This window comes from Streptomyces kanasensis, assembly GCF_043077165.1.
Lineage (GTDB): Bacteria > Actinomycetota > Actinomycetes > Streptomycetales > Streptomycetaceae > Streptomyces > Streptomyces changanensis.
In genome coordinates this window covers 510,619-568,289 of the sequence record NZ_JBIBSF010000003.1, presented here as the reverse complement: position 1 = coordinate 568,289, position 57,671 = coordinate 510,619, and the positions used below count along the sequence as shown (strand labels likewise).

The window sequence follows — 57,671 nt, the reverse complement described above, 5'->3', positions numbered from 1 at the left end:
CGGCCGGTCGCGCCAACTGGGTTGGCGGAGCAGGGTGTTGGGCGCGGCGTCGAGTGCTGGGGAGGTGGTGGGGAGGTGGTGGGGAGGTGGTGGGGGTGGTTGCGGGGGCGCGCGGGGGTGGCGCGTCGGGGTGCGGAGCCGCCGGGCCGAAGGCGGGCGGGGGGCCGGGGCGGAGGGTGCGCGGGCCGCCGGGGTGAAGGAGTACGGGGGCCGCCGGGGTGAAGGGTGCGGGCGTGCGAAGGCCCCGGCCGCGGACTCGGGGGTCTACGCGGCCGGGGCCGGCCCGGGGGTGACGCGCGGGGTGCGCGGGTGTGTCAGGCGCCCGTCGTGGAGCGGCGGCGGGTGGCGAACACCGCGCCCGCGCCGACCACGATCGCGGCGCCCGCGGCGAGCGCGTAGCCGCCCAGGGCGTCGGAGGAACCGGTCTTCGCGAGGGTCCCGGTCGCCGTCCCGGTGGTGGTGGTCGTGGTCGTGCCGAGCGGGGTGGTGCCCGTGCCGCCCTGCGGGCTCGGGGAGCTGCTGGGCGTCGGGGTCGGGGTCGGCTTCGGGGTCGGCTTCGGGGTGGGGGCCGGGGCCAGGCCGAGCTCCAGCGGGTGGCTCGTCCACCGCGCGTTGGCACCGCAGTCCTCACCGCGCTCGTACCAGGCGGACACCTCGATCCGGCCCTTCCACGCCTTCGCGTCGACGGCCGGGCTCAGGCGCAGGGTGTACGTGCCGGCGGCGCGGGGCGCCAGCGGACCGACGTTGACGGCGAGCCCGGAGGTGTCCGCCTTCTTCCAGCCCGGCGCGGTCTTCGAGGTCCACTCCAGCCCGAACGGCGGGACGACGCCCCTGTCGGCCGAACCGATCACGATCTGGCCGTAGGCGCGGTCCATCGTCCGCTCGGACGTGTTGGTGACGCGGACCGTCAGCTCGACCGGCTTGCCCACCACGATCTTCTGGGGCAGTCCGACCAGCTCGGCGACGGCGGTCTCGTCCCGGGCGCAGACGCCGTGGCCGCCGCCCTTCGCGTCGGCGAGGGCCTTCTCCGCGGCGGCCAGCTCCTCGCGGGCCTTCTTGGTGGCGGCCTGGGCCGTCACGAGGTCCCGGCCGGCGGCGACGCGGGCGTCGGCGAGGGCGTCGTCCGCCTCCGTCACCTTCCGGTCCGCGGCGGCCTTCGCCGTCGCGGCGGCCTCGGCGGTCTTCTCGGCCTGCTGGACGGCCTTCCGCGCGTCCTCCTTCTGCTGCGGGGTGGCCTTCTCGTCGGAGGTGACGGCGGCGAGCGCCTCGCGGGCGGCCTTCAGTGCCTCCTCGGCCTTGGCGGCCGTCTCGGCGGCCGTGGCGGCGGCCGTGCGGGCGTCGGCGGCGGCGCGGGCGAGCGGCGCCGTGTCGGCGTACGCCTCCTCGTGGGCCTCGGCGGCCGCGGCCTGTGCGGCGACGGCGGCGTCGAGGGCCTTGCGCGCCTCGGCGACGGCCCGCTCCAGCCGCTTCAGGTCCGCGGCGGACGGCCCGTCCGCGCGAGGGGCGGCCGACGCGGCCGGCGGGGACACCAGCGGTGCCGTCGGGCCGGGGGCCGGGCTGCGGAGCGCCGCCAGGGGCGCCGCAGCCACCGTGGCGGCAGGTGCCGCCGGGGTGCCGGGCGCCGCCGGAGCCGCCGGGTTGCCGGGCGCGGCCGGGGTGGCGGACGCCGCCGGGGTCGTCGTCCCGGCGGACGCCGGCGACGCGGCGAGCAGGACGACGGGGGCGGCCACGGTGGCGGCGACGGTGGTCGCGAAAGTACGGCTGGTCTTCACGAGTGCTCTTTCCCCGGGAGCGGAGGTCACGCACGCGGCAGGTCACGCCGGTGGTCGGGTCGATCGTAGGGAGCCCGCCCGCCCCGGAGAAGGGCAGGGGCCGGGGGGCCGACCGGACCGCCGCGGAAGCTGACGCTCCACCAACTCCCAAACCGGGGCGAGCCGTGCAGTTGCCCCCGGGGCCCGGACTTTCCTTGTGGGGATTGTCATCGACCGGTCCCCGGGGCGGTGCGCCGACGGGGAGGCGCGGCGGCCGGACAGGCGGGCCGGGCCGCCGGCGGGGCGGCCGGCCGGGCGGCTCAGTCGCAGGTGTGCCGGTCCCGCTCCGGCGAGTACAGGTGGCTGTCCCGGAACTGCGTCGCCGCCAGCGTACGGCCCACCAGGATGACCGCCGTGCGCGTGATGCCGGCCTCCTTCGTGGCCGCCGCGATGTCGGCGAGGGTGCCGCGCAGGACCACCTCGTCGGGGCGGCTGGCCATCGCGACGACCGCGGCCGGGCAGTCCGCGCCGTAGTGCGGGGTCAGTTCGGCCACGACCCGGTCGACGTACCGGGCCGCCAGGTGCAGCACCAGCAGGGCGCCGCTGCGGCCGAGCGTCGCCAGGTCCTCGCCCTCCGGCATGGCCGTGGCCTGCTCGGCGATGCGGGTCAGGATGACCGTCTGGCCGACGGTCGGCACGGTCAGCTCCCGCTTCAGCGCCGCGGCCGCGGCGGCGAACGCCGGGACACCCGGCACCACCTCGTACGGGATGCCCGCCGCGTCCAGCCGCCGCATCTGCTCGGCGACGGCGCTGAAGACGGACGGGTCGCCCGAGTGGAGACGGGCCACGTCGTGGCCCTCCTCGTGCGCGCGGACCAGCTCGGCGGTGATGGCATCCAGGTCGAGGCGGGCCGTGTCGACGAGCCGGGCGTCCGGCGGGCACTCGGCGAGCAGCTCGCGGGGGACGAGCGACCCGGCGTACAGGCACACCCCGCAGGAGGCGAGGGTGCGGGCGCCGCGCACGGTGATGAGGTCGGCGGCGCCGGGGCCCGCACCGATGAAGTAGACGGTCATCCTGCTGTCTCCTGCTTCGTGACGGACCATTGCGTGACCGGCATGGCCTGGCGCCAGCCGGTGAAGCCGCCCACCGGGACGGCGTGCGCGACCGCGAGCCGCACCAGTTCGCCGCCGTGGCGCCGGTACCGGTCGGCGAGCAGCGCCTCCGATTCGAGGGTGACGGTGTTGGCGACCAGCCGGCCGCCCGGCCGCAGCGCCGCCCAGCAGGCGTCCAGCAGACCGGGGGCGGTCAGCCCGCCGCCGACGAACACGGCGTCGGGGGTGTCCAGTCCGGCCAGGCCGGCGGGCGCTACGGCCCGGACGACCCGCAGGCCCGGTACGCCGAGGGCGGCGGCGTTGCGGGCGATGCGGGCGGCGCGCTCGGGGTCGCGCTCGACGGTGACGGCGCGGCAGGCGGGGTGGACGCGCATCCACTCGACGCCGATGGAGCCGGAGCCGCCGCCGACGTCCCACAGCAGCTCGCCCGGCGCGGGCGCCAGCGCGGCGAGCGTCGCGGCGCGCACGTGGCGCTTGGTGAGCTGCCCGTCGTGCTCGTACGCCGTGTCGGGCAGCCCGGGTACGGCGCCGAGGCGCGGCGCGTCGGGCGCGCGGACGCAGTCGACGGCGACGACGTTCAGCGGGTCGCCCGGCGGGTGCGGCCACTCCTCGGCGGTGCCGCGCAGGACGCGTTCGCGGTCGGGGTGGCCCAGCTGCTCCAGCACGCGCAGGCGGCTGGGCCCGTACCCGCGGGCCCGCAGCAGGGCGGCCACCTCGCCCGGGGTGGCGGCGCCGGAGCTGAGCACCAGCAGGCGGCGCCCGTCGTGCAGGGCGGCGGTCAGGGTGTCGAGGGGGCGGCCGACCAGCGTGACGGTCGCGGTGTCCTCCACGGGCCAGCCGAGCCGGGCGCAGGCGTACGCGACGGACGACGGGTGCGGCAGGACGCGCAGCCGCTCCGGGCCGAGGACCTCGGCGAGGGCGCGGCCGATGCCGTGGAACATCGGGTCGCCGCTGGCCAGGACGGCGACGCGGCGGCCCGCGTGGGCCGCCAGCAGCCGCGGCACGGCGGGGCGCAGTGGTACGGGCCAGGCGACGCGCTCCGCGGCGACCTCCGCCCGCGGCAGCAGGCCGAGTTGGCGGGCGCCGCCGCCGATGACGACCTCCGCGGCGCGCAGGGCGTCGCGGGCGGGACCGGACAGCCCGGCCCAGCCGTCGGCGCCGATGCCGACGACGGTGACGGGCGGGGTGTTCTCCGGGCAGCTCACGGGCCGGAACCCTACCGGCCGGTCCGTGCGGGGTGAGCTGGCGGGGGCGCCTCCGGGCGGCCCCGCGGGGATGGCGCGGGGTACCGCGCGGGGGCGGTGGGGGGCCGCGCGGGGGCGGTGGGGGGCGCCGGGCAGATCCCGCCGGTCAGGGGCGCCGGGCAGATCCCGCGGGCCGCCGGGCAGATCCCGCGGGCGGCCGGAGCCCCGGCGCCCCTCCGCGCCGCCGGAGCCTCCGAGGCCTCCGGGGCGCCGGGGCACCGCGCGCCGCCCGGCTGCCGAAGCGAAACGGCCGGGGCACCCGCCCCCGGCCGTCAGGGCATCGTGGGCGGCAGGGCTTCGGCGACCGCGCAGGCGATGTTGTCGGGAGCGCCGGCCCGGTGGGCGAGGGCCACCAGGGTGCGGACGGCCTCCGCCGGGTCGCGGGCGGTGCTGAGGACGCGCTGGACCTCGCTCTCCGGCACCACCGCCGACAGGCCGTCCGAGCACAGCAGGTAGCGGTCCCCCGGCCGCGCCTCCTCCAGGCGCACGTCGGGAGCGCGGCCCGAGGGCTCCGCCCCGTCCAGCGCGCGCAGGAGCAGCGCGCGCTGCGGATGGGACGCCGCCTCCTCCGGGGTGAGCCGCCCGTCGTCGACCATCGCCTGCACGGCCGTGTGGTCGTGCGTGACGCGCAGGAGCCGGCCGCCCCTGAGCAGGTACGCGCGGGTGTCACCGACGTGCACCAGGGCGAGCCGGGAACCCGACCGGAGCAGGGCGGTCAGGGTCGTCCCGGACCCGTCGTGGCCGCGCAGCGCGTCGTTGGCCCGGACGACCGCGTCCTCCAGGGCGTTGAGCAGGTCACCGGCCCGGCCGGGGGCCAGGGTCTCCAGCGGACGCAGGGCGTCGATCGCGGCGGCCCCGGCGTCGGCGCCGGACGCGCCGTACCCGTCGGCGACGGCCAGCAGCCGGTCGCCGGCGTAAGCCGTGTCCTGGTTGGTCTCCCGGACCAGGCCCCGGTCTGAGAGGGCTGCGTAGCGGAAGGCGACGGGCGTGGCGGTGGAGGTCATCGTCGTGTCCTTGTCCGTCGGGGGGTCCGACAGGTGGTCCAGGAGGGAGGCGACCAGGTCGCGGCGGGCGGCGGTGTCCGCCTCGACCCGCGCCCAGTGGGCGCGGACCTCGCGGGCCGCCGCGGCCGTCTCCCGGTCGTCGTACAGGTCGCAGACCTCGCCGATCCGGTCGAGCGGCAGGCCGATCCGCCGCAGCCAGGCCACCAGCCGGGCGCGCTCCAACTGTGTGGGCGCGTAGTAGCGGTAGCCGCTGTGCGGGTCCACCCGGGCCGGGCGCAGCAGCCCCAGCTCGTCGTAGCGCCGCAGCGCCTTCGCGGACAGTCGGGAGGCGCGCGCGAACGCGCCGATGGTCAGCAATCCCACGGCCGGTCTCCTCCCCCGCCGGGCTCCCTGCCCGGCCCTGCCCACGGTGGGGCTTCCCGCGCCGGGAAGGTCAAGCGCCACCGGCCCCGCCCCCGCCCCGGCCGCCTACTTGCGGTTGTACAGGCGCATCGTCACCGCGCCGAAGACCGTGACGAACACCGCGGACCAGCCCAGGGTCCAGGCGATGTCCGCGAAGGGGCGGGCGCCCGCCATCAGTTCCCGTACCGACGTGGCCAGGTGGGTCATGGGGCTGTTGTTCACGAACGCCTGGAGCCAGCCCGGCATGGTGCGCGGGTCCACGAAGACGTTGCTGAGGAACGTCAGCGGGAAGATCACCATCATGCTGACGCCCATCACGGACTTCTCGCTCCGCAGCAGCAGCCCGAACATCGTCCAGATCCACGAGAAGGCGAACGAGAAGACCATCAGCAGCGCCACGCCCGCGAGCACCCCGGCCACCCCGCCGTCGGGCCGGTAGCCGATGAGCAGGCCCACGGAGAGCATGACCGCCGACGCGATCAGGTACCGGACCACGTCGCCCAGCAGGTAGCCGACCATCGGGGCGGGGCGCCAGATGGGCAGGGTGCGGAAGCGGTCGAAGACGCCCTTCTCGATGTCGGTGTTGACGGCGATCCCCGTGTACATGGTGATCATCACGACGCTCATCGTGAGGATGCCGGGCAGCAGGAACTGGATGTACTGGGCGACCGAGCCGGCGAGCGCGCCGCCGAAGAGGTACGTGTACATCAGCACCATCATGATCGGAAAGGCCGTCACGTCGAAGAGCTGCTCGGGCACGTGCTTGATCTTCAGCATCGCCCGCCAGCCGAAGGTGAGGGAGGCCGACAGGGCGGACGGGCGCGGTGGCCGCCGGTCCGCGCCGGTGACCAGCAGGGCGGCCAGGTCCGCGGGGCGCGGAGCGGTGACCGCCGCGTCGTCGGCCCGCTGCTTCCGGGACTTCTGCGACGTGGTCGTGCTCATGCCGACCCCTCCTTGCCCGTCAGTGCCAGGAACACCTCGTCCAGACTCGGCTGCCCCAGCGCGAAGTCGTCCACGGTGACGCCCGCCCGGGCGAGTGCGGCGAGCGCCCGTGCCGCCTGCTCGGCCGCGCCCAGCTCGCTGCGTCCGCCGTCGACCGTCGCGGTCAGCGCCACGGGGTCCGGGTCGAGCTGCGCGGTCGTGCCGAGCGCCGCCTCCAGGACCCGGACCGCCTCGTCCCGCTGCTCCGCCTCCCGGAGCCGCACGTGGACGGAGCCGGAGCCCACCGACGCCTTCAGCTCGCCCTTGGTGCCCTCCGCGATGACCCGGCCCCGGTCGATGACCGCGATGCGGGACGCCAGCTGGTCCGCCTCGTCCAGGTACTGGGTGGTGAGCAGCACCGTCGTCCCCTGGGCGACGACGGCCCGCACGATGTCCCAGACCTGGTTGCGGGAGCGGGGGTCGAGGCCGGTCGTCGGCTCGTCGAGGAAGAGCAGGTCGGGGGTGTTCAGGATGGACGCGGCGATGTCGATGCGGCGCCGCATGCCGCCCGAGTAGTGCTTCACCTGCCGTGCCGCCGCGTCCGCCAGCCCGAACGCCTCCAGCAGCTGCGCGGAGCGGTCGCGGGCGGCGGTCCGGCCGTGGCCGAGGAGCCGGCCGAGGAGGACGAGGTTCTCCGTGCCGGTCAGGTCCTCGTCCACGGAGGCGTACTGGCCGGTGAGGCTGACCCGGCCGCGGACGGCGTCGGCGTCGCGCACCACGTCCCGGCCGAAGACCCGGGCCTCGCCGCCGTCGGGGCGGAGCAGGGTGGCGAGGACCTTCACGGCGGTCGTCTTGCCGGCGCCGTTCGGCCCGAGCACCCCGTAGACCGTGCCGGCGGGCACGCGCAGGTCGACGCCGTCGACGGCCCGGGTGGCGCCGAACACCTTGACCAGGCCGTGCGTCTCGACCGCCAGGTCGGGGACGGCCGGGCCGGGGCCGGCGGGGTGTGGGGTCATGGCGGGGTCCTCCGGTGTGTTCCGGGGCCTTCCGGGGTTCGGCCGGAGCGACGGTGCGGCCGGGCAGCGGCGCGGCCGGGCAGCGGTGCCGCGGCGCGCCGCCGGTGCCGGTGGTGCGCCGCCCGCCGCCCGCGGTGCGCGGTGTGACGGCACTCCCCCAGTGTCCGGCCGTCACCCGCACGGCGCCATGCGGCGCGCGTGCGGGTACGGGCGGCCCGTGACCGGCGGTGACCGGCGGGGCGGGCTGCGTTACCGTGGCCGCAGGCGTCCGCGCGGGCGGGTGCGCGGCCGATCCGCGGGGTCACTCATGGGTGTAGAACACGTAGAACGCCGCGCAGAAGACGGCCGCGCCGACGAGCAGGCCGAGCACGGCGCTCGCCAGGAGCGTGCCGCCGGAGGCGCTGTACAGGAAGCCGACGCCGATCCCGCCCAGCGCCCCGTACGCCAGGCCGCGCGTCTCCCGGGGCAGCGAGCCCTGGGCCCGCGCGAGCCCGAGGCACAGCACGCCGAACACCACGGCGCAGACCAGCCCGAACAGGACGTCGCCCCAGTCGGTCGGGCCGTCGCGCCGGTGGAGGAAGCCCGCGTACAGGCCGTAGACGACGGCGAGGGCGGCGGGCAGGGCCCGGCGCAGGGGGTGCCGGTCCGCCGTACGGCCCGGCGGGCGGGGCCGTGAACGACGGTGGCGAGCGGGTGCCGCGTGTGCGCCCATGGTCGGGCTCCTTCCGACGGGTGTCCCGACGGGTCCTGCGGCGCGCGGGCCGGTGGACCCGCTTCCCAGGGCACACCCGGGCGGGGGAACCGGCAAGTGGATCAGCGGGCCGGCGGTGGGCTCCGGCGGGGAGACCCGCGCGGGGGACGGCGGCCCGGCGGCCCCTCCCGGCGTGGGGGGCGGCAGGGGGACCGGCGGGCCGCCGGGCGGCGTGGGGGCCGGCAGGGGGACCGGCGGGCCGCAGGGCGGCGTGGGGGGCCGTGGTGCTGCTCGTCGCGCCCACCGTGACCTGCGCCGCCCGGCTGCTGGACACCGACGCCGTCACGCCCGTGCCGCAACTGCTGTCGCTGCTGCCGTGGCTGGGCGCCCCGGCGGCCGCTGCGCTGCTGCTGGCGCCCGCCGCGCGGGGACGTGCCCGGCCGGCCCTGGCGGCATGGGCGGCGGGGGTGGTCGCCGCGGCGGTCTGGTCCGCCCTGCCGTACGGGCCCGCCACGACCGCCGCGCGCGGCCCCGCCGCCGCGGCGGTGCGGGTGCTGACGGCGAACGTCGAGTACGGCGACGCGGTACCCGCGCTCGTCGACGCGGCCCGGCGCGAACGGCCCGACCTGCTCTTCGTCCAGGAGTGCGACCCGGTCTGCGCGGACGCGCTCTCCGCCGCGCTGGCCGACCGGCTGCCGCACCGGGCGGGGGCGGCGCGGGAGGGCGCCGCCGGATCTGCGGTGTTCAGCGCGTTCCCCCTGACGGGCCCGGACGTCCTGCCCGGCACGGCCCTCGGCATGCCCGGCGCGACCACCCGGGTCGGCGGGGTGGCGGTACGGCTCCGGCTCGCGCACCCGGTGCCGCCCGTACCGGGCCTGGTCGGGGAGTGGCGGCGGGAGCTGGGGCTGCTGCGGGACGAGGCGGCGGCGCGGCGGGGCACGCCCGCGGTCGTCGCGGGGGACTTCAACGCGGCGCAGGACCACGCGGCGTTCCGGGCCGTGCTGCGGGCGGGCGGGCTGCACGACGCGGCCCGGCTGGCCGGCCGGGCGCGTACCCCGTCGTGGCCCGCGGACCTGCCCGTACCGCCCTGGACGCAGATCGACCACGTGCTGGTCAGCGGGGACTTCGCGGTGCGCGGCGCCCGCTTCCTCGACCTGCCCGGCAGCGACCACCGGGCCCTGGTCGTGGACGCCGTGCTGCACCGGGACGGGTGAGCGGCACGCGCGGGCCCGGCGTCCGGACCCGGCGCCCGCCGGGCCCGCGCACCGCGCGGGCGCGCCGTCCGAGACCCGAGGGCCGGGGAGCGGGGTGGAGCGACGGGTTCCACGCAGGGGTCTACGATGCGGCTGTCCCTGCGCCATCTCCCCTGCCAGTCAAGGACGTTCGGCATGCGCAACACTTCCGGCAGAGGGCTTCGACCCAATGTGCTGGGCACGTTCGACACCGTCGTCATGGCGGTCGCGGGCAGTGCCCCGGCCTACTCGCTGGCCGCCACGACCGCCGTCCTCGTCGGCGCCGTCGGGTTCGCCGCGCCCGCCGCGCTGCTGTACTGCGCACTGCCCATGCTGGGCATCGTGCTGGCCTTCGGGCGGCTCGGCCGGCTCGACGTGAACGCGGGCGCCGCCTACTCCTGGGTGGGGCGGGCGCTGCACCCGTTCCTCGGCTTCCTGTGCGGGTGGGCGCTGGTGGTGTCCACGACGCTGTTCATGGTGGCGGGGTCGCTGCCCGCCGGGGCGCTGACGCTGTCGCTGTTCGACCCGGCGCTGGCCCACGACACCTGGCTCGCGACGGCGGTGGGCGCCGGCTGGTTCCTGGTGATGCTGCTGGTCGTCCTCGGCGGGGCCCGGCTGACCGTGCGGGCCCAGATGGTCATCACCGGGGTGGAGCTGCTGATCCTGGTGCTGTTCGTCCTCGGGGCCGTGGTGCGCGGGGGCGCGGCCGCCGCGTTCGACTGGTCGTGGTTCGGTTTCGGTCACTTCGACGGGGTGTCCGGCTTCGCGTCGGGCGCGCTGATCGCCGCGTTCTCGTACTGGGGCTGGGACGTCACCAGCAACCTCAGCGAGGAGACCCGCGACAGCCGGCGGACGGCCGGGTTCGCCGCGCTCGTCGGGGTCGGCGTGGTCTTCCTGCTCTTCGAGGCGTTCACGGTCGCCGTGAACGTCGTCCTGTCCGCGGAGGAGGTCACCGCGCGCGGCGCCGCCGACACCGTCTCCCTGCTCGGGGACGCGATATGGCCCGGGGTCGGCGGGAAGCTGCTCGTCGTGGCGGTGATGCTGTCGACGGTGGCGACGCTGGAGACGACGCTGATCCAGGTGTCCCGGACGCTGTTCGCGATGGGCCGGGACCGGACCGTGCCGGCCGCGTTCGGCGCGGTGCACCGCCGGTGGAACACCCCGTGGGTGGCGATCTGCGTCGTCGGGGCCGTCGCGCTGGCGCTCTTCGTCGCGGCGAACGCGCTCGGTTCGGTGGGCGACATCCTCTCGGGCGCCGTCAGCGCGATGGGGCTGCAGATCGCGTTCTACTACGGCCTGGCCGGGCTCGCCGCCGTCGTCGCCTACCGCAGGCTGCTGCTGTCGTCGGTGCGGGAGTTCCTGCTGGGCGGGGTGTGGCCGCTGCTGGGCTCGGTGTTCATGCTGTGGATCTTCGTCGAGTCGCTGACGGAGCTGTCCGGCGCGTCCGTCGTGATCGGCCTCGGCGGCCTCGCGGCAGGTCTCATTCCGATGACCTGGTACTGGCGGCGGGGCAGTTCGTACTACCGTCCGGCGAAGCTGGACGCGGTACGGACGCTCGCCGGGGCGGAGGGACGCCACCCGGACGTGCCGCGGCAGCACCGGCCGGACGCCGACGAGCCGTTGGCGACCGACTTCTGACCACGACCGACCACGCGAGGACCACGCGACCGGGGGGAGAAGGCATGGCCGCACGCCACCGCGCCACCGGAGGGGAGCGCCCGGACAGGACCGGCCGCGGCGGGCACGCCCGGCACGGCCGCACCGGCAGACGCGTCGGGCTCATCGGCCGCGCGTCGCGCGCCGCGCGCGACGGACGGTTCGTCCCGGACCTCGACCCGTACTTCGGGGACGCGGCCCTCGGCGACGTGCGGCACGACCTCGTCATCGGCCGCTGGCAGGGCGTCCGCGACCTGCTGCGGGAGACCGGCGACAACTGGCCGCTGCGCACCCACCGCGTCCGGCTGCTCGCCCACGCCGCGGCCGGCACCTCGGCCGTCGAGGGGTGGTGGGCGGCCGAGCCGGACAACCCGGACGCGGCGGTCCTGCGGGCCGCGACCGAGGTGGTCCGGGTCTTCGACGCGGCGATCGCGGCGGGCCGCGGCACCCCCGTGGACCGGGGCCGGGTGGACGCGGCCGTCCACACCTGCCTGGCCGCGGCGGACGCCCGCCCCGTCGACCCGATGCCGTGGGTGTCGCTGCTGACGGTGGCCCGGCTGTACGAGGGCGGTGTCGGCCGGGCGGAGCTGCGCCGCTGGTGGGACGAGCTGCGCCGGCGCGACCCGCACAACACCGAGGGCCACGTGCAGCTGCTGCGCTACTGGTCGGCCCGGTGGCACGGCACGCACGGCTCGATGTACGACTTCGCGCGGGACGCGGCGGGCGCGGCGCCGCCCGGCTGCCCGCTGCCGGTGCTGGTGCAGATCGCACGCGTCGAGGAGTACCGGTACGTCGTCGACGGCGAGCTGGGGCGGGGCCGCGGGCCGGGCTCGGTGCGCGGCTTCGACCAGCACTGGAAGCACGAGCTGGCCGTCACGGAGGTGCGCCGCACCTGGGAGCGGTGGATCGGTGACCGGGCGCCGGGCCCGGTCCGCCCCGAGGAGGTGGAGCTCCTCAACTACCTGACGCACGCCGCGTGCTACGCGGGCCGCCTGGAGGTGGCGGGGGATCTGTTCCGGCTGCTGGGTCCGCGGGTGTCGCGGTCCCCGTGGTCGTACACGGGCGACCCGGCCGAGCAGTTCACGAGGTGGCGCGCACAGGTCCGCGCCACCCCGTGAAGCCACCCCGCCGCCCGTCGGGCCGGCCCGCGTGGGGCCGGGCCCGTGGGGCCGGGCGGCCCGTGGGCTCCCCGGCCACCGGGCCGCCCCGGAACCCGCCGGGGCCACCGGCGCCCGCCGCCGGGGCCCGCCCCCGCGCGCCCGCGCCCGCTGCCGGGGGTCACGGGCGCGGCACCCCGGTGGGCCGGGCGTGGGCGCGGGCGGTCCTGCGGGTCAGACGCCGATCGGGCGGGCGCGGGCGGTCCTGCGGGTCAGACGCCGATCGGGCGGGCGCGGGCGGTCCTGCGGGTCAGACGCCGATCGGGCGGCCGTCCTCGCGGTAGACCACGACGACCGACGGGCGGACGATCCGGCCCGGTCCGTCGGGCCAGGTGGAGGCGGGCTTCTCGACGCTCGCGCCGTCGACCTCGCCCGGGTGCTGGACCGCGACCAGCACGCGGCGGTTCTGGATGATCGGACCGCACGTCTCCGCGCCGGTCGGCACGGTCAGGAACTGCTTCAGCTCCCCGCGCCGCTCGCCGTGGGTGGCGACGCCGAACAGGCCGTCGTGGGAGCCGAGGGCGTTGCCGTCGGTGGAGATCCACAGGTTGCCGTGCGGGTCGAAGGCGACGTTGTCGGGGCAGGAGATCGGCGACACCTTCTCCTTCGGGTAGCCCGCGAAGTACGTGGCCGGGTCGTCCGGGTCGCCCGCGACGAGGAACAGGCGCCAGGCGAAGCCGTCGGAGGCCGGGTCGTCCCAGTGCTCGGCGAGCTCCAGGACCTGGCCGTGCTTGTTGAGGTTCCGCGGGTTCGCCTCGTCAGCGCCGGGCTGGCCGGGCTTGCCGCGGTTGGAGTTGTTGGTGAGGGCCACGTACACGCGGCCGGTGCGCGGGGAGGGCTCGACGTCCTCGGGGCGGTCCATCTTCGTCGCGCCGACCTTGTCGCCGGCGAGGCGCGTGAAGACGTACACCTCGTCGGCGGTCATCCCGGGCACGTGCGAGACGTTCCCGGTGGCGAGCGGGATCCACTGGCCGCTGCCGTCGAACTCGCCGTCGTTCGGGAGCCGGCCGGTGCCGTCGACGTCCTGCGGGCTGTCACCGGTCAGCTTGGCGACGTACAGGGTGCCCTCGTCGAGGAGGGTGAGGTTGTGCTCGCGGGCCCGGCGGGAGTCGCCCTTCATCATCCGCTTCGACGAGACGAACTTGTAGAAGTAGTCGAAGCGCTCGTCGTCGCCCATGTAGACGACGGGGCGGCCGTCGGCGGTCAGGCGCGGCTGCGCGGCCTCGTGCTTGAAGCGGCCGAGCGCGGTCCGCTTGCGCGGCGTGGAGTCCGGGTCGTACGGGTCGAGTTCGACGACCCAACCGAAGCGGTGCGACTCGTTCGGCTCCTGCCCGGCGTCGAAGCGCCTGTCGAACCGCTCCCACTTGCGCTCGGTGGCGCCGGAGCCGAGGCCGTACCGCTTGTCGGTCGCGGAGGAGCCGTTGGCGAAGTACTGGTTGAAGTTCTCCTCGCCGTGCAGGGTCGTGCCCCACGGGGTGGTGCCCCCCGCACAGTTGTTGAGGGTGCCGAGGACCCTGCGGCCCGTGGGGTCGGCGGACGTCCGCAGCAGCGGGCTGCCGGCGGCCGGGCCCGTCATCTCGAAGACGCTGGTCGCGGTGAGGCGGCGGTTCAGCGGGTGCCGCCGGACCGGGGTGAGCCGCCCGGTGCGGTGCTCCTCCTGCACGACGACGACCGACAGGCCGTGCGCGGCCCAGGCGATCTCGACCTGCTCGCGGGTGGGGTTCTGCGGGTCGTACCCGCGGAACATCAGCACCTCGTCGGTGTACTCGTGGTTCGCGACGAGCACCTGGCGGCCCGGCTCGCCCCGCAGCGGCAGCAGCGACAGGAAGTCGTTGTTGTACCCGAACTGGCCCGCCTGCGCCCGCGCGGTCTGCCGCTCCGGGTCGAAGGCGGGCGCGCCGCGCAGAATCGGTTCGCCCCAGCGGATGACGACCTCGTGCGTGTACCCGTTCGGCACGGTGACCCGGTCGGCCGTGTTGGGCGCGACGGGCGTGAAGCGCAGGCCGCGCGCCCCGAGCGCCTTGCCGGCGGTCGGGGCGGCGGAGCCGGCCGCGGTACCGGGCGCGGCGTGCGCCCCGGGGGCGGCCGCGCCGAGCACGGCGCCGCCCGCGGCGGTCGCGACGGTCACCGCGGCGGCGGCGCGCATCATCGAACGGCGGGAGAGCGCGCGGGCGATGACGTCACCGGCGTACTCGTTGTCGCTGGTGTTCGGCACCTCGTGGAAGCAGGCGTCGCCGCAGCGGTAGCGGCAGGTGAGGGCGGACCGCCCACCGGCGTGCGGGGTGGTGGTGAGCAACGGCAGCAGCTTGCGCACGATGTTCCTCCTTCGGCGCGCACCGCGCCGACGTGCTGTCGGGATGTCGTTCGCCGCGACGTTAGACACGCCCTCGTGCAGGGCGGAGGCGTCGGCGTGAACGGGCGATGAACGCGGGGCGTCCGGGGCGGGGTTGGGGGCCGGGCCGATCGCGGGGCCGACGCCCGGGTGGACGGCGGGTTGACGGCCGGATCGACGGCCGGGGAGGACCCCGTTCCGCGCCACTCCGGGCGGCTAACCTTACGTGTCCGCCCTGGCCAGGGATGATTCCTACGGAACCCCAGCAGTACGGACATATACAGCACCCAATATGCGAAAGGCCATGGCCCATGGGCATTCGGAGCTTGCTGCGCAAGGTGTTCGGACGCGACCGCGCGGAGCGTGACGAGTCGACGACCACCCCCTCCGTCCCGCCCCAGGCGGAACGCACGGTGCCCCAGGACGAGCCGGCGGCGGTGGCGACGGTGCCGTCCCCCGCGGCCCCGTCCCCCGCGGAGCGCGCGGAGGACGCGCCGTCCCCCGAGCAGACCGCCGCTGCGCTCGTGGCCGCGTCGTTCGACGCCCCGGCGCCCCGCCAGGCCACGGTGCCGGCGGCACGGGCGGAGTCCGCGGACGCTCCCGCGGAGGACGTCACGGCTCGGAGCGACGCGCCGGAGGCCGGCGCGGACGCGGACGCCGCCGCTCGGACGGGCGACGACGAGGGCGCCGCGCCCGACGGCGGCGAGGACGCCCCGAAGACCGACGCCCCGGCCGCCGAGACGGACGCCGACGAGGACGCCGCCACTCGGGAGGAGCCCCCCACTCGGGAGGGCGCCACCCAGGCCGCCGCGCCCGACGGCGGCGAGGACGCCCCGAAGACCGACGCCCCGGCCGCCGAGGACACTCCCGCGCCGGAGGCCGACGCCCAGGACAGCGCCGCCCGGGGAGCCGACACCACGGACGCCGCGACCGACAGCGGCGAGGACGCCCCGCAGATCGACGAGCACGCCGCCACTCCGGAGGACGCCGCCACCCCGGACACCGCGACCGACGACGGCCAGGACGCCCCGAAGACCGACGCACCGGACGCCGAGAAGGGCGCCGACGAGGACGCCCCCGCCCCGGACGCCACGACCGACAGCGACGAGGACGCCGCGAAGGCCGATGCGCCGGTCGCCGAGGACGTTGCCGAGGACACCTCCGCGCCGGCCGCCGACGCGCCCGACGGCTCCGCCCAGGGAGCCGACGCTTCGGCGACCGAAGGGGCCGGAGACGCCGCGGGTGCCGGTGCTCCCTCCGGCTCCGGGAAGGCGGCCGTGTCGCTCGCCCGGGTGAAGTCGCGGGCGCCGGAGAGCGTCGTCGAGGCGTACAAGGCCGCCGGCGCCGTGCTGCGCAAGCGCGGGCTCGTCGGGGCGCGGGCGACCGTGTACCTGGTGCTCGACCGGTCCGGGTCGATGCGGCCGTACTACAAGGACGGCAGCGCCCAGCGCCTCGCCGAGCAGGCGCTCGCCCTCGCCGCGCACCTCGACGAGGACGCGACGGTACCGGTGGTGTTCTTCTCCACCGAGGTCGACGGCACCGGCGAGATCGGCCTCGACGCGGTCGAGGGCCGTATCGAGGAGCTGCACGGCGCCCTCGGCCGGATGGGCCGGACCAACTACGACCGGGCCATCAAGCAGGTCGTCGACCACCACGCGGAGACCGGCGCCGACCGGCCCGCGCTGGTCCTGTTCCAGACCGACGGCGCCCCCGAGTCGAAGACCGCCGCGACCCAGGCGCTCGCCGACGCGGCGGCCACCGGGCGGCCGGTGTTCTGGCAGTTCGTGGCGTTCGGCGACGAGGACGGCAAGGCGTTCGACTACCTGCGCAAGCTCGACGTCGACAACGCCGCGTTCTTCCACGCGGGCCCCGACCCGCGCGAGGTGCCGCACGCCCGCTTCTACCGCGAGGCCCTCGCCGCCTGGTCGGTCTGACGCGGCTCCGCCGGCGCGGGGGCCGGGTCCGGGTGACGGACCGGGCCCCCGCCGAGGCCGTCGGGCACGGCGCGCACCGTGCCGCCGCGCGCCTCCGCGACGGACCGCACGCGGGACGGGACGAGCCCCGCGGGCGGACCCGCCCGCCCGCGGCCCCGCGCCCGGAACGCCCCGCGCCCGGGACACCCCGCGTCCCCGCGGCGGGGCGGCGGAATCGGAGGCGGGGGGTGGTTCGGGCGCCCGTTAGGATTTCGACCATGGCGGCCACTGGATCCGAGAAGCAGGGGGCGAAGGCGTTCTACGTCACGACCCCCATCTACTACGTCAACGACGCTCCTCACCTGGGCCACGCCTACACGACCGTCGCAGGCGACGTGCTCACGCGCTGGCACCGTCAGCGCGGCGAGAAGGTGTGGTACCTCACCGGCACGGACGAGCACGGTCAGAAGATCATGCGCACGGCCGACGCGAACGGGGTCACCCCGCAGGAGTGGTGCGACAAGCTCGTCGAGGAGGCGTGGAAGCCCCTCTGGGAGCACCTGGACATCGCGAACGACGACTTCATCCGCACCACGGAGAAGCGGCACACGGACCGCGTCCAGGAGTTCGTGCAGGACCTGTACGACAAGGGCGAGATCTACAAGGGCGGCTACGAGGGCCCGTACTGCGTGGGCTGCGAGGAGTACAAGCTCCCCGGCGACCTGATCGACGGCGAGCAGGGCGTGAAGCTCTGCCCCGTCCACAAGAAGCCGGTGGAGATCCTCAAGGAGGAGAACTACTTCTTCAAGCTGAGCGAGTACGGCCCCAAGCTGCTGGAGTTCTACGAGGCGAACCCGGACTTCATCCAGCCCGAGTCGGCCCGCAACGAGGTCGTGAACTTCGTGAAGCAGGGCCTCCAGGACCTGTCGATCTCCCGGTCGACGTTCGACTGGGGCATCCCGATCCCGTGGGACGACAAGCACGTCATCTACGTGTGGGTCGACGCTCTCCTGAACTACGCCACGGCCGTCGGCTACGGCTCCAACCAGGCCAAGTTCGACGAGACGTTCCCCGCGAACGTGCACCTGGTCGGCAAGGACATCCTCCGCTTCCACGCCGTGATCTGGCCCGCGATGCTGATGGCGCAGGGCCTGCCCGTCCCCGGCAGGGTCGCGGCCAACGGCTGGCTGATGGTCGGCGGCGAGAAGATGTCGAAGTCGAACCTGACCGGCATCAAGCCGCAGGACCTGACCTCGCACTTCGGCGTGGACGCCTACCGCTGGTACTTCCTGCGGGCCATCGCCTTCGGCAGTGACGGCTCGTTCTCCTGGGAGGACTTCACCGCCCGGTACACCTCCGAGCTGGCCAACGACTACGGCAACCTCGCCTCGCGCCTGGCGGCGATGGTCGGCAAGTACTTCGACGGCGCCCTGCCGGAGGCCACGGCCGCCGGTGACGCCGAGCAGGCCGTCCGGGACGGGCTGGAGAAGGCCGTCGCCGAGGCGGACCGCAAGATCGGCGAGGAGCTGGACTTCCAGGGCGGCATCCTGGCGGTCTTCGACTTCGTGAAGCAGGTCAACGGCTACATCACGGAGCAGGAGCCCTGGAAGGTCGCGAAGGACGACTGCCCGGAGGGCCGGGCCCGCCTCGCCACGATCCTGTACACGGCGGCCGAGGCGCTGCGCGCCGTGGCCGTCCTGCTCAACCCGGTCATGCCGGACACCTCGCAGAAGCTGTGGGAGTCCCTGGGCGCCGAGCCCGCGCTGGGCGCCCTCGCGGACCAGCGGGTGCAGGACGCCGCCACGTGGGGCCGGCTCCCCGTGGGCGCGACGGTGACGAAGGGCGCGGTGCTGTTCCCGCGCCTGGAGGAGCCGAAGAAGACGGCCTGACGCCGCCGGTCCGCTCGGATCCCGTCCGAAGACCGCCGCCTCCCGCACCGGGGGCGGCGGTCTTCGGCGTTCGCGCCCCGGGGGCGGTGGTGTGCGGCGTGGGCGCCACTGGGGCGGGGTCCTCGGCCGCGTGGGTGGACCGGGGCGATCCGTGGTGGGCCGCCCACGCCCCCGAACGGGTGTTCCCCCGCTGCCACTACGCTGTGCGGGCCCGTCGACGCCGCCGGGCGACGACCGCACCGCGTGCGGCGGGACCGTACCCCCGCCCGAACCGTGCCGAGGAGCCCCATGACCGCCGTCCCCGCCCCCGTCGCCCGCCGCGCCTGGCTGACCGACCTGCCCGTCCTGCTCGTCGCGGTGGCGTGGGGCTCCAGCTACCTCGCCGCGAAGGGCATCACCACCGCGCAGACCGTGCTCGGGGTGCTGGTGCTGCGGTTCGCCGTGGTGCTGCCCGCGCTGGTCGCCGCCGGGTGGCGGGGGCTGCGCTCGCTCACCACCGCCCAGGTGCGGGGCGCGGCGCTGCTGGGGGCGATCCTCGCGGGGATCTTCCTGCTGGAGACGTACGGGCTCGTGCACACGTCCGCGACCAACGCCGGGCTGATCATCAGCCTGACCATGATCTTCACGCCGATCGCCGAGAGCCGGGTCCGTGGCACGCGACTGCCCGGGGCGTTCACGGCGGCGGCCGGCCTGTCGGTGCTCGGTGTGGTGCTGCTGACGCAGGGCGCGGGTTTCAGCGCACCGTCCGGCGGCGACCTGCTGGTGCTGGCGGCGGCCGTGGCCCGTACGGTCCACGTGCTGGCCATGGCGCGCCTGCGGTCGGTGCGGGGCGCGGACGCCCTGTCGCTGACGACCGTGCAGCTCGGCGCGGCGACGCTGGTGTTCGCGGTGCTGACGCCGGTGGCCGGGGCGGACGGCACGCCGTGGGCGGTGGCGGCGGGCTTCGGCGCCGCCGAGTGGCTGGGGCTGCTGTACCTGTCGGTGTGCTGCACGCTCTTCGCGTTCTTCGTGCAGATGTGGGCGGTCCGGCGCACCTCCCCGTCGCGGGTGAGCCTCCTGCTGGGCACCGAGCCGGTGTGGGCGGCCGTGGCGGGCATCGCCCTGGCGGGTGACCGGCCGGGGTGGCCGGGCCTCGTGGGCGTGACGCTCGTCCTGTGCGGCACGGCGTGGGGCCGTACCGCCGCCGACCGCGCCACGGCCCCGCCCGCACCCGCACCTCCCGCGGTGACCGTACCGGGGCCGGCGCAGGCGCCAGGGCCGGTGCCGGTGCCGTCGCCCGCGGCCACGCCCGCCCTCGCCCTCGCGACCGCCCCCGTACCGGTGCCCGCGTCGGAACCCGGCCCCGTGCCCACGTCGGCGTCCGGGCCCGTGCCGGCGGGGCCGGGTGCCGGGCCCGTCAGCGGCTGAGACTGAGGACGTCGCCCATCACCACCACCGGCTTCTTCTCCGGGTCGAGCCAGCGCAGCAGCTCCCGCATGCGGTCGCGTTCGAGGGACACGCAGCCCTGCGTCGGGCCGTCGTGGTCCACGTGGATCCAGATGCCGCCGCCGCGCTCGTCGCCCCAGGGACGGGTCCAGTCCAGCGGCGTGACGCCCGGGCGACGGTTGTAGTTGATGGCGACGACGTAGTCGAACGACCCCTCCAGCGGCTCGCCGAGGGAGCCGTTGCCGGTGACGGTGAAGCCGTGGCCCTGCTCGTACGGCAGCCGCGCGCCCGGGTCGGGCAGGAGGCCGCCCGCGTCGGTGAGGCCGTACACGCCGATCGGGGAGCGCAGGTCGCCCTGGAGGTGGTGGTCGGTCCAGCCCTTCGCCGCGTTGTGCGCGGGCCACGGGTCGGACACGGCCGTCCAGCCGGTGACGGGGTCGAGTTCGTAGAGGGTCGCGGTGGAGGTGCTGGCGTCCCGGCCGTCGCCGCGGACCACGACGGCCTGCCGGCTGTCCTTGGGGATGCGGGCCCGGGTCGCGGGACCGAGGCCGGGGATGACGGGCCGGGTCGCGGGCGCCGGCGGCCCGGGCGCCGCCTTCGCTGCGGCGGCGCCCTCCCGGCCCGCGCCGGCGGGCTGCCGCTGCCGGTCGTCACCGGTCGGTGCCGGGGTGGGGCCGGCGGAGTGCCGCTGCCGGTCACCGCCCGCCGGGGCCTGGACCGGGTCGGCGGCGACGGTGCAGCCGGCCAGCGGCAGGAGCGGGAACAGCAGCGTCGCGGCCAGGACGAGGCGGGAGCGTCGCGGGACGGGCATGTCGGGCCTTTCGGTGGTGCTCGGGACGGAGGTCGCGTCGACGGGGGACGCCGCCGCGCCGGCAGGACGTGCCGGGGACGCCACAGCCAGTCTCGGCGCCGTCGCGCCGTCCGGCGCGTCACCCGCCGTCATCCGGAGGACCGGCCCGTCCTCCGCGCCGCACCGCCGCGTCCCTGTCGTCGCGTCCACGTACCCGCCGTCCTTCGTCATATGGGTGGTTCACACCCTGTCAACGCGGCGGCGGCCGATCGGGGTTGCGGGGCCGTCGGCGGGGGCGCGGCCCCTCGAACAGACGTGGCGCCCGGAGGCGGGGGGCCGGACATGACCCCGATCCGCCACCCCCGCCCCGCTCCCGACCCACCGCACGCGACCCCTCGGCCCACATGTCCGCCCCGAGCCACCACACCCGCCCCCTGCCACCGCCACCGGCACCGCCACCGCCACCGGCACCACGTCGGCCCCCGCGGCCCGCCGCCTTCGGCCCCCCGCCCCGCCCACCGCGCCCGACCGACCCGCCGCCGCCGCCGACCCGCCGTACCCGACCTCATCCCGCCCGCACGGGGCCCGCCCCCCAGCCCGCCGTGCCCGGCCCCCGGCCAGCGCCACGGCACCCGCCCCCGATCCGCCACGCCCGCCCTCCCGGCATCCGACCTCCGACCCACCCCCGGCCCACCCCCGCCCGCCGCCTCAGCCCGCGCCCGATCCCCGGCCCCCGGGCGGCCCTCGCCCGCCGCCTCCGGCACCCGGCCGCCGCCTCCGGCCACCGGCCCCCGGCGGCCCCACCCAACCCCGGTCGTCCCGGTCCGGCCTCCCGGCCCAGGGCCGGAGGCCCGCCCCAGGCCAGTCCGGTCCAAGCCGGCCCGGTCCAGGCAGGTCCGCTCCCCGGCCCCCGACCCCCGCACCCGGCCGGCCCCGCCCACGGCCCGCCCGCCCGCACGGGGCCCGCCCACCGCCCGGCCGGACCCCGTCCCGGGCATGGCGAAGGCCCCGGGACCGTGCGGTCCCGGGGCCTTCGGCCGACCGTTCTCCTACTTCTCCGACACCGGCTTGCGCAGCGCGATGTTCAGCTCCCGCAGGCGGGTCTCGTCCAGCTCGGTGGGCGCGCCCATCATCAGGTCCTGCGCGTTGCCGTTGAGCGGGAACGCGATGGTCTCGCGGATGTTCGGCTCGTCGGCGAGCAGCATGACGATGCGGTCGACGCCCGGGGCGATGCCGCCGTGCGGCGGGGCGCCGAAGCGGAACGCGCGGAGCATGCCCGCGAACTCCTGCTCGACGGTGTCGCGGTCGTACCCGGCGATCTCGAACGCCTTGATCATGATCTCGGGCTCGTGGTTCCGGATGGCACCCGAGGAGAGCTCGACGCCGTTGCAGACGATGTCGTACTGCCAGGCGAGGATGTCCAGCGGGTCCTTCTCCTCCAGGTCCTTCATGCCGCCCTGGGGCATGGAGAAGGGGTTGTGCGAGAAGTCGATCCTGCCGGTCTCCTCGTCCTTCTCGTACATCGGGAAGTCGACGATCCAGCAGAAGCGGAAGACGTTCTCCTCGAAGTGGCCGGCGCGCTTGGCGGCCTCGACGCGGACCGCGCCCATGATCTTGGAGACCTCGTCGACGTCACCGGCACCGAAGAAGACGGCGTGGCCCGGCTGCAGGCCGAGGCGGTCGGTGAGCGTCTTGACGTCGTCCTCGGTGAGGAACTTCGCGATCGGGCCGGTGAGGGCCATGTCCTCGCCGACGCGGATCCAGGCCAGGCCCTTCGCGCCGTGCTCGACGGCGAAGTCGCCCATCGAGTCGAAGAACTTCCGCGGCTGGTCCTGGACCGCCGGCACGGGCAGGGCGCGCACGTGCTTGCCGGCGAACGCCTTGAAGCCGGAGTCCGCGAAGACGTCCGTGATGTCGACGAGCTCCAGGCGGGCGCGCAGGTCGGGCTTGTCGGAGCCGTACTTCACCATCGCCTGGCGGAACGGGATCCGCGGGAACGGCGAGGTGACGTGGCGGCCGCCGCCGAACTCCTCGAACAGCTCCGTCATGAGCTTCTCGATCGGCTGGAAGACGTCCTCCTGCTCGACGAAGGACATCTCGACGTCGAGCTGGTAGAACTCGCCCGGCGAGCGGTCGGCGCGGGCGTCCTCGTCGCGGAAGCAGGGCGCGATCTGGAAGTAGCGGTCGAAGCCGGAGACCATCAGCAGCTGCTTGAACTGCTGGGGCGCCTGCGGCAGCGCGTAGAACTTGCCCGGGTTGAGGCGGGACGGCACGACGAAGTCACGGGCGCCCTCGGGGGAGGTCGCGGTGAGGATCGGCGTGGCCATCTCGTTGAAGCCGAGGGCGACCATCTTGTGGCGGATCGCGGAGATCACGGCCGTGCGCAGCATGATGTTGCGGTGCATGCGCTCGCGGCGCAGGTCGAGGAAGCGGTACTCCAGGCGCCGCTCCTCGTTCACGCCGTCGTCGGTGTTGATCGTGAACGGCAGCGGGCCGGCGGCGCCGAGCACCTCGACCTCGGCGACCTCGACCTCGACCTCGCCGGTGGGCAGGTCGGCGTTGACGTTCTCGGTGCCGCGGGAGACGACGCGGCCGTCGACACGGACCACGGACTCCTTGGTCTGCTTGTCGAGCGCCTCGTACGCGGCGGTGCCGGGCCGGGCGACGAGCTGCGTGATGCCGTAGTGATCGCGCAGATCGATGAAGAGGATGCCGCCCAGGTCGCGCCGATTGTGCAGCCAGCCGCTCAGCCGGACGTCGGTGTCGACGTCAGAGGCGCGGAGCTCGCCGCAGGTGTGGGACCTGTACCGATGCATCGTCGTTCATCCAGTCTTGGGTGGGTGGGTGGGGCTCGACCCGTCAAGGTTACCGTCCGCCCCCCGGCCGGTTTCCGGCATTGTCGAGCCGCGGTCCGCACCCCCCGTACGGTGGCGTCCGACTGGTGCACCTTCTTAAAGTGGGGCAATGCGCACCGAGGACGTCCTGGCCGCGATCCTGACCGGTCTGTGGCGTTGGGACAACGCGACCGGGATCGTCTCGCTGGACGCCGAGGCGGCCCGGCTGCTGGGGCTGCCGGCCGAGCCGGTCGAGCTGACGGAGGGCGCGATCCGCTCCCGTTTCCATCCGGTCGACTGGAACGAGATCGACGGGATCGTCAACCTGGCGGTGGCCGAGGGCACCCTCGCGGAGGCCCGGCTGCGCGTCATGGACGGGCGGGGCCGGGTGATCCGCACGCTGCGCAGCCGGTCGCGGCCCCTGGTGGACGGGCGCCGCTTCGAGCTGGTCGGCACGCTCCAGGAGGTGGCCGAGCAGCAGCCGGGGACGGCGGCGCGGACGCCGGTGACGGGCGACTGGCGGCGCTCGCGCGAGGCGTTCCTGCTGGACGCGGGGCGGGCGCTGGCCGAGGCGCGGTCGACGGCGGAGGTGCTGCGGGTGGCGGCGTCGCTGTCCATGCCCGGCTTCTCGCCGGACGGCCTCGCGGTGTTCGGCGTGGCGGGTGACCGGTTGACGATCATCGGCCACCACGGGCACAGCGCGGGCGACGAGGGCCCCTTCGCGGAGATGCCCCTGGACACGGACTACCCGGCCGCGGACGTGGTCCGCACCGGGCGGGCGATCTACCTGGCGACGCCGGAGGAGTACAAGGAGCGGTACCCGGCGGCGTGGCCGCTGGCGCAGCGGTTCGGGCGGGAGTCGTGGGCGTTCCTGCCGCTGATCGTGGCGGGCCGGACGATGGGCGCGTGGATGGCGGCGTTCGCGTACCGGGTGGGGTTCACGCCGGACGAGCGGTCGGTGCTCTCGACGGTGGCGCGGATGCTGGCGCAGGCGCTGGCCAGGGCCGAGGTCGCGGAGTCGGAGCGGGAGCTGTCGCTGGGCCTGCAGCGGACGATGATGCCGGTGCTGGGTCCCGCGGTGCCGGGCATGGAGGTCGCCGCGCGGTACGTGCCGACGGGCGGCGGGCTCCAGGTGGGCGGCGACTGGTACGACATGATCCAGCTCCCGGGCGGCCGGGCCGCCTTCGTCATCGGCGACGTGCAGGGCCACGACGTGCGGGCGGCGGGGCTGATGGGCCAGCTGCGGATCGCCCTGCGCGCGTACGCGGCGGAGGGCCACCGGCCGGACGCGGTGCTGTCGCGGGCGTCGCGGTTCCTGTACGGGATCACGGCGGGCGGCAGCGGCGACGCGGGCGACGCCTACGCCGGCGACGTCGACGCGGCACGGTTCGCGACGTGCCTGTACCTGGAGGTGGACCCGGCGACGGGCACGCTCGACATCGCCCGCGCGGGCCACCCGGAGCCGGCCGTCCTCATGGCCGACGGGACGGTGCTGATCAGGTCGACGGAGGGCGGTCTGCCGCTGGGCATCGTCCCGGACACGGACTACCCGACGACCCGGCTCACGCTGGAGCCGGGCGACACCCTGCTGCTCTGCACGGACGGCCTGCTGGAGACGGGCGGGCACGACATGGAGACGGGCTGGCTGCGGGTCCGCAAGCTGCTGGAGGAGTACGACCCGGCCACCGAGGACCTGGAGGTGCTGGCGGACTCGCTGGTGCACGCGGTGCACGGCCCCGGCTCCCACCACACGACGGGCCCGCTCGCCGACCGCCGCGAGGACGACATCGCGGTGCTGCTGCTGTCGCGCGCGGCGGCGGGGCCGGCCGGGCGGCAGGCGCCGCCGCGGCGGACGGTCCTCACGATCGCGCAGGCCGAGCCGGAGCGCATCGCCGGCGCCCGGCGGCAGCTGCGGGAGCTGCTGCACGACTGGGCGGACGGGGACCAGGTGGACTCGGCGGTCCTGATGGTGTCGGAGATGGTCACGAACGTCCTGGTGCACACCGACGGCGACGCGCTGCTGGTGGCGGAGGCCACCGGCGAGCAGGGTGCGCGGCGGCTGCGGGTGGAGGTCGCGGACGCCAGCGACGAGCTGCCGCACCGGCGCCGCCCGGGCGAGATGGCCTCGTCGGGTCGCGGGGTGCTGCTGATGGAGATGCTGGCGCACGCGTGGGGCGTGGACCCGCGGGGCGACGGCAAGTCGATCTGGTTCGAGCTGTACGAGGGCGGCGCCCCGGCCGCGGCCTGAGTCCCCCACCGCCGGGGCCGGTGGCACCCTCCGCGGGCCGAGCGGACCCCGCTCCGGCGGACCCGCCGACCCTGCGGCTGCGGCGGTGGCCGGGTGCGGGACCGCACAGAGTGCGACCCTCCGGCCCTGCGGCTGCGGCACTGACCGGACGCGCGCCCGGGCCGTGAGCGACACCGGATACGGACCCGGACCGCGAGCGACACCGGACGCGCGCCCGGACCGCGGGCGACACCCCGCCGGCCCCGCGGCGACGACGGCCGGATGCGGCCGGACCGTGAGCGGTGGGCGCGGCCCCGCCCCCGCACGCGCCCGTGGGCCCCGCCTGAGGCGGGGCCCACGGGGTGGCGCGGTGTCGGACGGGGGTCAGACGGGCAGGCCCTCGCCCATGCCGTGGACGGCGGGGACGCGGCCGAGCCTCCCGGCCTGGAAGTCCTCGAACGCCTGCATCAGCTCGTCCCGGGTGTTCATGACGAACGGCCCGTAGTGCGCCATGGGCTCCCGGATCGGGCGCCCGCCGAGGAGCACGACCTCCAGGTCCGGCGTGTGGCCGTCCTGCTTCTCGTCGGCGCGCACGGTGAGCGATCCGCCGTCGCCGAAGACGGCGGTCTGCCCGCTGTGGACGGGCCGGCGCTCGGCTCCGACGGTGCCGCGCCCGGCGAGGACGTACGCGAGGCCGTTGAAGTCCTGCCGCCAGGGCAGGGTGACCTCGGAGCCCGGCCGCAGCGTGGCGTGGACCATGGTGATCGGCGTGTGCGTGATGCCCGGCCCCTCGTGCCCGTCCAGCTCGCCGGCGATGACGCGCAGCAGCGCGCCGCCGTCGCCGGAGGTGAGGAGCTTGACGGAGCCGCCGCGGATGTCCTGGTAGCGGGGGTCCTTCATCTTGTCGGCGGCGGGGAGGTTCACCCACAGCTGGAGGCCGTGGAAGAGCCCGCCCGACATGACGAGCGACTCCGGCGGGGCCTCGATGTGCAGCAGCCCGGACCCGGCGGTCATCCACTGGGTGTCGCCGTTGGTGATGGTGCCGCCCCCGCCGTTGGAGTCCTGGTGGACGAAGGTCCCGTCGATCAGGTACGTGACCGTCTCGAAGCCGCGGTGCGGGTGCCAGGGGGTGCCCTTCGGCTCGCCCGGCGCGTACTCCACCTCGCCCATCTGGTCCATCATGATGAACGGGTCGAGGTGGCGGTAGTTGATCCCGGCGAACGCGCGGCGGACCGGGAAGCCCTCGCCCTCGAAGCCGCTGGGCGCGGTGGTCACGGCGAGCACCTTGCGGGCGGCGGCGCCGGTCGGCGCGGTGACGCGGGGCAGGGTGAGCGGGTTCTCGACGGTGACGGCAGGCATTGCGGACCTCCGGGTGTCGGCGGGGCGGCGTACGCCCACTTTAGTTGAAGCTTGAACTTCTTGCCAGGGGAACACCGCCCCGGGTCCCCTGATTCCCGTCCCGCGACGCTCCCCCGTCCCTCCGGTCGGCCTGTTCCCTCCCGTCCCGTCCACCGCCGCGCGGGACCGTGCGCGGCTCGCGGGCAGGGGGTCAGCGGGGTGCGGCGACGGCCTCCTCGACGGTCCGCACCAGCGCGGCGTCCCACGTCAGCAGGGACACCTCGGCCTGCCGCGGGGCGCCGTCCGGGCCGGTCGCCGTGCAGGTGAGGACCGTCCCGCCCCGCCCGCCACCGGTCGCCGCGCCGGTCGGGCCGGACAGCGCCAGGCCCCGCGCCCCGGGGGCGTCCAGGGTGGCGCCCGAGTGGCCCAGCGTGAGCCGGGCGGGCCGCGTCGACGGCCCGTGGGCGCGGACGCGGTACCGGCACCGCAGGGTGACCGGTTCACCCCGCCGGTACGCGGCGATACGCCGGGCCGCGCGGACCCGGTCGAGACTCCTGCCGCCCGCCCACAGCACCAGGTCCATCAGGGCGTGCAGGACGAACTCCACCACCAGCATGTGCGTGCTCCTCGGTTCGGATCGGGGTGATCAGGGGGTGCTTCAGCGGCTCTGCAGGGCGTCCAGCCCGGCAGCCATGCAGAGGGCGAGCGTCCGGTCGAGCGCGGGGTCCTGGATCCGCACCGCGTACCGGTCGCGCAGGCCCCACAACCGCTCGACCGACAGGACCGGCTCACCGTCGCGGACGAAGTCGAAGTGGTGGACGAAGGGGATCGGCGGCACGGGCACGACCGGCACGACCGCGTCCACGACCTCCCACGCGCGCCGGGCCAGCGCGACGCCGAGGCTGCGTTCGCGCCCGACGGCGGCCGGCTCCCCGCCCTGGCCCAGCTGCCAGGTGGACCGCAGCAGCGACGCCTTGACGTCCTTGCGGAACCAGCCGACCGGCTCCCCGTCCGCGCCGGTCACGTCGTACACACCGCCGAAGTCGATCACCTTGCGGGCCGTGAACCCGCCGACCACCCGCGACCGGTCCTCCCCGGTCCAGAAGGTCAGCTCCTCCTTCAGGGCGAACCGCTTCTGTTCGGCGAACGCCAGGACGTCACCGCCGTCCGGCCCCGTGACGACGTACCGGTTCACCAGCGGGGTGATCTTCTGCGTCATCAGGAATTCGCTCAGCTGCTCCACAGGGGAACAGTAGGCAGGCCCCGGGGCCCGATCCCTACTCCTCAGGGGGGAGAGCGACCCCCGCCGACCGGGGGGGTTCTGCTCCCCTCCGCCTCGTCCACCACGACCCGCACTGCCGTCGGAGCGTGGACCCGGACGAGACGCGCGCGGCGGTGGGGCGACAGCTTCGACGTGACCGGCTGGAGGAGCTGCTGCGGGAGGAGGAGACGGCTATCGGCCCGCCGCGCCCGATGTCACGGCGTGGGCGGGAGAAGGTCCTTCGCAACGCGGAAGCCAAGGCAGCACAGGAGCCGCCCGCGTGTGACTAGCCGTACATGCGGCGCATGGCGAAGTCGACCATCTCCTCGACCGCCTTCGCGTCGAAGACGATCCGGTGGTCGCCCTCCATGTCGAGGACGAAGCCGTACCCGGTCGGCAGCAGGTCCAGCACCTCGGCGCCGGTGATCACGAAGTACTTGGACTCCTTGCCGGCGTACCGGCGCAGCTGCTTCAGCGACGTGAACATCGGGATGACCGGCTGCTGCGTGTTGTGCAGGGCCAGGAAGCCCGGGTTGTCACCGCGCGGGCAGTAGACCTTCGACGTGGCGAAGATCTGCTGGAAGTCCTCGGCGGAGAGCGAACCGGTGGTGAACGCCCGCACGGCGTCGGCGAGCGAGGGCGGCGACGGCTCCGGGTACAGCGGCGGCTGCTGCGCGTACCCCTGCTGGGGCGGCGCGTACTGCTGCTGGGCACCCTGGTTCTGCTCGTAGCCGTACATGCACGCAAGGGTACTGAGTGCGCGCCGCGCCCGTGACGCGTCCCCGGCCGTGCCCTCAGTCGCCCAGCAGGTCCACGACGATCAGCGCGACGGTGGGGACGGACGACGCCGCCACCGCCACCGACCAGTACACCCGTCCGCGCACCCCCGCCCGGCGCCGCAGGGGCCTGTTCACGAGCCACCAGCCCAGCCCGAACAGCACCAGGACCGGCGTCGCGACGATGAACCACGGCAGCATGCCGTCGTTCTCGGTGGGCTCCGCCTGCGTCCACCCGAGCCCGGCCAGCGGCCAGTTCGACGCCCAGTACCAGACCAGCCAGACCGGTACGACCCCCGGAACGCCGAGGACCAGGTTCACTCCCGCGCCCGCCGCCAGCCACTTCCGCATCCGGGCAGTCTCCCAGGGTGGTCGGGGGTGGCCGCGATGGGGCCTAGGGTCTCGGTCATGAGTACGCACATGTGGGCGGGCGTTCGCGAGCGGGTCACGGCACTGGCGGGATCGCCCGGCGTGGAGGCGGTGTTCGGCTTCCCCCGGGGCGGTGCGCCCCTGGAGGAGCCGTTGACGGCCGGGGAGTTGGCGGAGCTGGAGCGGTACGTGGGCGTGCGGCTCCCGGAGGAGTACCGCGGCTTCCTGCTGCACGTCGGCGCGGGCGGCGCCGGCCCCGCGTACGGGGTGTACCCGGTGCGCCGCGGCCCGGACGGCGCGTGGGCCTGGCACGGCGACGGCGCGGACATGACGCTGCCCACGCGGCTCGCCGAGCCGTTCCCGGTGGACCGGGTCGACCCCGCCGTCCTCGACGCGCTGCTGGACGAGCAGCCGGACGAGGAGGAGTACGACGACGAGGACGAGTTCGACGCGGCGAACGACGCGTGGGAGGACCGCATGGGCGACGTCCTGTGGACGGACGAGATCACGGTGGGCGCCGTGTGCCTCTCCACCACGGGCTGCGCCCAGCGGCAGTGGCTCGTCGTCTCCGGCCCCGAACGCGGCGCCATGTGGGACGACCCGCGCTGCGACGACGCCGACCTGGAGCCGATGGGCGTCACCTTCGGCGAGTGGTATCTGGAGTGGCTCGCGGAGGCCGAGCGGAAGGCGGGCGTGGCGGCGGAGCCGGTCAGCCCCTGAACGCCCCGCCCTTCAGCCCCCGCACGAACGGCACCCACGCGCGGGCACTGACCACGAGGACGTCCCCGTCCGGCACCTTGGAGTCACGCACGGGGACGACCCCGGGGACGTCGTCGGCGACTTCTAGGCAGTTGCCACCCGAGGTGTTGCTGTGGCTGCTCTTGCGCCACGCGGCGGCGCCCGGAAATCCCTCACCTACTTCGACGCACTCGCCACCATCACCGTTGCTGTGGGTGCTCTTGCGCCACGAGGCGGCCCCGGGGAAGTCACCGGCCACTTCGACGCAGTTCCCGCCGTCTCCGTTGCTGTAGCTGCTCTTGCGCCACGTGGCCGCCCCGAGAAAACCCTCGGCTACCTCGACGCAGTTGCCGCCCGACCCATTGCTGTAGCTGCTCTTCCGCCACGCGGCGGCACTCAAGTCAACGCGGTTGCTTGCCATGTCGGTAGTCCTCAGCCGCTGATTCGATCAAGGCGAGGGACGCCTCTGACGGAAGCGCGGCGGCCCTGAGCAGATCGTACGACTTCCGATACGCCGTCACGAGGGCTGGCTCGTCAATGGTGTGGCCGGTGTGCAGCGACTCGGTGTAGACGAGCGGCGGGGCATCAGCAAAGGTCATGATCAGAGCCGTGCCAAGCATGAACGGGTGCGCCCCGGCGCTCCACGGCAGCACCTGTGGAAAGATCCGCCGCCGCCGCACAAGGCCCGCGATGTGGACCAGTTGGTCGGCCATGGCCTCAGGCGGCAACACCGGCTGGCGTAACAGCGACTCGTGGAGGATCACCCAGTAGGTGGGTGTCCCGTGGTCGTCCTCGAAGAGAGACGCTCGTGCCAGTCGCGCCTGAACTTTGACCTCCGTTTCCTCGTCGGCTTCCAGCGGGTGGGTGGCGCGGACGACGGCCCGGGCGTACGCACCTGTCTGAAGCAAGCCGGGGAAGACGGTCGGACACCACTCCTCGATCGACAGAGCGTGCTTCTCCGCCTCCAGCACCCGCTCGAAGTACTCGGCGTGGCCCGATCGGCGGGCCCGCCGTACGTCCTCGCAGCAGCGGCCCTCGCCGAGGTGCTGCGCCGGGGTAGGGGCGAAGCTCGTCACAATTCGGGCGGCAGGGGTTGCCCTTATTACCCACGGGTAGCATCATCGTACCTACTAGCTGGTAGCTGCACGAGGAACCTGCCTCCCGATCCTTACGGAGCCGTCGCCATGGGGCACTACAAGTCGAATCTCCGCGACATCGAGTTCAACCTCTTCGAGGTACTCGGGCGCGACAAGGTGTACGGCACCGGTCCGTTCGAGGAGATGGACGTCGAGACCGCCAAGAGCGTCCTCGACGAGCTCTGCCGCCTCGCGGAGAACGAGTTCGCCGAGTCCTTCACCGACGCGGACCGCAACCCGCCGGTCTTCGACCCGGAGACGAACACCGCGCCGATCCCGGCGTCGTTCAAGAAGTCGTACAAGGCGTTCATGGACTCCGAGTACTGGCGCCTGGGCCTGCCGGAGGAGATCGGCGGCACCACCTCGCCGCGCTCCCTGATCTGGGCGTACGCGGAGCTGATCCTCGGCTCGAACCCGGCCGTGTGGATGTACTCCTCCGGCCCCGCCTTCGCCGGCATCCTCTTCGAGGAGGGCAACGAGGCGCAGAAGAAGGTCGCCGAGATCGCCGTCGAGAAGCAGTGGGGCTCGACCATGGTGCTCACCGAGCCGGACGCCGGCTCGGACGTCGGCGCCGGCCGCACCAAGGCCGTGCAGCAGGAGGACGGCTCCTGGCACATCGAGGGCGTGAAGCGCTTCATCACGTCCGGTGAGCACGACATGTCGGAGAACATCCTCCACTACGTCCTCGCCCGCCCCGAGGGTGCCGGTCCGGGCACCAAGGGCCTGTCGCTCTTCCTCGTCCCGAAGTACCACTTCGACTGGGAGACCGGCGAGCTGGGCGAGCGCAACGGCGTCTACGCCACGAACGTCGAGCACAAGATGGGCCTCAAGGCGTCCAACACGTGCGAGATGACCTTCGGCGACAAGCACCCCGCCAAGGGCTGGCTCATCGGCGACAAGCACGACGGCATCCGCCAGATGTTCCGCATCATCGAGTTCGCCCGGATGATGGTCGGCACGAAGGCCATCGCCACCCTGTCGACGGGCTACCTGAACGCGCTGGAGTACGCCAAGGAGCGCGTGCAGGGCCCCGACCTGGCGAACTTCATGGACAAGACCGCGCCGAAGGTCACCATCACGCACCACCCCGACGTGCGCCGCTCGCTCATGACGCAGAAGGCGTACGCGGAGGGCATGCGCGCCCTCGTCATGTACACCGCCGCGGTCCAGGACGAGATCCAGGTCAAGGAAGCGGCCGGCGAGGACGCCAAGGCGCTGATCGGCCTGAACGACCTGCTCCTGCCGATCGTCAAGGGCTACGGCTCCGAGCGCTCCTACGAGCAGCTCGCCCAGTCGCTCCAGACCTTCGGCGGCTCCGGGTACCTCCAGGAGTACCCGATCGAGCAGTACATCCGCGACGCCAAGATCGACACCCTCTACGAGGGCACCACGGCGATCCAGGGCCAGGACTTCTTCTTCCGGAAGATCGTCCGCGACCAGGGCGCCTCGCTGAACGCCCTCTCCGAGGAGATCAAGAAGTTCCTCGCGGTCGGCACCGGCGGCGAGGAGCTGGCCGGCGCCCGCGAGGCGCTCGCCAAGGCCGCCGTCGACCTGGAGGCGATCGTCGGCACGATGCTGACCGACCTCACCGCCACGGGCGAGGACGTCAAGAACATCTACAAGGTCGGCCTCAACACCACGCGCCTGCTGATGGCCTCCGGTGACGTCGTCGTCGGCTACCTCCTGCTGCGCGGCGCGGCCGTGGCGGCGGAGAAGCTGGAGACGGCCTCCGCCAAGGACCGGGCCTTCTACCAGGGCAAGATCGCGGCGGCGAAGTTCTTCGCGGCCAACGTCCTGCCGGGCGTCGCCACCGAGCGCCTCATCGCCGAGGGCGTCGACAACTCCCTGATGGAGCTGGACGAGGCGGCCTTCTGAGCCACCCCCCGCGCGCGGCCTGACGGCCCGCTTCCCCGGACGGTCCGGTCCGGGGAAGCGGGCCGTCCGCCGTTCCGGACCGACCGGGTTCGCGGGCCCCTCCGCACCGGCCCCCGGCCCCCGGCTCCCGGCTCCCGCCTCCCCGGTCCCCGGCGCGCTCACCCGGCGTGGGCCCGCCCCGGGCACACGTCGAAGTGGCTGACCCGGCACGTGTCCGACGGGACGGCACCCCGCAGGTGCACCGCCGTGCCGTCCCCCGCTATGTACCAGCGCCGCCCCCGCGGCACCCCCGCCACCGGCCGCGCGCCGGGCTCCATCGCCACCCACCGGTCGCCCGCCGTCCGGTGCCAGCGCGCGCGGCCCCCGCAGTACCGGCACGTCATCACCGAGCCCGTACGCGGCGACGGCACCCGCGGCAGGCCCCCCGACGCCCGCAGCGCCGCGGCCGTCACCGGCAGGACCTCCCCCAGCCGCACCGGGTCACGGTCCGGCGAACCGGTCCCCGCCCTCGTGCAGTCCGGGCAGAGCGGCATCAGCAGGGCCGCGCTCCACTGCCCGCCGGGAGCCCCGCACGCCGCGCAGGCGGGCCCGGCCGTCGGCGTGGCGGCCGCGGTCGTCGTCGTCTCCACCAGTGCACCTCCGGTCACGCGTCGGTCGACGGTGTGTCGTCCTCGATGCTCGCAGCCACCACTGACAACGCCCCGTCACCCACCACGCCCCAACCCCTGCGCCCACCCCCGCGCCCGCCCGTATGGTGTGGGCATGAGCAGCTCTCCCACCCGGTTCGACCGCGGCCACACCGACGACCTGATGACGTTCCTCACGGACTCGCCCTCGCCGTACCACGCCGTGGCGACCGCCGCCGAGCGGCTGGAGAAGGCCGGCTTCCGGCAGGTCGAGGAGACCGCCGCGTGGGACGGCACCACCGGCGGCCGGTACGTCGTCCGCGGCGGCGCGATCATCGCGTGGTACGTGCCGGAGGGCGCCGCCCCCCACACCCCCTTCCGCGTCGTCGGCGCGCACACCGACTCCCCCAACCTCCGCGTCAAGCCCCGCCCCGACAGCGGCGCCCACGGCTGGCGCCAGGTCGCCGTCGAGATCTACGGCGGACCCCTGCTGAACTCCTGGCTCGACCGCGACCTCGGCATCGCCGGCCGCCTCACCCTCCGCGACGGCACCCACCGGCTCGTCAACGTCGACCGGCCCCTGCTGCGCGTGCCGCAGCTCGCCATCCATCTCGACCGCGGCGCCAACGACGGCCTCAAGCTGGACCGCCAGCGCCACATGCAGCCCATCTGGGGCCTCGGCGAGGACGTCCGCGAAGGCGACCTCGTCCGCTTCCTCGCCGAGGGCGCCGGCCTCGACGCCGAGGACGTCACCGGCTGGGACCTCATGGTCCACTCCGTCGAGCCGCCCGCCTACCTCGGCCGCGACCGCGAACTCCTCGCCGCACCGCGCCTCGACAACCTGCTCTCCGTCCACGCCGGCACCGCCGCGCTCGCCGCCGTCGCCACCGCCGGAACCACGCCCGCGCACATCCCCGTCCTCGCCGCCTTCGACCACGAGGAGAACGGCTCCGAGTCCGACACCGGCGCCCAGGGACCCCTCCTCGGCACCGTGCTGGAACGATCCGTCTACGCCCGCGGCGGCACCTACGAGGACCGCGCCCGCGCCTTCGCCGGCACCGTCTGCCTCTCCTCCGACGTCGGCCACGCCGTCCACCCCAACTACGCCGAGCGGCACGACCCCACGCACCACCCCCGCCCCAACGGCGGCCCCATCCTCAAGGTGAACGTCAACCAGCGGTACGCCACCGACGGCAGCGGCCGTGCCGTCTTCGCCGCGGCCTGCGAGGAGGCCGACGTGCCCTGGCAGACCTTCGTCTCCAACAACGACCTGCCCTGCGGCACCACCATCGGCCCCATCACCGCCGCCCGGCACGGCATCCGCACCGTCGACATCGGTGTCGCCTGCCTCTCCATGCACAGCGCGCGCGAGCTGTGCGGCGCCGACGACCCGTTCCTCCTCGCCAACTCCCTGGTGGCCTTCCTCAAGTGACTCCGGCGGCCGAGGCGTTGCGGCGCCCTGAGCGGGTACCCGTGAGGTCTCGGCACCAAGGAGAGGAACGAGGAGGCACATCATGGGCCTGGGCGGCTGCCTACTGCTCATCGCGGGAGGCGCGATCCTCACGTTCGCGACCGACTGGCAGATCAGCGGCTTCAACCTGGACGTGGCAGGACTCATCATGATGGCGGTGGGCCTCATCGGCGTCGCCGTCTACAGCAGCGTGCTGCGGCGCCGCAGGGCGGTGGTCCCGCCGGTCGCACCGACCGTCGTCGAGACCGACCCCTACGGCCGCGACGGCCGCGCGCTCTGAGCGCCGGCCGTACGACGACCGACGCCGACACCCACCGCACCCCCGCGGAGACAACCGCGACAACACCCCGGTGACACCGTGTCGGCACGGTTCCGCCGGAACACCGGACGGCCCCCGGACACCGTCGGGGGCCGTCCCGTGCGCGGGAGCCCGCCGTCGACGCGGCCGGACGGGCCACCCTGCTCGCCCTCGCCGGCGCGGGCGTCCCCCCGGTACGACGAACACCCGCCCCCCGGCGAGCACGTGACCGACGGGCCGCGCTACGCGTCCAGGCCCGCCAGGATCAGCGGGAGACGGCTCGCACCGCCCTCGACCACCTTCACCGGCACGCCCCAGTCCTGCTGGTGCACGTGGCACGCCGGGTACTCGTTCGCCGGGTCGTCGTCACACGACGCCGCCATCGCCGACACGTGCAACACGCCCTCCGGCACCGACGGGTCGAGCTCCAGCTCCCGGAACAGGTCCGTCCCCGTCCCCGCGCCACCCGCCAGCAGCTCCGGCGGCGTCGCCGACACCAGCAGCCGCGTCGACGGGCCGTACCGCTCGTCCAGCTTCTGCCCGGACGGCGCCCGGAACACCACGTCCAGGCGGAGCGCCCCCGGCGCGACCTCCGTCGCCTCACGTCGCGTGCGGTGCGCGACCGCGTCCACCCGCACGGCCTCCTCCGGCAGCCGCAGCCGGGTCAGCCGGTGCCGCGCCGACTCCACCACGACGACGTCCCCGCCGACCAGGACCGCGTCGCTGGGCTCCCGCAGGTCCGTCGCCAGCGTGCTGACCTCACCGCTCGCCGGGTCGAAGCGGCGCAGCGCGTGGTTGTACGTGTCGCACACCGCCACCGACCCGTCCGGCAGCGCCGTCACCCCGAGCGGGTGCTGCAGCAGCGCCTGCCCCGCGTCCCCGTCACGGTGGCCGAAGTCGAACAGGCCCGTCCCCACCGCCGTGTGCACCACGCCGTCCACGTCGACCCAGCGCAGCGCGCTCGTCTCCGAGTCCGCCACCCACAACCGGTCCCCGGTCGCGGCCAGCCCCGACGGTTGCGCGAACCACGCCTCGGCCGCCGGGCCGTCCACCAGGCCCTCGTTCGTCGTGCCCGCGGCGACCTCCACCGTGCCCGCCTCCGGGTCGTACGCCCACAGCTGGTGCACGCCCGCCATCGCGATCCACACGCGCCCCTGCCACCAGGCCACGTCCCACGGCGACGACAGCGCCACCTCACGCGCCGCCCCGGAGGTCGGCGAGCCCTGCATCCACTGCGCGCCCGTACCGGCCAGCGTGGACACCTCACCGGTCGCCGGGTCCAGCGCCCGCAGCGCGTGGTTCACCGTGTCGGCGACGACCACCCGCCCGTCGGGCAGCAGGCACAGCCCCTGCGGCTCGCTGAACCGCGCCGCTCCCGCACCGCCGTCGGCGAGCCCGCGCTCCCCGTCGCCGTACCGCCGCACCACCGTCTCGCCGTCCGCCGCCAGCTCGACCAGCCGGTGCCGGGTCGTGTCGGAGACCAGGAGGTTCCCGGACTCCAGGAGCAGCGCCTTCCCGGGGAACCGCAGGTGCGTGGCGACCGGCTCCGGCGGCACGTACGGCCCGTCCCCGCGCCGCAGCGTGCCCTTCGCCTCGTGCTCGGCCTCCAGCTCCGCCACGAGCGTCTCGATGGCCCGCGCGTGACCCTCACCGGCGTGCTGCGCGACGACGTACCCCTCGGGGTCGATCACGACGAGCGTCGGCCAGGCCCGCACGGCGTACTGCTTCCACGTCGCGAGCTCCGGGTCGTCCAGCACGGGGTGCTCCACCCCGTACCGCTCGACGGCGTCGACGACGGCCTGGTGCTCGGCCTCGTGCACGAACTTCGGCGAGTGCACGCCGACGATCACGACGGTGTCGCGGTGCTTCTCCTCCAGCTCCCGCAGCTCGTCGAGGACGTGCAGGCAGTTGATGCAGCAGAACGTCCAGAAGTCGAGGATCACGATCTTGCCGCGCAGGTCGGCGAGGGTCAGCTCGGTGCCTCCCGTGTTGAGCCAGCCGCCCTTGCCGATCAGCTCGGGGGCACGGACACGGGCACGGCGGGGCGCGGGGGTGGGCGCCGGGGCAGCATCGTTCATCCTTCAAGCTTGCCATCCGGTCATGACCCTCCGGTCACACCCACGCCCCCCGTCCCGCGCCCCGGCCGGGGCGCGGGTGTCACACGGGATCGAGCCGGGTGCGCAGGAGGCAGAACTCGTTGCCCTCCGGGTCGGCCAGGACGTACCAGCTCTCCTCACCGGTCTGCCCGACGTCCGCGGGCCTCGCGCCGAGGGCGAGCAGGCGCTCCAGCTCGGCGTCCTGGTCGCGGTCGGTGGCGTTGACGTCGAAGTGCAGCCGGAGCTTCGTCGGCCGGGGGTCCGCGGTCGGGCCGAAGACGAGGACGGGCTGCGGGCCGCCGTAGCCGGCGTCGGGCGGGCCGATCGCGACGCTCCCGTCCGCCTCCCGCTCCAGCTCGACGTAGCCGAGGACGTCGCTCCAGAAGGCGGCCAGCCGGTCGGGGTCCACGGCGTCGACGACCAGTTCGCTGATGCGGCATGCCATCGTCGTCACCTCCCGTTCCGGTCGGCGGAGGGCGTGGCGGGGAGCGGCAGGCCGAGGACGCGGTCCTTCAGCGCCGGGAACTGGTCGCGGGTCGTCATGACGCGGGCGGGGTCCAGCTCCGCGACGAGGACCTCCTCGCCGCGGCCCGCCTCCGCGAGGACCTCGCCCCACGGGTCGACCACCACGCTGTGGCCGGCCTGGTCCACGCCGGCGTGCGTGCCCGCCGTGCCGCAGGCCAGGACGTACGCCTGGTTCTCCACCGCCCGCGCGCGGGCCAGCAGGGACCAGTGTTCCCGGCGGCGCTCGGGCCAGCCGGCCGGGACGACGAACGCGCGGGCGCCGGCGTCCACCAGCCCGCGGAACAGCTCGGGGAAGCGCAGGTCGTAACAGGTCGCCAGGCCGAACGGCAGCTCCGGGCAGGGGGCGACGGCCAGGGTGTCGCCGGCGGACATCAGCACCGCCTCGCCCTGGTCGAAGCCGAACCGGTGGATCTTGCGGTAGGTGCGCACCAGCTCGCCGTCGGGGGAGAAGACGAGCGACGTGTTGTACAGGCCCTCGGGGGCGCGTTCCACGAGGGAGCCGGCGTGCAGCCAGACCCGCGCTCCCGCCGCCGCCTCGGCCATCGCCCGGCGGGTCGGCCCCTCCAGCGTCTCGGCCTCCGCCGCGAACGACTCGTACGCGAACGCGCCGACCGTCCACAGCTCCGGCAGGACCACGAGGTCGGACGCCGCCTCCTCGCGGACGAGCGCCGCGGCCCGGCGCCTGCGGGCGTCGACCGTTTCGTCCGGGTTGACCGCGATCTGGATCAGAGAGGCGCGCACACTACCACCGTCCTGGGCGTTGGGGCCGTCAATACGGGCCTACGATCGTCACACGAAAGCACTGCCGAGGGGCAGGCGGGGAGCGTACTGTTCTCTCCCGGGGGAGCGCCCCCGGGCCCGGCCCCCTGGCAGACACACAGCACCCAGCCCGCGTACCAAGCCGCACGAGGGGTCCCGTGACCGTCCATCCCAGCCTCCAGACCTACGCCGACGCCTGGACCCACTCCGTCGAGGCGATAGCCGAGTTGGTGCAGCCGCTCGTCGAGGGCGAGTGGAACCGCGCCACCCCGTGCCCCGGCTGGTCGGTCCGGGACATCGTCTCCCACGTCATCGGCCTGGAGTGCGAGATGCTGGGCGACCCGCGGCCGATTCACTCCCTGCCGCGCGATCTGTACCACGTACGCAGTGACTTCGCCCGCTACATGGAGATGCAGGTCGATGTGCGCCGGCACCACACGGCGCCGGAGATGACGGCGGAGCTGGAATACGTCCTGATCCGCCGGGCGCGGATGCTGCGCAACGAGAGCCGTTCCCCCGACACGCTCGTACGGGCCCCGCTGGGCGCGGAGCAGAGCCTCGAAGTCGCCTACCGGATGCGGGCGTTCGACTCGTGGGTGCACGAGCAGGACCTGCGGGTGGCGCTGGACCGGCCGGGCAACCTCGACTCGCCGGGCGCGTACGTGACGCGGGACTGCCTCCTCGCCGTCCTGCCCAAGGTGGTCGCGAAGGACGCCGGCGCGCCGCCGAACACCGCGGTCGTCTTCGACGTGAGCGGCCCGGTGGAGTTCCTGCGGACGGTGCGGGTGGACGCGGAGGGCCGCGGGACGGTCGACGGCGCCCCGTCGCTGGGGCCGGCCGTCACGCTGGCGACGGACTGGGAGACGTACGTGCGCCTCGCCTGCGGGCGGGTGCGTCCGGCGGCCGTCGGGGACCGGCTCAAGGTGGAGGGCGACGAGGAGCTGGCCGCCGCGATCCTCGCGAACTTCGCCGTCACGCCCTGACGGAGGCCGTGACGGCCGTCGCTCGCGGCGGCGGGCGGCGCCCTCACACCGGGACGTGGACCGCCTCCACGCGGCTGGCCACGAGCCGTTCGCGTTCGCGCCGCGCGGTGCGGGCGCGCAGGCGCAGGATCTGCGTGATGCCCAGCGCCTGGAGGACGAAGACCGAGGAGAACGCCACCCGGTAGCTGCCGCCGGTGGCGTCCAGCAGGACGCCGATCGCGAACAGCGTCGTCATCGACGCGGTGAACCCGCCGATGTTCACGATGCCCGAGGCGGTGCCCTGCCGCTCGGGCGGGTTGGCGGGCCGGGCGAAGTCGAAGCCGATCATCGAGGCGGGGCCGCACGCGCCGAGGACCAGGCAGAGGGTGACCAGCAGCCACATCGGCGCGTGGGCTCCCGGGTGGGCGACGATGGCCGCCCATACGACGGCCGTGGCGGCTATGGTGCCGAGCGCCAGGGGAGCGCGGGCCCGGTGGTGCCGGGCGATGAGCTGGCCGTACACCAGGCTCACCACCATGTTGGAGAGCACCACCACGGTGAGCAGTTCGCCGGCCCGGCCCCGCGAGAGGCCCTGGGCCTCGACCAGGAACGGCATCCCCCACAGCAGCAGGAAGACCATGGCGGGGAACTGCGTCGTGAAGTGCACCCACAGGCCGAGCCGGGTGCCCGGCTCCCGCCAGGCGGTGGCGATCTGGTGCCGTACGTACGCGGCCCCGGCGTGCGGGACCGGATCCGGGGCGGCGCCCTCGGGGTGGTCCTTGAGGAAGGCGAGGACGAGTACGAGGACGACCACGCCGGCCCCGGCGCTGCCGGCGAAGGTGGCCGTCCAGCCCCAGTCCTCCAGCACACGGGCGAGGACGATCGTCGACAGGAGGTTGCCGATGACGCCGAAGAGCCCCGCGACCTGCACCACCAGCGGGCCCCGGCGGGCGGGGAACCAGCGGCTGCCGAGGCGCAGCACGGCGATGAAGGTCATGGCGTCGCCGCAGCCGAGCAGCGCGCGGGCGGCGAGCGCCATCCCGTAGGTCGGGGAGAGCGCGAAGCCGAGCTGCCCGGCGGTGAACAGCACGATGCCGAGGGTCAGCACCCGGCGGGTGCCGAGCCGGTCGACCATGAGGCCGACGGGTATCTGCATGCCGGCGTAGACCAGCAGCTGGAGGATGGAGAACGCGGACAGCGCGGAGGCGTTGACGTGGAAGCGGTCCGCGGCGTCGAGCCCGGCCACGCCCAGGGACGTGCGGAAGACGACGGCGACCAGGTACACGCAGACGCCGACGCCCCAGACGAGGACGGCCCGCCGGCCGCCGGGCGGGTCGGCCGGGGGCGCGGCGGGCGGCGGGGCGGGGTGGGGGGAGGCGGGGGAGCTCACCGGTCCTCACCCCGGACCAGCACCTTCACGCGGCTGACGTGGGCGTGCACGCACCGTGCCGCGCGCTCGGCGTCGCCGTCGCGCAGGGCCGCCAGGATCTCGGCGTGCTCGGTGATGTTCTTCGCGATGCGGTCGGGGTGGGCCTCCATGACGGCCACGCCCATGCGCAACTGCCGGTCGCGGAGCTGGTCGTAGAGCTTGGAGAGGATCTGGTTGCCGGCGTGGCGCACGATCTCGGCGTGGAAGCAGCGGTCCGCGACGGCGACCGCGCGCAGGTCGCCGTCGTGCGCGTGCCGCCGCTGTTCGTCCAGCAGTTCCTCCAGCCGCTCCCGGAGCGGCGCGGACAGCGGTACGGCGCGGCGGACGGCGAACTCCTCGACGAGGAGGCGGGTCTCGACGACGTCGGCGATCTCCTGGGCGGAGACGGCGAGGACGAGGGCGCCCTTCTTGGGGTAGAGCTTCAGCAGCCCTTCCATCTCCAGCTTCAGCAGGGCCTCGCGCACCGGGGTGCGGGAGACGCCGACGGCCTGGGCCAGCTCCCCTTCGGTGAGGAGCGTGCCGCCCTCGAAGCGGCGGTCGAGGACCGCCTGCTTGACGTGGGCGTAGACGCGTTCGGCGGCGGGCGGCGAGGGGGGAGCGGGAGTGGCGGACGGCATGCGCACAGCTTAGATACAAGTAGGGTGCATCAAAGGGCGTGTCCATGATGTGGACACGCCCGGCGGTGGCGGACGCGCGCCGTGGCCGGGCGCACGCCGTGGGGCCGAGTGCCTTGACCGGATCCACGCCGCGGCCGGAGGCGCACCCCCGTGGCCGGGCGCCGTGGCCGGAGGCGCACCCGTACGGCCGGAGGGCCCGGGCGCGTGGTGCGCCCGGGCCCTCCGACCGGCGGCTGCCGGGGTGCCGGGTGCCGGCGGCTGCCGGGTCCCGGCGGCGGTTCCGGCCGGGTGGCCGGGCCGCCGTCACGCCCAGGTGATGAGGCGCTTCGGCTGCTCCAGTACCGCCGCGACGTCGGCCAGCACCTTCGAGCCGAGCTCGCCGTCGACCAGACGGTGGTCGAAGGAGAGCGCCAGCGTGGTGACGTGACGCGGCTTGACCTTGCCCTTGTGGACCCACGGCTGGAGCTTGATCGCACCGACGGCGAGGATCGCCGACTCGCCGGGGTTGAGGATCGGCGTGCCGGTGTCGACGCCGAAGACGCCGACGTTGGTGATCGTCACCGTGCCGCCCTGCATGGCCGCCGGAGTGGTCCGGCCCTCGCGGGCCGTGGCGACCAGCTCACCGAGGGCGGAAGCCAGTTCGGGGAGGGTCTTGGCGTGCGCGTCCTTGATGTTCGGCACGATCAGACCGCGCGGGGTGGCGGCGGCGATGCCCAGGTTGACGTAGTGCTTGACCACGATCTCCTGCGCGGCCTCGTCCCACGAGGCGTTGACCTCGGGGTTGCGCCGGATCGCGACGAGCAGGGCCCGGGCGACGAGCAGCAGCGGGTTGACCCGCAGCCCCGCCATGTCCCGGTCCGCCTTCAGCTCCTCGACCAGCCGCATGGTGCGGGTGACGTCGACCGTGACGAACTCGGTGACGTGCGGCGCGGTGAACGCCGACCCGACCATGGCCTGCGCCGTGGCCTTCCGCACGCCCTTGATCGGCACGCGGGTCTCCCGGACGCCGGCCGCGACGGGCTCCGCCGCCGGGGCGGACGCCGCCGGCCGGGACTCCGCCGCCGCGGGGGCGGCGGGCGCCGGCGCCTGCGGGGGTACGGCCGCGGGCACCTCGACCGGAGCGGCCGCCTTGTGCACGTCCTCGCGGGTGACGATCCCGTCGGGGCCGGTCGGGACGACGGTCGCCAGATCGACGCCGAGGTCCTTGGCCAGCTTCCGCACGGGCGGCTTGGCCAGCGGCCGGGCCTGCGGCACCGGTGCCACGGGCGCCGGGGCGTGGCCGTTCAGCTCGCCCTGCACCGCCGCCTGCGCGATGGGCGCGGCGCCGGTGGCGGCGGCCTGCTTGCGCGGGCGCCGCTTGGTGGACGACGCGGCCACGCCGTAGCCGACGAGGACCGGCTGCCGGACCTGCGGCTCGGCCTCCTCCTCGACGGCCGGCACCGGCGCGGCCGCGGCGGGCGCGGCCGCGGCGGGCGCCGGGGCGGGAACCTCCTGCGCGGCGGCGGGCGCCTGCGGCGGCGCCCCGTCGGCGGCCGTGTTCACCGAAATGATCACTTCGCCGACGTCGACGGTCGTCCCCTCGGGGAAGCGCAGCTCGTGCACGAGGCCGTCGAACGGGATCGGCAGCTCCACCGCCGCCTTCGCCGTCTCCACCTCGCAGACGACCTGGCCGTCGCTGACGGTGTCGCCGGGCTTGACGTACCACTTGAGGATCTCGGCCTCGGTGAGACCCTCACCGACGTCCGGCATCTTGAACTCGCGGATCACGGGGTGTCCTCCTCAGTACGCCAGCGCGCGGTCGACGGCGTCGAGCACCCGGTCCAGACCCGGCAGGTACTCCTCCTCCACCCGGGCCGGCGGGTACGGCGCGTGGTAACCGCCCACGCGCAGCACCGGGGCCTCCAGGTGGTAGAAGCACCGCTCGGTGATCCGGGCGGCGATCTCCGCGCCCGAACCGAAGAACACCGGCGCCTCGTGGACGACCACGAGCCGCCGCGTCCGCTCCACCGACGCCTGGACGGCGTCGAAGTCGAGCGGGGAGACCGAGCGCAGGTCGAGGACCTCCAGGGAGCGGCCCTCCTCGGCGGCGGCCGCGGCCGCCTCCAGGCAGACCTTCACCATCGGGCCGTAGGCCGCGAGGGTCAGGTCCGTGCCCTCACGCACGACGCGCGCCCGGTGCAGCTCGCCCGGGATGGCCTCGGTGTCGACCTCGCCCTTGTCCCAGTAGCGCCGCTTCGGCTCGAAGAAGATCACCGGGTCGTCGCTCTGGATGGCCTGCTGGAGCATCCAGTAGGCGTCCGAGGAGTTCGAGGGCGAGACCACCTTCAACCCCGCGACGTGCGCGAAGAGCGCCTCGGGCGACTCGCTGTGGTGCTCGACCGCGCCGATGCCGCCGCCGTACGGGATGCGCACGACGACCGGCAGCTTGACCTTGCCGAGGGCCCGCGCGTGCATCTTCGCCAGCTGCGTGACGATCTGGTCGTACGCGGGGAAGACGAAACCGTCGAACTGGATCTCCACGACGGGCCGGTAGCCGCGCAGGGCCAGGCCGATCGCGGTGCCCACGATGCCGGACTCGGCGAGCGGGGTGTCGATGACCCGCTCCTCGCCGAAGTCCTTCTGCAGCCCGTCGGTCACGCGGAACACGCCGCCGAGCTTGCCGACGTCCTCGCCCATGACGAGGACCTTCGGGTCGGTCTCCAGGGCCTTGCGCAGCGACTCGTTGAGCGCCTTCGCGAGGGGAAGCTTCTGCACCGCCATGATCACTTGACCTCGCCATCCGCGAACGACGCCTGGTAGGCGGCGAACTGTGCGCGCTCTTCGTCGACGAGCGCGTGCCCGTCGGCGTAGACGTTCTCGAAGATCGACATGTCGTCCGGGTCAGGCATGGCGCGCACGGCCTCGCGGACGCGCTTGCCGAGCGCCTCGCTCTCCGCCTCCAGCCCGTCGAACCAGGCCGCGTCGGCGTGGCCCTGGGCCTCCAGGTAGCGGCGCAGGCGCAGGATCGGGTCCTTCGCCTCCCACGCGGCCCGCTCGTCGTCGTGACGGTAGCGGGTCGGGTCGTCCGAGGTGGTGTGGGCGCCCATGCGGTACGTGAACGCCTCCACGAGGGTCGGGCCCTCGCCGCGGCGGGCCCGCTCCAGGGCCGAACGGGTCACGGCCAGGCAGGCCAGGACGTCGTTGCCGTCGACGCGGACGCCGGGGAAGCCGAAGCCCTGCGCGCGCTGGTAGAGCGGCACGCGGGTCTGCTTCTCGGTGGGCTCGCTGATGGCCCACTGGTTGTTCTGGCAGAAGAACACGACCGGGGCGTTGTACACGGCCGAGAAGGTGAACGCCTCCGCGACGTCGCCCTGGCTGGACGCGCCGTCGCCGAAGTAGGCGATGACCGCGGAGTCGGCGCCGTCCTTGGCCACGCCCATCGCGTAGCCGGTGGCGTGCAGGGTCTGCGAGCCGATCACGATCGTGTACAGGTGGAAATTGTTGCTGTTCGGGTCCCAGCCGCCGTGGTTCACGCCACGGAACATCCCGAGCAGGTTCGTCGGGTCGACCCCGCGGCACCAGGCGACGCCGTGCTCGCGGTAGGTCGGGAAGACGTAGTCGTCGTCGCGCAGGGCCCGGCCGGAGCCGATCTGCGCGGCCTCCTGACCGAGCAGCGAGGCCCACAGGCCCAGCTCGCCCTGGCGCTGGAGAGCGGTGGCCTCGCCGTCGAAACGGCGGGTCATCACCATGTCCCGGTACAGCCCGCGCAGCTCCTCGGGGCCGAGGTCGACGTCGTACTCGGGGTGCTGGACGCGCTCGCCCTCGGGCGTCAGCAGCTGTACGAGCGGCGGCTCGGAGTGCGAACTCTGCGGCTTCCTCGCGCGCGCTGCGCGCTTGACACCGGTGCCGGTGCCACCGGTGCTGGTGCCGCTGCTGCGTCGCGGCTTGCGCGCGGCAGTGCCTTCCACGGTCACGTGCGTGCTCCTCCGTCTGTCCGGCCCCCGGGGTCCGCCGGGTACCAGTGCGGCTCGCCTGGTCCGTCGCGTGCACGGGGTGGGTGCTCTCGCGACCGGGAACAGGCGTGACAGTTGCCCCGGCGAACACCCTGTCATAGGCACGTTACCCAGTGCGCCGCATTCCTGCGAAACCCCATTTGACCTGCGATTTTGCTTGGATTTCCAAGTAAATCGAGAAATGCGGGGACAACGCCTGGTCACACCGCTGGCGCGGCTTCGGATAACACGGGTGACAGCCTCGCAGGCCGCCGGAACACGGGCACGTTATCCCGCGCACCCCGGCCTCGGGAAGAGTTGACGGACGCGGGATGTGACGCGGGTCATCTGATAGTGATCTAACATCTGGCAAGTGCCGCGCTCATCTGTAACGGCTCCGCCCGCCTCCGTGACGGTTCCGCCCACCGTCCCCGACGTGCCCCACGTCCCCGCCCCCCGCCGCAGTGCGCCCCCCGCACCCCCCGTGAGCGCCCTCCTGCGCCGGTACCCGCCGCACGGCGAGCCGCTCACCTGCGTACCGGTCACCCAGGGCCTGCTGAACCGGGGCTACCGCCTCACCACCACGCGCGGCACGTACTTCCTCAAACAGCACCTGGACGCCCCCACCTCCGACCGTGCGACCATCACCCGCCAGCACCGGGCCACCCAGCGCCTGCACGACCTCGGCGTGCCCGTCGCCCCGCCGCTCCCGGACGCCGAGGGACGCACCGTCGCCCTGCTCGGCGGCCACTGCTACGCCCTGCACCCGTGGGTGGAGGGCCGCCACCGGGACGGCGCCCAGCTGACGGAGGCCGGCTCCCGGCGGCTCGGCACGCTCCTCGGGTTCGTCCACACGTGTCTGGAGCGCGTCATGGGGGCCACCCGCGCCCACCCCGCGGGCCGCGACTACGGCAGCGCCGACCCGGAGGACACGCTCCGGCTCATCGACGAGCTGCTGGCCCTGGCGAGGGCACGCCGCGACCGGGCCGCCTTCGACGAGCTGGCCGAGCACCGGCTGACCGAGCGGCGCCGGCTGCTGGCGGAGCACGCCCACCGCCGCCCGGCCCCCGCGACGCCCGCGACGGGCGGCTGGGTCCACGGCGACTTCCACCCGCTGAACCTGCTGTACCGGGGCGCCGAACCCGCCGCGATCGTCGACTGGGACCGGCTGGGCGTGCAGCCCCGGGCCGAGGAGGCCGTCCGCGCCGCGATGATCTTCTACGTCCAGCCGACCGGCCGGCTGGACCTGGCGAAGGTGCGGGCCTACGCGCGCGCGTACCGGCGCGCCGCCGGGGTGGACGCGGCCGAGCTGGCGGCCGCGGTGCACCGCGTGTGGTGGGAGCGGCTCAACGACTTCTGGATACTGCGCTGGCGCTACCAGCTGCACGACAGCAGGGCCGACCCGCAGTTCCCCGCGGTGTCGGCCCTGGCGGTGTGGTGGACGCGCGAGTACGAGGCGGTGCACGACGCCTTCACGGGCTGACGGGCGACGCCCTCACGCGCCGGCCGGGCCCGGCGGGTCGGTCGGGCCCCCGGTCGGGCCGGTCCCGGTACCGGTCCCGGAGCTCGTGCCGGTGCCGGTCCCAGGCGTTCAACCGCCGGTCGTGGCCCCGGTGGTCGAGGTGGCCCCCGTCGACGTGCCGCCCTGCTGGCCGGCGGTCGTGCTCCCCGTGGTGTCGCCGCCGCCGTCGGTCGAACCGGTGTTGCCGCCGCCCTCGGTGGTGCCCTGGTCCGTGGACCCCTCGGTGGTGCTGCCCTCGGTGGTGCCCTGGTCCGTGGACCCCTCGGTGGTGCTGCCCTCCGTGGTGCCCTGGTCCGTGGACCCCTCCGTGGTGCCGCCGTCGGTCGAGCCCGTGGTGCTGCCGCCCGTACCGCCCGTGGACGGCGACGGGTCCTGGCTGTACGACGGGGGCCGCGGCTTCCACGACGGCTGGTTCTCCCACTCGCCGCCGCCTCCGGTCGACGTGTCGGGCTCCTGCTCCTCCTCCGACGTCGACGGGGACGGGGAGGGCGTCGTGCTGCTGGTGATCGACGGCTTCGGCGAGGTGGTCGGCTTCGTACCGGTGCCGCCGCCGGACGGGTTGCCGACCTTGAGCGCGTACGCGACGCCCGCCACGATCGCGATCAGCGCGAACGCGACGAACAGCAGTACCTTGCCGCGCCCGCCACCCCCGCGGCCGTGCCCGCCGTGCCCGCCGTACCCGGCCGCGTAGCCGCCGTCGTCGGGGTTGCGCGGCGGCAGGATCGGGCCCTGCGAGGTGTCCCCGTGCACGGGGTGGACCGCGTGGCCGGGCCGCCCCGGTGTCGCAGCGCCCCCGGGGCCGCCCGTCGCCGCGGCCATCACCGCGGTCGCCGCGATGCCGCCGAGCGGCGTCGGACCGCCGTCGTGCGCGCCGACCGGGCCGGTGCTCCACGTACCGGTGTGGCCGCCCTGCTCCTGGAGCATGCGCAGCCCGTACTGGATCAGGCCGCGCATCTCCTCGGCGCTCTGGAACCGGTCGTCCGGGTCCTTCGCGAGCGCCCGCATCGCCAGCCCGTCCAGCTCCGGCGGCGGCGCCACGTCGGAGACCTCGGACGGCGGCACCGGCACGTCCTGGACGTGCTGGTACACCACCGACAGCGGCGTCTCGCCGACGAACGGCGGGCGCAGCGCGAGCAGCTCGTACAGCAGGCAGCCCGTGGCGTACAGGTCCGAGCGGTGGTCGACGGCCTTGCCGAGGGCCTGCTCCGGCGACAGGTACTGGGGGGTGCCCATGACCATGCCGGTCTGCGTCATCGTCGTCGACGCGCCGTGCAGGGCGCGGGCGATGCCGAAGTCCATCACCTTCACGGCGCCGCCGTGCGTGATGATGACGTTCGCCGGCTTGATGTCGCGGTGGACGATGCCGTGCTGGTGCGAGTACGCCAGCGCCTCCAGGACGCCCGACACGATGATCAGGGCCTGCTCGGGCGGCGGGGCCTCCGCGCCGAGCAGCAGCTCACGGATGGTGCGGCCCTCGACCAGCTCCATGACGATGTACGGCACGGCCTTGCCGTTGACCTCGTCCTCGCCGGAGTCGTACACCGCCACGATCGCGTGGTGGTTCAGGCCCGCGACCGACTGCGCCTCGCGCGTGAAGCGGGCCTTGGAGACCGGGTCCTCCGCCAGGTCGGCACGGAGGAGCTTCACCGCGACCGTGCGGCCGAGCCGCACGTCCTCCGCGGCGAACACCTCCGCCATGCCACCGCGGCCGAGGCGGTGGGTCAGCCGGTAGCGACCGTCGCCGACCAGGCCGCCCTCGCCGAACTCGACGGCCTCACCGCGCCCCGACGCTCCGTCGTCCGACACTCCGCCGCCACCTGCTTCGGATCCGGGTGCCATCGTCCTCGCCGTCATTTCCGTTGCCGTCCGCGCGCTGTGCCCGCGAGCGGTGTGCCGCCGTCTCCCAAGGGGTACTTCGCCACGTCACGCTACAGCCTCCGCGCGACGCGGCGGTCCGGGATGGACCGGCCATCCAATCGGTTCGGCGTACGCCCGTGCAAATTCGACGCGGTTCACGTAACGCTTCCGAGACGCTTCCCGCGCGTACGGTCACGGAACGGGCACCCGGCTTGACGTGTCGGTCGCCTGGGGCAGACTGGGCCCGTCAGTACGGATCACCGCGGGCACGCGCGCGCGTAGGGGGAAGCACGATGAGCCAGGACGGCGCTCAGGGCCGCTATGCCGGCGGTTCCGTGGCGAACGGCCGGTACCAGCTGCGCGACCTGCTCGGCGAGGGCGGCATGGCCTCGGTGTACCTGGCCTACGACAGCGCGCTGGACCGCCAGGTCGCCATCAAGACCCTCCACTCGGAACTCGGCCGGGAGCAGTCGTTCCGCGAACGGTTCCGGCGCGAGGCGCAGGCGGTCGCCAAGCTCCAGCACACCAACATCGTCTCCGTCTTCGACACCGGCGAGGACACGGTCGTCTTCACCGACCCCTCGATGGGCGAAGGCGGCGTCATGCCGTACATCGTCATGGAGTATGTGGAGGGCCGGCCGCTCGGCTCGGTGCTCGCGGCGGACGTGCAGAGCCACGGCGCGATGCCGGCCGACCAGGCCCTGAAGGTGACCGCGGACGTGCTCGCCGCGCTGGAGACCAGCCACGAGATGGGCCTGGTCCACCGCGACATCAAGCCGGGCAACGTCATGGTGACCAAGCGCGGCGTGGTCAAGGTGATGGACTTCGGCATCGCCCGCGCCATGCAGTCCGGCGTCACGTCCATGACGCAGACCGGCATGGTCGTCGGCACCCCGCAGTACCTCTCCCCCGAGCAGGCCCTGGGCCGCGCCGTCGACGCCCGCTCCGACCTGTACTCGGTCGGCATCATGCTGTTCCAGCTGCTGACGGGCCGACTCCCCTTCGACGCCGACTCGCCGCTCGCCATCGCGTACGCACACGTCCAGGAGGAGCCGGTCGCGCCCTCCACCATCAACCGCTCGCTGACCCCGGCGATGGACGCGCTGGTGGCGCGGGCGCTGAAGAAGAACCCGAACGAGCGCTTCCCGAGCGCCGCCGCCATGCGCGACGAGTGCCTGCGCGTCCTGTCCGCCGGGCAGACCGGCGCCCCCGTGATCGTGGCGGGCGCCCCCACGAACAGCGGCTCCGGGGTGGGTTCCGCGGTGTTCCCGCCGCTGGACGCGGCGAACCCCCAGCCCGTCCCGCAGGGCGGCGTCCACACGCCGTACCAGGCCCCGGCGCCGACCCCGGGCCCGTACGGCCCTCCGACGCCGGCGCCCACCCCGGCCGCGTACGGCTACCCGCACCAGGCCCACACCCCGGCGCCCGCCTACCAGACCCCGGCGCCCGGCCCGGTCACCTACCCCACGGGCCCCGTCGTCGGCGGCCCGGGCGCGGCCGGTGGCAGCGGCGGCGGGCGGCGGAACACGCCGATGATCGTGGGCGCGATCGTCGTCGCGCTGATCGCCGTCGGCGGCGTCATCACCGCGCTCTCGCTGAAGGACGGCGAGGACCCGGGCGGCGGCACGGGCGGTCAGGCCGGTTCCTCGGCCTCCGCGCCGGCCGCGGCCGGCCACAAGGGGCCCGAGCGCTTCCGGACGATCAAGGCGACGGAGTGCTCGGAGGCCCAGGAGGACACCAACGACCCGGCGAAGGTGCGCGCTCCCAGCTTCATCTACAAGGACGTCATCTCGGTGAAGGAGTGCATCCAGGACGCGGGCTGGAAGTACCAGATCAAGGAGGTCGACGACCCCCTGTACGCCGAGGACCAGGTCATCCAGCAGTTCCCGCGCGAGGGCAGCGCCGTGCTGCCGGGCAACCAGACCTTCGAGCTGACGGTCGCCACGGGGGACCCCGGGCAGTAACGGCACCTCTCGCGGGCCGGCGCCTGGTGGCGCGGCGCCCCCGTGGCGCGGCGCCTCCGTGGCGCGGCGTCTCGCGGCGCGGTCTCCGCGGCGCTGGGTCTCCTGCCGCGGCGCTGGTGTCGTGGCGCGGCACCTCACGGGTGCGGCACGGGGCGGGCTTCGCGCGCGAGGTGCGGGCGTGCGGTCGGGACGGGCGCGGGCGTCACTTGCACGGGCGATGCGGGCCCCGCCCCCGCATGCGGGCGGTCCCCCACCGTGCGACGGTGATCGCACCACCCCGCTGCTCTCAGGGAGAGGGTCACCCGGTGACTGCTCCACCACTCGGCCCGCGGCACTGCCCCCGACACCCCGCCGCCCCCGCGTCCCCCGCCGCCCTGTCGCTGTCCCTGTCCGCAGCGCTGCTCTCGGCGTGGCTGTACTGGGCCCCCGCCGCCGGCGCGGAGGAGACCGGGCCGCCCGTACCGAGCGCCGGCCAGGACGTGCCCCGCCCGCCGGAGCCTCCCCCCGTCCCGGTCCCGGTCCCCGGCTCCGGCCCCGGCCCCGGTACGGACACGGCTACGGGCGGCGATCCGGGCACGGGCAGCGGCCCGGGTACCGGGAGCGGCGCGAGCGCCGGTCCGGGCGCCGGCCCGGACGCGAGTGCGGGTGCGGATGACGGCACCCGGCCGGACGGCGGCCCCGGCTCCGTCTCCCCGTCGGCCGCCCCGCCGGCCGCACCGCCCGCCCCCTCGTCGTCATCACCCCCCACCACGAACCGCCCGCCCACCGGCCCGGCGTCGCCCTCCCTGCGCCCGGTGACCACCCCGCCGCGGCCGTCTCTCGCCGGCCGGCCCGCCGGTGTCGGGCGGCCGAAGCCGGGGCGCCCGGTCAAGCCGTCGCCCACCGGGCCGTCCGCCTTCCCCGTCGCCTCGCACGCCCCCGGCGACGGCTCCCGTACCAAGACGGCAACAGAGCCGGACCGCTTCGCCGACGAGGAACCGGAACTCGACGTCGTACCCGAGGGGGACTCTCCCGCGGCCGACGCGCCCCGCCACACACCCTCGGCCGCCGCGCGCGAAGCGCGCGCGCACGCCGCGGAAACGGGCGTCGACCGGCGCATTCCCGTCCTCACCGCGGGCGTGGGCCTCTCCCTGATGGGCCTCGGCATCGGCTTCCTCGGGCTGCGGCTGCGCCGCCGCTGACCCCCCGCCACCCCGCCCGTCCTCCTCAGGGGGGACCCGCCGGTCCCTCCCGAGTCGGTTGTCCCTGCGAACATACTCGGTATACATACTGAGTATGTCGATCCGCCACGGCCTGCTGGCCCTCCTCGAACGCGGCCCGCGCTACGGCTCCCAGCTCCGCTCGGAGTTCGAGTCACGCACCGGTTCCACCTGGCCGCTGAACGTCGGCCAGGTCTACACGACCCTCAGCCGGCTGGAGCGGGACGGCATGGTCGCGCAGCAGGGGGAGGACGGGGCGGGCCACCCGCTGTACGTCATCACCGACGAGGGGCGCGCGGAGCTGCGCACCTGGTTCGAACGGCCCGTCGACCGCACCAGCCCGGCCCGGGACGAGCTCGCCATCAAGCTCGCCATGGCGGTCGGGGCGTCGGGCGTGGACATCCGCGCGGTGATCCAGTCCCAGCGGCGGCACACCGTCAAGGCGATGCAGGACTACACGCGCCTCAAGGCGCGGGCCCTCTCCGCCGTCGAGGACACCGGTCCGCAGCAGCGTGACGACGTGGCCTGGCTCCTGGTCCTGGAACAGCTGATCTTCCAGACGGAGGCGGAGGCGCGCTGGCTGGACCACTGCGAGGCGCGCCTGATCCGCCTCTCGGCGGCGGCCCGGCAGGACCCGGCCCCGGCTCCTGCCCCGGACCCGGCCTCGGCCCCGGTTCCGGTTCCGGTTCCGGTACCACCGATCGAGGACACCGGCGCGCGCGACCGCACGCCCCGCCGCACCACCCACTGAACGACACACCGACCGACACACCGACCCACCGACCGACCGCTCCGTGCGCGCCCGCCGACCCGTGCCGGGCCGCCCGCCAAGGGGGAACCCTCCATGTCCATGTCGACGCCACAGCTGTCACAGCCGCCCAACCAGTCACTCCGGCCCGTTCTGCAACTCCAGCAGCTGACCCGCGTCCACGGCACCGGCGCCACGGAGGTGCACGCCCTGCGCGGCATCGACCTCGACGTCTTCCCGGGCGAACTGGTCGCCGTCATGGGCCCCTCCGGTTCGGGCAAGTCCACCCTGCTCACCATCGCCGGCGGCCTCGACACCCCGACTTCCGGCCGGGTCGTCGTGGAGAACACCGACATCACCACGGCCGACCGCAAGACCCTCGCCGCCCTGCGCCGCCGCAGCATCGGCTACGTCTTCCAGGACTACAACCTCATCCCGGCGCTCACCGCCGCCGAGAACGTCGCCCTGCCCCGCGAACTGGACGGCACCTCCGCCCGCAAGGCGCGCGGCGAGGCCCTCGCCGCGCTGGAGGAGATGGGCCTCGCCCATCTCGCCGACCGGTTCCCCGACGAGATGTCCGGCGGCCAGCAGCAGCGCGTGGCGATAGCCCGCGCGCTCGTCGGCGACCGGCGGCTCGTCCTCGCCGACGAACCGACAGGCGCCCTGGACTCCGAGACCGGCGAGTCCGTCCTCGCCCTGCTCCGGTCGCGCTGCGACGCCGGCGCGGCCGGCGTCCTCGTCACCCACGAGCCGCGGTTCGCCGCCTGGGCCGACCGCGTGGTCTTCCTGCGCGACGGCGCCGTCGTCGACCAGACCGTGCGCTCCGGCGCCGAGTCCCTGCTCTCGGGCCAGGCGGGCGAGCGGTGAACAACTGGTTCCACTCCTGGCGCGCCGCGGTGCGGATCGCCCGCCGCGACGCCTGGCGCTTCAAGGGCCGCAGCTTCCTCGTCCTCGCGATGATCGCGCTGCCCATCCTCGGTGTGAGCGCCACCGACCTGACCCTGCGCAGCGCCGAACTGTCGCCGCAGGAGAGCGCCGCCCGGCTGCTCGGCGCGGCCGACGCCCGGCTGCAGGACCCCGACTACGGCGGGGCGGCCGTCCTGCAGTCCCCCGACGGCCAGACGATCGTCCCCGCGGGGGACTGGGAGCACAAGCCGCTGCCCGAGGGTGACGCCGACCTGAAGGGCGTCGTCCCGACCGGGGCCACCGTCCTGAAGGACAGCAGCGGTTCCGGCAAGCTGCGCACCGTGCACGGCCTGCTCCACACGGAGATCCGCGAACTCCAGGCGGCCCACCCGGCCGCGCGCGGCATCATGACGCTGCTGGAGGGCCGCTTCCCCGAGCGTGCCGACGAGGTCGCGGCCTCGGCACGCTTCCTGGAGGAGAGCGGCCTGAAGGTCGGCGGCTCGGTCTCCGCCCGCGGACTCGCCCGCGAGTACCGGATCGTCGGCTCGTACGAGCTCCCCGACGACCTGAAGGCCCTTGAGGTCAACGCCCTCCCGGGAGCCTTCCTCGACCCGCTCCGCAAGGGCCTCGAAGCGTCCGGCATGGCCTCCACCAGCCGGTCCACCACCCTGCTGGTGAAACTCGACCCGGACCGGGCCGGCTCCCAGGGCGGTGGTTTCACGTGGAACATGGTCAAGGAGGCCAACACCAAGGGCGTCGGCGTGGTGTCCCGCGCGGTCCTCGTGGCCCCGCCCGCCGACGCCGACGTACCGCTCTACCAGCAGAGCGACTGGGGGAGGTACGGGAACGACTCGGGTGAGGAGAAGGCCGTCCTGGTCGCCGGCGCCACCATCGTCGGACTCGCCATGCTGGAGATCTGCCTGCTCGCCGGCCCGGCGTTCGCCGTCGGCGCGCGCCGCTCCCGCCGCCAGCTCGGCCTGGTCGGCGCCAACGGCGGCGCCCGCAGCCACATCCGCGCCATCGTGCTGGCCGGCGGCCTGGTGATCGGTGTGGCCGCGGCCGTCACCGGCACGGTCCTCGGCCTCGCCCTGACCTTCGCCCTGCAGCCGGTGCTGGAGGACACCCTGGGCCAGCGCTTCGGCGCCTTCGACGTGCGCCCCCTGGAACTGCTCGGCATCGGTGCCCTCGCCGTGCTGACCGGTCTGCTCGCCGCCGTCGTACCCGCCGTCACGGCCTCCCGCGAGACGGTGCTCGCCTCGCTGACGGGCCGTCGCGGCGTACGCAGGAGCAACCGCGTCCTGCCCGTCGTGGGACTCGTGGCCACCCTGGTCGGTGGCGCCATCGCCCTCTACGGCTCGGTGGTGACCGACCAGTTCGTCATCGTCGCCGGCGGCAGCGCCCTGGCCGAGCTGGGTGTCGTCGCCATGACGCCGATGCTGGTCGGCCTCTTCGGCCGCGTCGGCCGCTGGCTGCCCCTGTCGCCCCGGCTGGCCCTGCGCGACGCCGTCCGCAACCGGGGGCGCACGGCACCCGCTGTCGCCGCCGTCCTCGCCGCCGTCGCCGGCACGGTCGCCGTGGCCACGTACGCGGCCAGCCAGGACGCGCAGCGGCGCGCCGACTACGAGGCGCAGTTGCCGCACGGCGCCGTCTCCGCCCTCGTGGTCCAGGACGGCGGCCGGGACGTCCCCGCGGTGCGCGAGGCGGTGCAGAAGCACCTCCCCGTGGACCTGCGCGCGGACGTCTCGCGGATCGTGGTCGGCAAGCCCGGCTGCTCCCCCTACGAGGAGGACGACGGGTGCGGCCGGCTCGAGGTGGTCGTCCCCAAGGCGAACGAGTGCCCGCTGTGGGCCGCCGGCCCCGGTGACGAGGACCCCTCGGCGAAGTTCTCCCCGCAGGAGCGCCGCAAGCTGGCCGACGACTGGCGCTGCACGTCCTCGGGCATGGGCTCGGTCCCCACGGAGGACGGCCTGGTCGTGGCGGACGAGAAGCTGCTGACGGTGCTCGGGGTCGACGACCCGGGTGCCCGGAAAGCGCTGACCGAGGGGGGCGTCGTCTCCTTCCGCAAGCCGCACGTCGACGCCGGCGCCGTCGCGCTGCGCGTGATCACCGACCCGGCCAAGGCCGCCGCGGCGGTGGAGAAGGGCCAGGTGCCGCCCGGTCAGGTGAAGCGCCTCCCCGCGTACCTGGCCCCCGAGGGCAGCGCCTCCTACGGCATCGCGGGCGTGATCAGCCCGGCCGCCGCCCGGGCCGCGGGCCTCACCACGGTCCCCCTGGGCTCGTACTTCTCCACCGACCACGTGCCCGGCAGTGAGCCGCGGCAGAAGCTCGACGACGAGCTCGCCCGGATCGGCAGCGACGTCGAGCTGCACGTGGAGAAGGGGTACACCAGCGAGGCAGGCATCGTGCTGCTGGCCCTGACCCTCTTCGCCGGTCTCATCACGATCGGCGCGGCCGGCATCGCGACCGGTCTCGCCCAGGCCGACGCCGAGGCCGATCTGAAGACCCTCGCCGCCGTCGGGGCGCCGCCCCGGGTGCGCCGCACCCTCAGCGGCTTCCAGTGCGGGGTGGTCGCGGTGATGGGCGTCGTGCTCGGCTCGCTCGCCGGCGTCCTGCCCGCGATCGGGCTGCGGCTCACCGAACGGCGGGAGGCGGCGCGCTGGTACGAGGAGGCCCGCGACGGCGGCTGGGCCGGCGCGGCCGACCTGCCGCAGACACCGATCGTCATCCCCTGGGAGACGCTCGGCGCCCTGCTGATCGCCGTCCCCCTGGGCGCCGCGCTGCTCGCGGCCCTGCTCACCCGCTCGCGCGGGGCGGTGGCCCGCCGGGCGGCGGCCTAGGGGCCCACGTCAGCGCCGACGGGGGAGCGCGTCCCCGCGCGCGAGGGTGGATCACCTCCGCGCGGGGGCAGACCGAGTGGTGACGCGTCTGTACGAGAGAATGGCGGCATGGAGATGCCGAGGAATGAACGGTCGGAGAGTCCGCAGGTCCTCATCGTCGGGCAGGACGGTATGGCGCTCGGCGGCGGGGGCGGCGACGACGAGTCGCGGGAGATCCCGGTGACGGAGATGGTCGAGCAACCCGCGAAGGTCATGCGGATCGGCAGCATGATCAAACAGCTGCTGGAGGAGGTGCGGGCGGCACCCCTCGACGAGGCGAGCCGGGTCCGGCTCAAGGAGATCCACCACAGCTCGGTGAAGGAGCTGGAGGAGGGCCTCGCGCCCGAACTCGTCGAGGAGCTGGAGCGGCTCTCCCTCCCCTTCACCGACGACGGAATCCCCTCGGACGCGGAACTGCGGATCGCGCAGGCGCAGCTGGTGGGATGGCTGGAAGGACTCTTCCACGGCATCCAGACGGCACTGTTCGCCCAGCAGATGGCGGCGCGCGCCCAGTTGGAGCAGATGCGCCGCGCCCTGCCCCCGGGCGTCGGCTCGCACGAGGACGAGGACCAGGGTCCCGGCAGGGCGCGTACGGGTGGCCCGTACCTGTGACCTCGTGAGGGCGTGAGCCCGCCCCGTCGAGCCCGCGGACGGCCCCGCCCCCCCCCCCCCCCCGGCGCCCCCCCGCGGGGGGGGGGGGTCGGGCCGGGGGCCGGACCACAGGGGGGTGTTCCGGCCCGGGGGCCGCCGTTGCCC

Annotated in this window: 45 protein-coding genes and 2 pseudogenes; 19 read left to right on the top strand and 28 right to left on the bottom strand. The window is 74.7% G+C overall.

From position 1 onward, the window contains the following. Positions 1-314 precede the first annotated feature (314 nt). The 7 genes from ACF053_RS11395 to ACF053_RS11365 all read right to left on the bottom strand — a co-directional run bounded on the left by ACF053_RS11395 (position 315) and on the right by ACF053_RS11365 (position 8,162). Positions 315-1,772, bottom strand: coding sequence for a hypothetical protein (locus tag ACF053_RS11395; protein WP_391953639.1), 1,458 nt, complete (start codon positions 1,770-1,772; stop codon positions 315-317). A 299-nt stretch (positions 1,773-2,071) separates the two neighbouring features. After that, positions 2,072-2,824, bottom strand: coding sequence for a precorrin-4 C(11)-methyltransferase (gene cobM, locus ACF053_RS11390; protein WP_391953638.1), 753 nt, complete (start codon positions 2,822-2,824; stop codon positions 2,072-2,074). Beyond that, on the bottom strand, positions 2,821-4,068 hold the full coding sequence (gene cbiE / locus ACF053_RS11385) for a precorrin-6y C5,15-methyltransferase (decarboxylating) subunit CbiE (protein ID WP_391953637.1): 1,248 nt from the start codon (positions 4,066-4,068) through the stop codon (positions 2,821-2,823). Before cbiE ends, cobM begins: the two co-directional genes overlap by 4 nt. Positions 4,069-4,379: 311 nt before the next feature. Beyond that, entirely contained in the window at positions 4,380-5,474 is a 1,095-nt protein-coding gene (locus ACF053_RS11380) for a MerR family transcriptional regulator (RefSeq protein WP_391953636.1), read from the bottom strand. 105 nt (positions 5,475-5,579) lie between these two features. Continuing rightward, positions 5,580-6,455, bottom strand: a complete 876-nt coding sequence (locus ACF053_RS11375; RefSeq protein ID WP_391953635.1) for an ABC transporter permease — start codon at positions 6,453-6,455, stop codon at positions 5,580-5,582. Further along, positions 6,452-7,450, bottom strand: coding sequence for an ATP-binding cassette domain-containing protein (locus tag ACF053_RS11370; protein ID WP_391953634.1), 999 nt, complete (start codon positions 7,448-7,450; stop codon positions 6,452-6,454). Before ACF053_RS11370 ends, ACF053_RS11375 begins: the two co-directional genes overlap by 4 nt. Before the next feature lie 301 nt (positions 7,451-7,751). Beyond that, complete coding sequence (locus ACF053_RS11365) at positions 7,752-8,162, bottom strand: hypothetical protein (RefSeq protein WP_391953633.1); 411 nt, start codon at positions 8,160-8,162, stop codon at positions 7,752-7,754. A gap of 260 nt (positions 8,163-8,422) precedes the next feature. Here ACF053_RS11365 and ACF053_RS11360 point away from each other — a divergent pair, with 260 nt between their 5' ends. The 3 genes from ACF053_RS11360 to ACF053_RS11350 all read left to right on the top strand — a co-directional run bounded on the left by ACF053_RS11360 (position 8,423) and on the right by ACF053_RS11350 (position 12,147). Next, entirely contained in the window at positions 8,423-9,355 is a 933-nt protein-coding gene (locus tag ACF053_RS11360) for an endonuclease/exonuclease/phosphatase family protein (protein WP_391953632.1), read from the top strand. 174 nt (positions 9,356-9,529) lie between these two features. After that, complete coding sequence (locus tag ACF053_RS11355; RefSeq protein WP_391953631.1) at positions 9,530-11,011, top strand: APC family permease; 1,482 nt, start codon at positions 9,530-9,532, stop codon at positions 11,009-11,011. A gap of 44 nt (positions 11,012-11,055) precedes the next feature. Beyond that, positions 11,056-12,147, top strand: coding sequence for a hypothetical protein (locus tag ACF053_RS11350; protein WP_391953630.1), 1,092 nt, complete (start codon positions 11,056-11,058; stop codon positions 12,145-12,147). Positions 12,148-12,436: 289 nt separating this feature from the next. Here the strand turns inward: ACF053_RS11350 and ACF053_RS11345 are convergent, their stop codons facing one another. Then, positions 12,437-14,500 carry a PhoX family protein gene (locus ACF053_RS11345; RefSeq protein WP_391953629.1) on the bottom strand — a complete coding sequence of 688 codons (2,064 nt, stop codon included), beginning with the start codon at positions 14,498-14,500 and terminating at the stop codon, positions 12,437-12,439. 329 nt (positions 14,501-14,829) lie between these two features. Between ACF053_RS11345 and ACF053_RS11340 the strand changes: the two genes are divergently transcribed. The 3 genes and pseudogenes from ACF053_RS11340 to ACF053_RS11330 form a co-directional block, all read left to right on the top strand. Next, the gene (locus ACF053_RS11340) at positions 14,830-16,452 is read left to right on the top strand and encodes a VWA domain-containing protein (RefSeq protein WP_391953628.1); all 1,623 of its coding nucleotides are present in this window, start codon (positions 14,830-14,832) and stop codon (positions 16,450-16,452) included. A 257-nt stretch (positions 16,453-16,709) separates the two neighbouring features. Further along, on the top strand, positions 16,710-18,320 hold the full coding sequence (gene metG, locus ACF053_RS11335) for a methionine--tRNA ligase (RefSeq protein WP_391953627.1): 1,611 nt from the start codon (positions 16,710-16,712) through the stop codon (positions 18,318-18,320). Positions 18,321-18,608: 288 nt separating this feature from the next. After that, positions 18,609-19,514 (top strand): annotated as a pseudogene (locus ACF053_RS11330) (DMT family transporter); the annotation flags it as partial. 202 nt (positions 19,515-19,716) lie between these two features. Here the strand turns inward: ACF053_RS11330 and ACF053_RS11325 are convergent. Together ACF053_RS11325 and aspS are read right to left on the bottom strand one after the other, a co-directional pair. Then, the gene (locus ACF053_RS11325) at positions 19,717-20,556 is read right to left on the bottom strand and encodes a L,D-transpeptidase family protein (RefSeq protein WP_391953626.1); all 840 of its coding nucleotides are present in this window, start codon (positions 20,554-20,556) and stop codon (positions 19,717-19,719) included. 1,028 nt (positions 20,557-21,584) lie between these two features. Further along, positions 21,585-23,351 (bottom strand): aspartate--tRNA ligase, encoded by a 1,767-nt coding sequence (aspS, locus tag ACF053_RS11320; protein WP_391953625.1) that lies wholly within the window; start codon positions 23,349-23,351, stop codon positions 21,585-21,587. 148 nt (positions 23,352-23,499) lie between these two features. On the opposite strand from aspS, the gene ACF053_RS11315 reads away from it, so the two are divergent. Beyond that, the gene (locus ACF053_RS11315; protein ID WP_391953624.1) at positions 23,500-25,617 is read left to right on the top strand and encodes a SpoIIE family protein phosphatase; all 2,118 of its coding nucleotides are present in this window, start codon (positions 23,500-23,502) and stop codon (positions 25,615-25,617) included. 363 nt (positions 25,618-25,980) lie between these two features. Here the strand turns inward: ACF053_RS11315 and ACF053_RS11310 are convergent, their stop codons facing one another. The 5 genes from ACF053_RS11310 to ACF053_RS11290 all read right to left on the bottom strand — a co-directional run bounded on the left by ACF053_RS11310 (position 25,981) and on the right by ACF053_RS11290 (position 29,322). After that, positions 25,981-26,955: a pirin family protein gene (locus ACF053_RS11310; protein WP_058944044.1), complete on the bottom strand. Its 975-nt coding sequence runs from the start codon at positions 26,953-26,955 to the stop codon at positions 25,981-25,983. 190 nt (positions 26,956-27,145) lie between these two features. Beyond that, positions 27,146-27,550, bottom strand: a complete 405-nt coding sequence (locus ACF053_RS11305; protein ID WP_391953623.1) for a hypothetical protein — start codon at positions 27,548-27,550, stop codon at positions 27,146-27,148. A 42-nt stretch (positions 27,551-27,592) separates the two neighbouring features. Beyond that, positions 27,593-28,177 (bottom strand): hypothetical protein, encoded by a 585-nt coding sequence (locus ACF053_RS11300; protein ID WP_391953622.1) that lies wholly within the window; start codon positions 28,175-28,177, stop codon positions 27,593-27,595. A 304-nt stretch (positions 28,178-28,481) separates the two neighbouring features. After that, a complete protein-coding gene (locus tag ACF053_RS11295; protein ID WP_058944046.1) occupies positions 28,482-28,934 on the bottom strand; it encodes an SseB family protein in 453 nt (150 codons plus the stop codon). A gap of 55 nt (positions 28,935-28,989) precedes the next feature. Next, positions 28,990-29,322 carry a hypothetical protein gene (locus ACF053_RS11290; RefSeq protein ID WP_391953621.1) on the bottom strand — a complete coding sequence of 111 codons (333 nt, stop codon included), beginning with the start codon at positions 29,320-29,322 and terminating at the stop codon, positions 28,990-28,992. A 57-nt stretch (positions 29,323-29,379) separates the two neighbouring features. On the opposite strand from ACF053_RS11290, the gene ACF053_RS11285 reads away from it, so the two are divergent. After that, positions 29,380-30,060: an SMI1/KNR4 family protein gene (locus ACF053_RS11285; protein WP_058944048.1), complete on the top strand. Its 681-nt coding sequence runs from the start codon at positions 29,380-29,382 to the stop codon at positions 30,058-30,060. Here ACF053_RS11285 and ACF053_RS11280 read toward each other — a convergent pair. The 3 genes and pseudogenes from ACF053_RS11280 to ACF053_RS11270 form a co-directional block, all read right to left on the bottom strand. Further along, positions 30,050-30,337, bottom strand: a complete 288-nt coding sequence (locus tag ACF053_RS11280; RefSeq protein WP_391953706.1) for a DUF397 domain-containing protein — start codon at positions 30,335-30,337, stop codon at positions 30,050-30,052. The genes ACF053_RS11285 and ACF053_RS11280 overlap by 11 nt on opposite strands. Further along, positions 30,335-30,499: pseudogene (locus ACF053_RS11275) on the bottom strand (DUF397 domain-containing protein); the annotation flags it as partial. The pseudogene ACF053_RS11275 and the gene ACF053_RS11280, both read right to left, overlap by 3 nt. After that, positions 30,480-31,154, bottom strand: coding sequence for a DUF5753 domain-containing protein (locus ACF053_RS11270; RefSeq protein WP_391953620.1), 675 nt, complete (start codon positions 31,152-31,154; stop codon positions 30,480-30,482). The pseudogene ACF053_RS11275 and the gene ACF053_RS11270, both read right to left, overlap by 20 nt. Before the next feature lie 108 nt (positions 31,155-31,262). On the opposite strand from ACF053_RS11270, the gene ACF053_RS11265 reads away from it, so the two are divergent. Beyond that, the gene (locus ACF053_RS11265) at positions 31,263-33,089 is read left to right on the top strand and encodes an acyl-CoA dehydrogenase (RefSeq protein WP_228976058.1); all 1,827 of its coding nucleotides are present in this window, start codon (positions 31,263-31,265) and stop codon (positions 33,087-33,089) included. 158 nt (positions 33,090-33,247) lie between these two features. On the opposite strand, the gene ACF053_RS11260 is transcribed toward ACF053_RS11265, so the two are convergent. Continuing rightward, positions 33,248-33,718 carry a DUF6083 domain-containing protein gene (locus tag ACF053_RS11260; protein WP_391953619.1) on the bottom strand — a complete coding sequence of 157 codons (471 nt, stop codon included), beginning with the start codon at positions 33,716-33,718 and terminating at the stop codon, positions 33,248-33,250. Positions 33,719-33,851: 133 nt separating this feature from the next. Between ACF053_RS11260 and ACF053_RS11255 the strand changes: the two genes are divergently transcribed. Continuing rightward, on the top strand, positions 33,852-35,147 hold the full coding sequence (locus tag ACF053_RS11255; protein ID WP_391953618.1) for a M18 family aminopeptidase: 1,296 nt from the start codon (positions 33,852-33,854) through the stop codon (positions 35,145-35,147). An 82-nt stretch (positions 35,148-35,229) separates the two neighbouring features. After that, positions 35,230-35,466, top strand: a complete 237-nt coding sequence (locus ACF053_RS11250; RefSeq protein WP_391953617.1) for a hypothetical protein — start codon at positions 35,230-35,232, stop codon at positions 35,464-35,466. A 260-nt stretch (positions 35,467-35,726) separates the two neighbouring features. Here ACF053_RS11250 and ACF053_RS11245 read toward each other — a convergent pair whose 3' ends face one another. The 3 genes from ACF053_RS11245 to ACF053_RS11235 form a co-directional block, all read right to left on the bottom strand. Further along, a complete protein-coding gene (locus ACF053_RS11245) occupies positions 35,727-37,562 on the bottom strand; it encodes a thioredoxin-like domain-containing protein (RefSeq protein WP_391953616.1) in 1,836 nt (611 codons plus the stop codon). Between the two features lie 79 nt (positions 37,563-37,641). Beyond that, a complete protein-coding gene (locus ACF053_RS11240) occupies positions 37,642-38,025 on the bottom strand; it encodes a VOC family protein (protein WP_391953615.1) in 384 nt (127 codons plus the stop codon). 5 nt (positions 38,026-38,030) lie between these two features. Further along, positions 38,031-38,846: a carbon-nitrogen family hydrolase gene (locus ACF053_RS11235; protein ID WP_391953614.1), complete on the bottom strand. Its 816-nt coding sequence runs from the start codon at positions 38,844-38,846 to the stop codon at positions 38,031-38,033. 176 nt (positions 38,847-39,022) lie between these two features. Here ACF053_RS11235 and ACF053_RS11230 point away from each other — a divergent pair, with 176 nt between their 5' ends. Then, entirely contained in the window at positions 39,023-39,847 is an 825-nt protein-coding gene (locus ACF053_RS11230) for a maleylpyruvate isomerase family mycothiol-dependent enzyme (protein WP_391953613.1), read from the top strand. 43 nt (positions 39,848-39,890) lie between these two features. Here ACF053_RS11230 and ACF053_RS11225 read toward each other — a convergent pair whose 3' ends face one another. The 5 genes from ACF053_RS11225 to pdhA form a co-directional block, all read right to left on the bottom strand. Next, the gene (locus ACF053_RS11225; protein WP_391953612.1) at positions 39,891-41,216 is read right to left on the bottom strand and encodes an MFS transporter; all 1,326 of its coding nucleotides are present in this window, start codon (positions 41,214-41,216) and stop codon (positions 39,891-39,893) included. Then, positions 41,213-41,872, bottom strand: coding sequence for a GntR family transcriptional regulator (locus ACF053_RS11220; RefSeq protein ID WP_391953611.1), 660 nt, complete (start codon positions 41,870-41,872; stop codon positions 41,213-41,215). The genes ACF053_RS11225 and ACF053_RS11220 overlap by 4 nt, the downstream gene beginning before the upstream one ends. Positions 41,873-42,175: 303 nt before the next feature. Continuing rightward, complete coding sequence (locus ACF053_RS11215) at positions 42,176-43,621, bottom strand: dihydrolipoamide acetyltransferase family protein (RefSeq protein ID WP_391953705.1); 1,446 nt, start codon at positions 43,619-43,621, stop codon at positions 42,176-42,178. Between the two features lie 30 nt (positions 43,622-43,651). Beyond that, positions 43,652-44,632 carry an alpha-ketoacid dehydrogenase subunit beta gene (locus tag ACF053_RS11210; protein ID WP_058944438.1) on the bottom strand — a complete coding sequence of 327 codons (981 nt, stop codon included), beginning with the start codon at positions 44,630-44,632 and terminating at the stop codon, positions 43,652-43,654. A gap of 2 nt (positions 44,633-44,634) precedes the next feature. Further along, complete coding sequence (gene pdhA, locus ACF053_RS11205; protein WP_391953610.1) at positions 44,635-45,825, bottom strand: pyruvate dehydrogenase (acetyl-transferring) E1 component subunit alpha; 1,191 nt, start codon at positions 45,823-45,825, stop codon at positions 44,635-44,637. 502 nt (positions 45,826-46,327) lie between these two features. On the opposite strand from pdhA, the gene ACF053_RS11200 reads away from it, so the two are divergent. Further along, a complete protein-coding gene (locus tag ACF053_RS11200) occupies positions 46,328-47,326 on the top strand; it encodes a phosphotransferase (protein ID WP_391953609.1) in 999 nt (332 codons plus the stop codon). Between the two features lie 108 nt (positions 47,327-47,434). On the opposite strand, the gene ACF053_RS11195 is transcribed toward ACF053_RS11200, so the two are convergent. Beyond that, on the bottom strand, positions 47,435-49,204 hold the full coding sequence (locus ACF053_RS11195) for a protein kinase domain-containing protein (protein WP_391953608.1): 1,770 nt from the start codon (positions 49,202-49,204) through the stop codon (positions 47,435-47,437). Positions 49,205-49,515: 311 nt separating this feature from the next. Here ACF053_RS11195 and ACF053_RS11190 point away from each other — a divergent pair, with 311 nt between their 5' ends. The 6 genes from ACF053_RS11190 to ACF053_RS11165 all read left to right on the top strand — a co-directional run bounded on the left by ACF053_RS11190 (position 49,516) and on the right by ACF053_RS11165 (position 57,527). Next, positions 49,516-51,186, top strand: coding sequence for a protein kinase domain-containing protein (locus ACF053_RS11190; protein ID WP_391953607.1), 1,671 nt, complete (start codon positions 49,516-49,518; stop codon positions 51,184-51,186). Positions 51,187-51,980: 794 nt separating this feature from the next. Next, the gene (locus tag ACF053_RS11185; protein WP_391953606.1) at positions 51,981-52,367 is read left to right on the top strand and encodes a hypothetical protein; all 387 of its coding nucleotides are present in this window, start codon (positions 51,981-51,983) and stop codon (positions 52,365-52,367) included. A 94-nt stretch (positions 52,368-52,461) separates the two neighbouring features. Continuing rightward, on the top strand, positions 52,462-53,136 hold the full coding sequence (locus ACF053_RS11180; protein ID WP_391953605.1) for a PadR family transcriptional regulator: 675 nt from the start codon (positions 52,462-52,464) through the stop codon (positions 53,134-53,136). 93 nt (positions 53,137-53,229) lie between these two features. Then, positions 53,230-54,000: an ABC transporter ATP-binding protein gene (locus tag ACF053_RS11175; RefSeq protein WP_391953604.1), complete on the top strand. Its 771-nt coding sequence runs from the start codon at positions 53,230-53,232 to the stop codon at positions 53,998-54,000. Next, complete coding sequence (locus ACF053_RS11170) at positions 53,997-56,876, top strand: ABC transporter permease (RefSeq protein ID WP_391953603.1); 2,880 nt, start codon at positions 53,997-53,999, stop codon at positions 56,874-56,876. Before ACF053_RS11175 ends, ACF053_RS11170 begins: the two co-directional genes overlap by 4 nt. Positions 56,877-56,984: 108 nt before the next feature. Next, positions 56,985-57,527, top strand: a complete 543-nt coding sequence (locus ACF053_RS11165) for a bacterial proteasome activator family protein (protein ID WP_391953602.1) — start codon at positions 56,985-56,987, stop codon at positions 57,525-57,527. Positions 57,528-57,671: the final 144 nt, after the last annotated feature.

Bases quoted from the DNA above. Each gene is read 5' to 3' on its own strand.
- ACF053_RS11355 (WP_391953631.1), top strand. From the start codon at position 9,530: ATGCGCAACACTTCCGGCAGAGGGCTTCGACCCAATGTGCTGGGCACG.
- ACF053_RS11310 (WP_058944044.1), bottom strand. From the start codon at position 26,955: ATGCCTGCCGTCACCGTCGAGAACCCGCTCACCCTGCCCCGCGTCACC.
- ACF053_RS11340 (WP_391953628.1), top strand. From the start codon at position 14,830: ATGGGCATTCGGAGCTTGCTGCGCAAGGTGTTCGGACGCGACCGCGCG.
- ACF053_RS11180 (WP_391953605.1), top strand. From the start codon at position 52,462: ATGTCGATCCGCCACGGCCTGCTGGCCCTCCTCGAACGCGGCCCGCGC.
- ACF053_RS11210 (WP_058944438.1), bottom strand. From the start codon at position 44,632: ATGGCGGTGCAGAAGCTTCCCCTCGCGAAGGCGCTCAACGAGTCGCTG.
- ACF053_RS11220 (WP_391953611.1), bottom strand. From the start codon at position 41,872: ATGCCGTCCGCCACTCCCGCTCCCCCCTCGCCGCCCGCCGCCGAACGC.
- ACF053_RS11305 (WP_391953623.1), bottom strand. From the start codon at position 27,550: ATGCTGGTGGTGGAGTTCGTCCTGCACGCCCTGATGGACCTGGTGCTG.
- cobM (WP_391953638.1), bottom strand. From the start codon at position 2,824: ATGACCGTCTACTTCATCGGTGCGGGCCCCGGCGCCGCCGACCTCATC.
- metG (WP_391953627.1), top strand. From the start codon at position 16,710: ATGGCGGCCACTGGATCCGAGAAGCAGGGGGCGAAGGCGTTCTACGTC.
- ACF053_RS11195 (WP_391953608.1), bottom strand. From the start codon at position 49,204: ATGGCACCCGGATCCGAAGCAGGTGGCGGCGGAGTGTCGGACGACGGA.
- ACF053_RS11175 (WP_391953604.1), top strand. From the start codon at position 53,230: ATGTCCATGTCGACGCCACAGCTGTCACAGCCGCCCAACCAGTCACTC.
- ACF053_RS11350 (WP_391953630.1), top strand. From the start codon at position 11,056: ATGGCCGCACGCCACCGCGCCACCGGAGGGGAGCGCCCGGACAGGACC.
- ACF053_RS11370 (WP_391953634.1), bottom strand. From the start codon at position 7,450: ATGACCCCACACCCCGCCGGCCCCGGCCCGGCCGTCCCCGACCTGGCG.
- ACF053_RS11290 (WP_391953621.1), bottom strand. From the start codon at position 29,322: ATGCGGAAGTGGCTGGCGGCGGGCGCGGGAGTGAACCTGGTCCTCGGC.
- ACF053_RS11165 (WP_391953602.1), top strand. From the start codon at position 56,985: ATGGAGATGCCGAGGAATGAACGGTCGGAGAGTCCGCAGGTCCTCATC.
- ACF053_RS11325 (WP_391953626.1), bottom strand. From the start codon at position 20,556: ATGCCCGTCCCGCGACGCTCCCGCCTCGTCCTGGCCGCGACGCTGCTG.
- ACF053_RS11295 (WP_058944046.1), bottom strand. From the start codon at position 28,934: ATGTACGGCTACGAGCAGAACCAGGGTGCCCAGCAGCAGTACGCGCCG.
- ACF053_RS11215 (WP_391953705.1), bottom strand. From the start codon at position 43,621: ATGCCGGACGTCGGTGAGGGTCTCACCGAGGCCGAGATCCTCAAGTGG.
- ACF053_RS11285 (WP_058944048.1), top strand. From the start codon at position 29,380: ATGAGTACGCACATGTGGGCGGGCGTTCGCGAGCGGGTCACGGCACTG.
- ACF053_RS11265 (WP_228976058.1), top strand. From the start codon at position 31,263: ATGGGGCACTACAAGTCGAATCTCCGCGACATCGAGTTCAACCTCTTC.
- ACF053_RS11240 (WP_391953615.1), bottom strand. From the start codon at position 38,025: ATGGCATGCCGCATCAGCGAACTGGTCGTCGACGCCGTGGACCCCGAC.
- ACF053_RS11245 (WP_391953616.1), bottom strand. From the start codon at position 37,562: ATGAACGATGCTGCCCCGGCGCCCACCCCCGCGCCCCGCCGTGCCCGT.
- ACF053_RS11250 (WP_391953617.1), top strand. From the start codon at position 35,230: ATGGGCCTGGGCGGCTGCCTACTGCTCATCGCGGGAGGCGCGATCCTC.
- ACF053_RS11315 (WP_391953624.1), top strand. From the start codon at position 23,500: ATGCGCACCGAGGACGTCCTGGCCGCGATCCTGACCGGTCTGTGGCGT.
- ACF053_RS11255 (WP_391953618.1), top strand. From the start codon at position 33,852: ATGAGCAGCTCTCCCACCCGGTTCGACCGCGGCCACACCGACGACCTG.
- aspS (WP_391953625.1), bottom strand. From the start codon at position 23,351: ATGCATCGGTACAGGTCCCACACCTGCGGCGAGCTCCGCGCCTCTGAC.
- ACF053_RS11365 (WP_391953633.1), bottom strand. From the start codon at position 8,162: ATGGGCGCACACGCGGCACCCGCTCGCCACCGTCGTTCACGGCCCCGC.
- ACF053_RS11190 (WP_391953607.1), top strand. From the start codon at position 49,516: ATGAGCCAGGACGGCGCTCAGGGCCGCTATGCCGGCGGTTCCGTGGCG.
- ACF053_RS11375 (WP_391953635.1), bottom strand. From the start codon at position 6,455: ATGAGCACGACCACGTCGCAGAAGTCCCGGAAGCAGCGGGCCGACGAC.